A 45,211-nucleotide genomic window follows, 5' to 3' on the forward strand; every position below is an offset into this window, starting at 1 on the left:
GTCTAAGGTAGTAGTTGTTGTTGCGGCAGAATTACTCTTTGATGTTCCACAACCGGTTGCTACCAACAAGATAAGGGTAACAAGAATAAACATATTAAATTTTTTCATTTTTTAACCTCCTCTGAAACTTCTAGGGTTTTGAGAAACTTAACTTCGAAACTCCTCTTTTATACAAGCAAAAAACCACCTCCGATAATGTCTTTGATAGATCTTTAATTGGCCACAATCTGACAACTTATCGTAATATTATAAGTTGTTACTTACTAAAGTATACCATATTTTATTACAAGAGGTCAATTTCTAAAGAGTATTGAGAAATGACTTGAGGGTTAATTGCTTTTAGGTAGATGATAAATGGGCAAATATTACAAGATAGGGGTTGACATTACCTTACTAACAACTTATGCTTACCAAAGAGGTTGCTAGTTAGAATTCCTTTAGCCTTCGGCTTATGATAACAAGGGGTCTGCACTATTCCTGTAAAAATATGAATTTAATAGACGAGGAGGAAGAAAAAGTGAATCAACAACGACAAACATTATGGCCTAACGTGAGTGACGAGCAATGGAATGATTGGCATTGGCAAAATGTCAAATCGGATTATAAATCACGAGGGATTACTCGAAGCTTATGTCTCTTTCCTCTGAGGAAGCAGAACAAATCAAGCGGTAGTCCTTGAAAATTTCCGTATGGCAATTACTCCTTACTACTTTTCCATGATCGATCCCAAGGATACTGAGTGCCCTATCAGAAAACAAGCAATTCCTTCAATCCACGAATTATCCAAATCCTCATGCGATTTAGAAGATCCACTGCATGAAGAAGCCGATTCACCTGTACCCGGACTGACACACCGCTATCCTGATCGTGTTCTGCTCCTAGTAACAGATCAATGCTCAATGTACTGCAGACATTGCACCAGAAGAAGAATGGCGGGACAAACTGATAAGGCTTTACCTCTGAATCGATTCAAGCTCGCCCTTGAATATATACGTTCCAATCCACAGATTCGTGATGTGTTGATATCCGGAGGAGATCCATTTGCCCTTTCTGATGAACGTTTGGAGTTTATCCTGTCCAATCTACGTTCCATTCCCCACGTTGAGATTATCAGGATCGGGACCAGGACCCCGGTAGTTCTTCCTATGCGTATTACGGATCACCTCATCCAGGTTTTGCAAAACCACCAACCGATCTGGGTTAATACACACTTCAATCATCCCCAAGAGCTTACCGTTGAATCCCGCAATGCCCTAAACAGACTGGCTAATGCTGGCATCCCGCTTGGGAACCAATCAGTTTTGCTTAAAGGAATCAATGATTGTCCTGTGATTATGAAAAAACTAGTTCATGAACTCGTAAAATGCAGGGTAAGACCCTACTATTTGTACCAATGTGACTTATCGAACGGCATTGAGCATTTTCGGACATCTGTTAGTACAGGTTTGGAAATTATTGAAATGCTCAGGGGGCATACCTCCGGGTTCGCTGTTCCTACCTTTGTTGTCGATGCCCCGGGCGGAGGTGGTAAAATTCCCCTGCAGCCTAACTATTTAATTTCACAATCTAGCGATAAAGTCATCCTACGTAATTATGAAGGTGTTATCAGCGTTTATCAGGAACCAGAAAATACAGCAAGCCGCTGTAAGTCTTGCTCAGATCCATGTGCTAACTCAAAAACCAACCAGATTGGTCTTGGCAAATTGCTTAAAGGTGATCGTATTAGTCTTATACCCCAAGGAAATATGCGACAAGAGAGAAGGAAAAAGGTTTCCGGAAGTTTCGGAGGTAGAGCAAATGCTTAACACGACGGGTCCTGTGAGTTTCTCAAGTACCATTACAGTGGATGATAAGAATAAACGGCTGGTTGTCAACGGCTATACCCAAGGAACTAAACCGGCTTTGTTCGGTAAACATGTAATTTATTTAGCATTAAAAAAGAAACTGGAAAAAATTTGGCTTTGGGCATTGCCGTCAGATGTTCCGGAGTTTTTACGATGCGGCTTTCGTACTGAGGGAAACCTCTTCCGTAACAACTATGAGGAATTTGCCGTTAGCCTTGCTTATTACGTCAGTGGGGCAAGAGGTCATTCCGATAAATTGCAATCAGAGAATGAGATTATCTATTCTGTTAGAACGGAACCTATTAATCAGTTGCAACGATTACCTCTCGAAATAGAGTTAAAACTCTTAGATGAATCCTTCTCTCAGCAAATAGCACAATTACTACCCCAGGTTTTTACAAGTTATCCCACGCCTGTGGAAGACCCCCAATATATTCGTTCGTTACTAAGGCAGGGGAATGTTTTTGCCGGAGCTTTCTCTCAAGGTAAGCTGATTGGTGTTGCAGCCGCTTACCCTGATCCAATACTTAACCGTTGCGAAATGACAGATTGTGCAATAATAGAAGAATACCAGGGGCATTCGCTGTCCGAACGGTTATTGCGGATTTTAGAATGTGAAGTTCAAAAGCAAGGCTCATTCAACTTATATAGTCTTGCACGCGCTCAGTCCTACGGAATGAACAGGGTATTTCACAAACTTGGGTATAGATATCAAGGCCGCTTAATTAACAATTGCCATATCGCCGGGTCCTATGAAGACATGAATCTCTGGGTTAGATAGGCAATTATGAATAATAAGATTATAGTTCCTGTGGATGCTTCTTCTCCTTCCAGACGTGCATTAACCTATGCTTTAGAGTTAGCCCGGAACACGGGCTCCAAGCTTACAGTGCTCTATGTTGATCAAATTATTCTACTTTACTATGGTGCCTTAGGCCCGGAAAGTCAGTATATCAAATTTCAAAAGCCTGACGCAGAAGACATCCTAAATAAAATATTAGCAGACATGGGTATCCAGTCAGATTCCATCAGCAAAAGAATTGTGACTGGCAATCCTGCCCCGTTGATTGTTACAGTTGCACTAGAAGAAAGAGCAAATCTTATTGTGATGGGCAGCAGGGGCTGCGGCTTCTTAACCGGCTTATTATTAGGAAGTGTCAGCCAATCGGTGATCAAACATTCACCCTGCCCCGTACTCATCGTAAAATGATATCGTGTATATAAAAAGTAATTTTGAGTTTAAATTGTTGATTGTATACTTAGCCTACAGAGTTGCAAAAGCTATAGATTATAAATATAATTTATAGAAAATGAAGTGGAAAACATGAAGGAGTAAGGATACATATGGCACTTGTAAATGAGAACTATTTAAAGTTATCTGGGAGCTATCTTTTTTCCGAAATCGCCCGTAGAGTTAGTCAATTTAAAGCAGACAATCCAGAGGCCGATATTATCCGACTGGGAATCGGAGATGTGACACGTCCCCTGCCACCCACAGTCATTGAGGCTATGCATAAGGGCGTCGAAGAGATGGGGAGTGCGGAAACCTTTCGAGGGTACGGTCCGGACCAAGGCTATCAATTTTTAATAGAAAAGATCATTGAAAATGATTTTATTCCTCGTGGAGTAGAACTCTCTGTCGACGAAGTCTTTATCAGTGATGGAGCGAAAAGTGATACAGCAAACTTCCAGGAGCTTTTTGGCGTTGAAAACATCATGGCGGTTACAGATCCAGTTTATCCAGTTTACGTTGATAGTAATGTCATGGCTGGACGGACAGGAAAGTTCGATAATGATAAGAAAAAGTATGAAACTATTGTGTATCTTCCTTGTACAGAGAAAAATGGCATGAAACCTTCCCTTCCTGAGACACATGTAGATTTGATCTATCTTTGTTTTCCAAATAATCCGACCGGCATGACACTCTCTAAAGAGGAACTGAAACGATGGGTGGAGTATGCTCGGGAAAATCGCTCTATCCTTTTGTTCGATGCTGCCTATGAAGCATTTATCCGAGAAGAGGGCGTACCGCATAGTATCTTTGAAATTGAGGGTGCTCGCGAGGTTGCAGTAGAGTTCCGGAGTTTTTCCAAGACTGCAGGTTTTACTGGGACCCGGTGCGCGTATACGATCGTTCCGAAGGAAGTCAAGGTTTATGATTCTAAGGGAGAGGCACATAGCCTTAACCATCTATGGCTCAGAAGACAAACGACTAAGTTCAATGGAGTGTCTTATCCTGTTCAAGTGGGAGCAGCAGCTATATTCTCGAATGAAGGAAAACAGCAGATCAAGGAAACTATTGATTACTATATGGAAAATGCTCGAATCATCCGAGAGGGCTTAATAGAGGCTGGTTATACCGTATTCGGTGGAGTCAATGCGCCCTATATTTGGATGAAGACCCCGAACAATATGGGCTCTTGGGAGTTCTTTGATAAATTGATCGAGAAGGCACATGTTGTAGGAACACCAGGCGCAGGCTTTGGGGCGAACGGAGAGGGATATTTCCGTTTAACCGCTTTTGGCACTCGTGAGAATACTCTTCAGGCGATAGAAAGGATTAAGAAAGTCCATAATGAATAACTAGAAATACTAAAAGTAAACGATTGTCCCCCAGAGAACTATCTTTTGTATTAAAAGCTAGAGTTATCCATCTATGATGGTGCCCTAGCTTTTGATTTAGGTTAGACGATTTTAGTTATTAAACACTCCAGTTTATTTGAAAAAATAAATTTAAACCTTGACAGGTGTTTTTAGGGAAATGTTGAATTATTGAATAGGTATGGAGATTCTTCCGAAAAGATTAGGACTCTAATTCAAAACCATTATTTTGGAATCAAACATACAATAACTATTAGTATGGGTGTCGGAGAATATCAACAAGATGAGAATATTGATCAAATATTAGGCAGAATAGATGAGGCGTTATTAAAAGCTAAATCTAAAGGGAGAAACAGGATGGAATCTTGTTGAAGGATCCCTAAAGAGATTGCTGACTTAAATAGATTAATTTATAGGAAGAAAGGATGAATATTTATGATTTCAACTAAAATGCAAGAGCAGATTAAAAACAGTTCTGTAATTCGAGCCATGTTTGAGGAAGGCAGAAGACTGTCAGAAATTTACGGAGCAGAAAATGTCTTTGATTTTAGCCTTGGAAACCCCAGTGTTGAACCACCTATCGAAGTAAATAATGCGATTTTGGAGATTCTACAGACTGAAAAGCTTATGAGCGTCCATGGGTATATGAATAATTCAGGTTATGAAGAAGTAAGAGCGGTGATTGCAAAGTCTATCAATGATAAATTTGGAACTGCTTTTACATTTAATAATATTCTTATGACGGTAGGCGCAGCTGGAGGTCTGAATGTTATTTTTAAAACGTTACTTAACCCTCAGGATGAGGTCATAACGTTTGCACCCTTTTTTGGTGAATACAGAGGCTATGTAAAAAACCATGAAGGTGAATTGGTGATAGTAGCTCCTAATACACTTGATTTTCAGCCTAATCTTGAAGATTTCAAACAGAAAATCACGTCTAAAACTAAAGCGGTGATTATTAATTCCCCCAATAATCCAACAGGAGTTATCTATTCAGAAGAAAACATTATCAAACTCTCAGACATACTAAGAGAGAAGCAAAAGGAATTTGGAACAGATATTTATCTCATTTCTGATGAACCATACAGAGAGCTTGCTTATGATAACAATGAAGTTCCCTATCTTTCAAAGTATTATGCAAATACAATTGTCGGGTACTCTTTCAGTAAGTCTCTTTCGTTACCCGGAGAAAGAATAGGGTATTTGGTAATTCCGGATCAGGCGGCGGATTATGAAAATATCGTTGCGGCAGCAAATATGGCCAATCGTATTTTAGGGTTTGTCAACGCTCCATCTTTATTCCAACGGGTAGTTGCTAAGTGCTTAAATGCAAAGGTGGATATTGATAGTTATAACAAAAATCGTGAATTAATTTATAAAAGTCTCTCCTCTTACGGCTACCAATGTATAAAACCCCAAGGCGCTTTTTACTTGTTTGTCAAAACCCCTATCGAGAATGATGCGGAATTTTGTGCTTTGGCCAAACAAAAAAATATTCTCATTGTTCCTGGTACAGCTTTTGGCTGTCCCGGCTATGTTCGAATTGCCTATTGTGTCGCTTATAAAACCATTGAAAAAGCATTGCCTGGCTTTAAGGCTTTAATTGATGAGGTTAAATAATAGTTGCCAACTGAGTATCAATGGTCAAATGATTCCCTATGAAGAACGAAGGAGCGCACGTTATCAAAGGATTACGCTGAGTGTTTTAGAGGATCGAGTTCGCATTTCAGTGCCTAAGAAGGTATCTTCCAAGCAATTGAAAGAATTATTAAACGCCAAACAAGAGTGGATCTTAAAACAATGGCTTTTTCAACAAGACTCGCTAAAACGCTCAGTGAACTTTATCGACGGAGAGCACTTCCTGTATAGGGGGAATACCATTGAACTGAAAATCATAAGACATCCGGGCCAAAGAAAGAAAGTTATTCTTGAAGGTCAGCTGCTTGAGGTTTATTTACCTTGGGATTCACCCGATGAAGACTGTGCGCAGAATATTAAGGCTGCGCTCATAGCGTGGTATAAATTCCAAGCGCGCAGGGTACTTGAGGACAAACTCAATAAGCAGGCGAAACAAATGCAGGTTACCTTCCAGGCCTTTCGACTGAAGGATCAGAAGACAAGCTGGGGGAGCTGTTCTAGTAAGAGAAACCTTAATTTTAATTGGCGGATTATTATGGCCCCTGATGCAGCATGCGATTACGTTATTATTCATGAACTAGCGCACTTAACCCACCTCAATCATTCTAAGCAGTTCTGGCAGAGAGTCGAAGCGTTTATGCCGGAATATGCACATTGGAAAAAATGGTTTAAAGATCATGGACAAGAATTAAGGTTCTAGCATAATGATTCTAGTTGACTCGAGTGGGTCAATTAGGTTAAAAGCCCTCCCTTTGTAGAATTGATCAGCTTAATTCTCAAGGGAGGGCTTCGTGTGTCTGTTCAGAACATAATTACCTTTCAGACATTAGAGGGGTTTAATATATTTATATTTATATTTACAAAAGGGTTATTAAGTGTTATATTGTTACCAAAGTAACAAAACTTAGTTAGAAAGGGGTTAATTAATTTGGAGAAAATCAAAGTAGAACGAGTTCAAACAGGGGTACGTATCGAAAAGAAAATTTTAAAAGTTCTAAAGGGACTAGCTGAATACCATGATCTTTCTTTAGGTGATTTAATTGAAGGAATCGTTCTGCATTCGTTCGAGGGCAAACAACCATTCAGTGAAGAGAGTTTACAAAAAATTAGCGAGCTTAAGAAAATATATGACTTAAATTTGAATGCAGATTCTAGTCACAATCTTATTGAGGAAAACGAAAAGAAAATCTAGGTTCTGAGTCACTACTTTAAAAGTCGGAGGAAGAAAACAGAGGAAGGGGCTAGCTCAGCTAGCCTCTTCCTCTGTTTAAACTTGGATAGGACCATGAGAAGGCCCACTTGTTCAATGCACGGTCCATTTTGACCAGGATATAAGGGGTTATAGACGGCATTTCTACAAGTTGATGGGTTGGTGTTCCGCTCGGAGAACATGTTTGAGTACTTTTCCGGAAGCGTTGCGTGGTAAAATATCTACAATACTTATAGAACGAGGAATCTTATAGTCGGCAAGCTTATCACGGCAGAAATCTCGAATATCAGTGAGTGTAAGATTTTCACCAGGTCGTGTAACGAGCTTGACCAGAATTGTTTCTCCCCAGTCTGAATGGGGGATGCCGATCACGGCTAAATCTAAGATGTTGGGATGTGTGCTTAAGACGTCTTCGATTTCTTTTGGATAGACATTAACTCCACCAGTAATGATCATATCTTTTTTACGATCCATTACCCAAATATACCCATCTTTATCTCGGCGGGCAATATCTCCTGTATAAAGCCAACCTGAACGGAGGACTTCAGCTGTGGCAGACGGATTATTGAGGTATCCAGACATTAGACTTTCCGATCGAATGATGATTTCCCCAGCCTCATCGGGAGTAGTATCTGTACCGTCTTCACGCACAATTCGGATTTCAGTATTGGTCGTGCCCCGACGTCCAATACTCCCTGTTTTTGTTCCATGTTCTTGAGGCCGGAGGGCGGAACCGTTGGGGCCAGCTTCAGTCAAACCGTAAACACCCATCCATTTTCCGGTTAATTTTGTCTGCCAATGTACAATCTGATCCGCACCGACAGATGCGCCGCCGTATACCCATACTTTCATGCTAGAGAGATCCCAATCTTGAAGATTGGGAATCCTAGAAATAAGTTGATAAACGACGGGGGCACCAAAAAAGTGAGTAGTTTTTTCATTTGCAGCGTAATCCAGAAGAGTTTGGGGGGTAAAATCACCAAGGGTAATCGAGGCACCTGACCAGAACGCTCCCCAAAGAAAAAGATTGAGCGGTGCGGAATGTGTCAAGGGCATGAGAATCAGGCAATTATCCCCGGCGTAAATCCCTGCTTCATAGGCCATAATTTTGGCTGCCGCCAGAATTGCTTGATGAGAGAGCATGACTCCCTTGGGTTGGCCCGTTGTACCGGATGTATAAAGGACCTCTGCGAGCTCAGAGCCTTCTGAATCGGAAGAATATAATTCATTTGTAGCAGCCACTTCAGATTGAAAAACTAAGTCGTCTTTTTTTCGATTATGTAGTGCAGAACTTATGTTAATAATGTTGAATCCCAATTGCTTCATTTCCATGGCAATACTGTTCATGCTCTCCTCATAGAGTAGCACGCAAATTCCTGCACTCGTGAGGATGTCCGATATTTCTCGACTTGTCAGACGAACATTTATTGGGATGGTTACTCCTTTAACTACCATCGTGGCAAGGAATCCCAAGACGAACTCGGGCCTATTAGGGGAAAGCAAAGCGATTTTCTCAGCACCTACCTCGTGGGATTGAATAAAGGACGCTAGCCAAAGCGCCTCAGAGTGTAGAGCTTTCCACGTCAATGTCAGGTCTTCAGGTGGATAACGTAATGCCGTTTGTTCCGGAAAGCTCCTAGCGTTTCTTTCAATGACGCGCCATAGTGTATCCATATTTTTCTCTCCTCTTAGCCGTTTTCTTTGGGACTTGCCTTGTTAGCATGGATTTTTGGAATAAGTAATGGGTTAGCTTCCTTGCACAGAAGTGGTATTAGGTGAACTAAGGGTTGATGTATACCAGTAACGACTTAACTAACTATATTAATATTATATGAATATTCTGACACAAGTTAACGTAAACGTCAACTATAACATCACTTCAGGTGTTGCTATCTGTACAAGGGTTCAAGAGTATTAGGTTGTTCATCCTGTGGATGAAACAGTCATGGTATTTCGACTACAAAACGGCCAATATGGAAAACCCACGGTCTATTCCGTTCCTGACATTATTCCAGTAGGGTTATTCGATGATTTTCTTATACCATTGACGACCTATGCAGCAGGACTAAGAGTAAGTGAAACGGCAAATTTAAGAGTTGGTGACATCGATAGTAAGTGAATGCAAATCAGGGTGCAACAAGGCAAAGTGAATAAGGAACGGTACACTATTTTAACCGAGATAAACCTTGCACTCTTAAGAAGGTACTGGGAGGAATATAGACCCAAGACTTGGCTGTTCCCCGGCAGTATATCAGAAACGAGGTGTCTGGAGATGTTTTACGATTTACATTGGTCTGAGAAACCGGCAGGCGGGATTCCCAAAGCTTGAACTAGTCTTGCCCAATAATTGACCTGCGCGGAAGTAGTAGCAAGTATAACCACTTCCCGTTCTGAAAAGAGTTTTGTTAGTTCGTGAATGAGCGTTGGAGGAAAAGAGATAGGAGTTTTTGAGATGCATTTGGCATATTCAATTGCGAGTTTTTCCCGTTCAGAAAAAGTATGTATTTTGTCTAAACCGATCCGTCCCTGGAGAACTTCCATTTCCTCAGTTGTAATGCCGTATTCCGCATATTCAAAGGAATTCATATCTATGCAGAATGGACAAGAGACTGAGAATGACGTCTGGAGTCTAACGATCTTCAGTAGTCTTTTATCCAAATCTTTTTTTCCATTAGCAACTAGTAATTCGAGGATCCCGGAACCAATGGCGGATTTTGGATACCAAGAAAGTAGTTTGGGGGGTAACAGGTCCTTACCCGTAACTCTCTTCGTAATCCAAATACCGAATTTCAAATAGAAAGGGATTTTTTGTGGCGGTTTTATAAAAGCACTCACATACAATCAACTCCGTTCCAAATCAAAACTTTCTTACAATTATACATCTTTAGTACCAACTTGGGGCCGGGATTTTGAATGTTTTACTTTGGGGAAGGCCTGTTCATCGTATAACCGAGGGTTTGCGACACTCTGCAAAGATAAAAGCGGTTGGGACGCGTCGTAAACCCTCGGGACGTTATAGGAAATGTCCATATCAGAGAATGTTTTTCACCCTTCGGTTCTATGTATTTTTTTTCTGAGGTTAAATGGAAAAAGACCCCTACGTGAGAGGTCTTACATATGTTTAAAGAAAAATTCCGTATACATTTCTTGAATTTTCAATAGATCATTGAAATTGGCTCTACCAATAAAGTGAATGAAATTTGATAACTTTAGAGGAACTGTCTTTGATACTCTTGCTGTTGACGGATACTTAAGATTTGCCTCTTTCCAATACTGAATAGGGGTATCATACCGATCAGTAGCTCTTGGATCATGTTTAGTGACTTTGGTTGAAAGAATTTGAGGCAAATCAACATTCAAAACTATTACTGGTCTCGGAAGAAATTGATTAGGATTTTCTTCAAAGGGGAAATTTACTAGCCATATTTCGCCTTCAGTAATCACTTTTGCCGCTTTAGCTCCTTATAGAGTTCGTCCCACTCATGTTCTTGTCGCCAAGGATCATCTTTTGTTATTACATATTCGCCATCAGAATTCTTTGGCCAATTTGCATCAGATAATTCTTGGATTTTATCACGATGTTGAGAAACAAAATCAGAAAATGAAGGTTTTTGAGTTTTATTCAAAGGAAGAGACATTTCATTTTCCTCCTTATTAACCTTATTCTTTTCTTCCTTATCCATATGATATCACCCCCTAAACAGTAGTTCAATATGTAGTATTCCCATAATTTGCAATTTAGCAGGAATAGATAAGGGATTGTAGAACTAAGTTCATAAGGTTAGTGAATGTTGTTCTTTGAAGTGTGGACACTTCGTATAACAGGATGTTGCGAAGCAAACTAGGAGGTAGGGTGAAATTATTAAAATGGAGGTTCAGTTATAAATACAGTTTGGGGACGTTTAGGGACTCCCGTCCATGGTCGTCTCTGAATCATGGGGCATGGTCTGCTGCCTAACAGAGGGTTTGCGACATCGGAGAGAATATGAATGTAGTAACCCGACTTCGCAAACCCTCGGGACGTTATATGAAATGTCCGATTTAGATAAAATAATAAAGCTCCCTGGTTAGAGGGGACTTTTAAGGTTATCCTCGGAAAACGTCATACCGCAGTAGAAGCATCTAAGAAATGGACAATGCCGATCAGAGAATGGCAAAGGTTGCTCTCCAGCATTACCCATTACGTTGCTACTAATTAAGCAAGTATTGTTGGAATTAATAAAAGCCCTTGCCAAGTTAATTAAAACTTGGCAAGGGCTGATTTAACTCTTTGGGTAAGGTAAGATTTACTATTGGGTTGCAGAAATTACCGGCAGGACTTACTTCAATTTGATGGTCAATACATATGCCAATTAGATACTTTGCACCTTAAAACGGAACGGCTTGCAAGTTCGTAGAGGCTTTCTTTTCTAGGTTGTCGGGTTATCATTCTGTTTACTGTGAAGTCGATGAAGTAATTGGTGAATATCCGAAACTTGAAGTTCTAGGCGGTGAAGATGTCTCTGGACGTCATCGATTTCCAGTTCAGCTTTATAGTTGATGGAAAAGTCGACCATTGCTTCATGTTTATCTCGGATTGCCTGACGGTTTTGGCTCATGATAATAAAGGGAGCTTGAAAGGCCGCCGTGAATGAAAGAATGAGGTTTAGAAGGATGAAGGGTGGGGCATCAAAGTGGGCCACTTGTGTAAGTTTTAAGGTATTCCAAATCATCCAAAAGGTGAGAAAGGTGGTGAAGATAATAATGAACTTCCAGCTTCCTGCGAAGAATGCGAATTTATCCGCCAGACGGTCTGAGAAGGTTGTTTCGCGGGAATTCTGAGCATTGAGCTGTGAGAGAATATGTCTCTTATAGTCCTCAACGAGTCGATCAATACGTTCCACATGAGTATGGTCAATAGGGGAGGACAAATCTCGTGATGGTGATGATTCTGGGCCATCTTTTAGAATCGACATATAGTGACACCTCTTTATACAATAAATTTATTAACGAGGAAAATAACAAAAGAGAATTTCACTATTTAGTATAACGTAGGTGGAATGATAATAATCGTTCCATATCAATGGCTTAAGAAAAATGGCAAGTGCAGAGCGAATTTAATGGTTATTTTACCACTTAATAGGTAGGTCCTATTTTGTAAATTCCAAACTCTCGATAGCCTAAGCTTTCTGCTTTGGTTCTTCGTCCATTGGCCACAGCGATAATTTCCTCGAAAATACGGTGCCCGACTTGCTCGATGGTTTCTTCACCTGAAATAATGCTGGATGCATCAAGGTCCATGTTGTCTTCCATCATTTGATAAGTCCGAGCATTGGCTGTGATTTTAATGACGGGTGCAATGGGGGAACCAGTTGGGGTACCGCGTCCTGTAGTAAAGATCACGACGGTTGCGCCACCAGCGAGCATACCAGTGATCGAATCAATATCTTGACCGGGACTATCCATGATGTAAAGACCTTTGCCTTGAGGAATTTCACCATAATTAAGAACATCTTGAATGGGAGCATGCCCCGCTTTATAAATACACCCTAAGGATTTCTCTTCAATCGAACTGAGCCCACCGGCAATGTTGCCTGGGGTGGGTTGGCCTTCGCGAAGGTCAACGTTTAAGAGCTTGGCCCGATTTTCGCAGGCATGGACAATTTTAAATAGTTTTTCGGCAATGTCGGTCGATTTAGCACGACGAGCAAGGACATGTTCTGCTCCAATGAACTCCGTTGTTTCAGACAACATGACGTTACCTCCGGCAGCCACTAACAAGTCCGCGGCAATGCCTGAGGCTGGGTTTGACGCTAAACCAGAGGTGAAGTCAGACCCTCCACATTCAATAGCCAGGCTTAATTCACAAGCATCGATCTTTTCGGGTTGAAGATGGGCAACTTGGCGGACCAATTTAGCAACTTTGCTTAAGCCTTCTGCTTCAGTTTTTAGGGTTCCACCAATTTCTTGAATGATAACGACTTCAACGGGCTTACCGGATGCGGCGATTTCGGCGGCGGTTTCTCGGATGGGAACCCCTTCGCAGCCAAGTCCGACTACAAGGACTGCAGCCACATTTGGATTTTTGCCAAATCCGATTAAGGTTCGGACTGTTTGTTCGTGATCGGCCCCGATTTGACAGCAACCGTGTTGATTGGGAAGCGCAACAGCTTCTGGAATTTGGGCGGCAATATTTGAAGCGACGGTGCTCGCGCAGACGGAAGTAGGGATAATTAAGATGTGATTACGAATTCCAACTTTTCCATCCGGTCGACGGTAACCTAAAATTTTCAAAGGTTTTTCCTCCTTCTGTCCTTTTGGCCTATTTTCCCACTTGAACAGTTTATCAGGTCTTTATGACCTCCACTTTAATAAGCGGGTGTGGATTCTTCATAAAACTTCAGGTCACAGGGCTAGATACTTTCGTTCTGAAGTATCAATAATGTGTGCTGAATAGTTTACTGGTCTTTGCGGCCGCGTTGGGTTTCCATGTTGTGAATGTGCACATGTTGCCCAGGCAGTATTAAGGTAGTGGCCACCCCGATGCTTTCAGCATATTTGAGGATATCTTCCCCAATTCTTATTTCTTGAATGGCAACTTTGTGGCCGAGCGGGATATCTTGCAATAATTGAACGGATCGCTCGGATTGGCCCACTGAAAAATGGATGATCTTATTTGCTGATAAATCATCGACAACTGTAGCTACGTTGTCTTTAGGGTTTATTACAACTGCTTGTTTTTCCAAGAGATTCCCTCCTATTTATGGTAATCATGTTTATGTGGGGTTATTATACGGTGTTATAGGTCATTAACAAATAAGCCTTATTATAGAATATCTGAAACAGTGGTAATTTGTAAATAAGGATTTTGCTTGAGTCTTCAAATAGCTACTAATGAAAGGGGATATGATATAAAATGATTAAATGTTAACTTATTAGACTGGGTTGACTGTATTTGAGAAGGATAAATGGAACGCTAACTAGAAGTAATAGATTCGTTCATTAATTTAGATTAACGACTTCATAAAGAAGTCGGATTGGGGAAAGAAGGGTGTAAATTGCTTACGGTAAACCAGTTAGTTGAGGAATTTAGTTTTGAGGTTCTGGCTGGACATGTGGGGTTAGATAAAGAAATCACGGAGTATAGCTTAAAACGTCCAAGTGCCGAATTAGCTGGTTATTTAAAGCATTTGACTCCTAAACGGATTCAAATTTACGGGAGGACCGAGTTGGGGTTACTCCAACAATATGATATTTCAACGCGTCGCGCAAAGATTTCTCAAGTGATGATTTCAGAAGTACCTTGTGTGATTATCACTCGGAATTTAACACTTCCCCTCGATTTCATTGAACTAGCCAGTGAACGAAAGATTCCACTTTTGACGACTCATCGTTCGGCTACCCAACTTTTCTATCTGTTGATCCGTTACCTTATTAACCAATTAGCTCCCAGTACGATTGCAAATGGTGTGTTAGTGGATATATACGGGGTTGGGGTTTTGATCACTGGTGAAAGTGGAATTGGGAAAAGTGAGGCAGCTTTAGAGCTTATAAAAAATGGGCATTTACTGGTTGCTGATGATATCGTGAGAGTTCGACGGGTGGATGAGGAGAGATTGCTAGGTACCGCTCCAGCACGGATTCGGCATTTACTTGAGTTGCGGGGCTTAGGAATTTTAGATGTGACAACGTTGTTTGGAGCAGGTTCAGTGAGAGACGAAAAAGTTATACAGTTTATTGTTCATTTGGAGGAATGGCAGCCGAATAAGATCTATGATCGCTTAGGTATTGATCCGTCAAAAACACGAGAGATATTAGGGATTTCGATTCCTGAAATAACAGTTCCCGTCCGGCCCGGGCGTAACCTCGCTACGATTATTGAAGTAGCTGTTATGCAAAATAGGACTCAATCTGCTAAGAGCAAAACGCACCTCCGCCTTAGAGATATGTAATGAATGAACATAACCAAGTCATTGAGGAAAGAGAAGAAACGTGTTCAATCGTTAGTAAACTTGTGAAGTTTAAGATTTTTTGTAATCAAATCACAGGGAGCCCAATACATTTAGGTGAAATTATCGGCTTTGAGTGCGGGTCTTATAGTACAAGTTGTTTATCAAAATGCCATTATCGAAGGATGCTGGATGATTTTTAAAATGGGGTGTAACAAACTGGAAAATATGTTTGTTACACCCCTAAATCTTTATTCATTATAATACTCGTTTAGCGCCGACATAGGCTGATTTCCAATAGGTTCCCAACGTATAGATGGTTACACCTTTAGAACTCGCAGCGTTAATAAATTGTCCATTACCTATATAGATTCCATCGTGATCAACGACTCCATTTTTACCCAACGAGAAAAAGACTAAATCGCCGGGCTGCAGATTACTAAAGGAGACTGAAGTTCCGACTTTATACTGATCCCGTGACACTCTTGGAAGGCTAATGCCATTTTTAGCAAAAACATATTGCACAAAACCAGAACAGTCAAAGCCTGCAGGGGTCGTTCCTCCAAATACATACTTGACGCCGATATATTGTTGACTAGTCGCAATAATGGCACTGGCTTTTCCAGATTGCGAAGTTGATGTGCTGGATCTGGAAGGTTGTGTTTGTGCCTTTTTAACTGGCGTGCTTGTCTTAGGCTGAGAAGCAGGCACTGGGTTCGAAGTGGGGGGATTGGTGGTGCTTGCCTCTGGAGTGGGAGTCGGTGTTTCTGGTACCTTCGTATCTACATTGGCCAAAACTTCATTTGCTGCTTGAATTTCTGGAGTGATTTGATCACTTGTAATTGTGGCAGGAAACGTTGTGATTATTGACACAAATAAGAATGCAGAAATAATGGTGCCAAGGATAGGGGTTATGGTTTTACTATAAATCTTGGTCATATTCTTCATCCTTTCATTGTTGTTATTTATCCAAGACCTAGGGTTATTGGTTTTAACCGACAACCCAATAATGTATCCTGAAGTTGTTTCCTAGTATAAGGGATAAAGACTAGTTTGTCCTTGGTAATTTGTGGCATAGATTAAAAATAGATAATAAGTTCTGCTATTTTTGTAAACAATGATTAGTGTATCTTAAAAAAGTCTGATAAGTATTTCAGTCATTTTTTAAAGGCCGTTCACATAGGAGTAAGAAAGAAAAAGGGGGAGAGATCAGTATGAAAGATCTTATCAAAAAAGGGCTTTCTTTGGGTTTAGGACTGGCTGTGGTAAGCAAAGAACAGATCGAAAAGCTGGTGGATGAGTTAGTTAAAAAGGGAGAAGTTTCTACAGCTGAATCGAAGGATCTTATTCAAGAGTTGTTTGATAAAGGGGAAACAGAGAGGAAACAAATCAATGAGCGTTTTCGAGAACAGTTTGATCAGCTTTTAAAAGACCTCAATATACCTAAAAAAGCAGATTTAGAACGTTTGGAACAACGGATACAAGCCTTAGAAGAGCAAATTCGAGACAAATCTTAAGATTAGATCAAAACAAAAGGATCTGCCAAACTCACTGGTTTTATAAGTTGGTAGTTCGTGGTTTAAGTGTTCAGTCGGATGTGGAAGCTCATATTCAAAACATGAGCTTCGTTTCGTATTCGAACCACGAACTACAACCTCGAATAGAAGGGGACGTCATTAGATGATTGGGAAACGAATACGCCATATTAAACGATATAGAGATGTCGCTAAAGTCCTAGCTCGCCACGGGTTTGGTTATATTGTGGAAGAGATGGGACTTTTACATATGCTTTCCTTACCGAAACGACTTTTCACTGATACTGAAAAGGTTGATCCTTTATCAACTGGTGAGCGAATTCGCCAAGTGATTGAGGAACTGGGTCCGACCTATGTTAAAATCGGACAAATTGCAAGCACTCGAGCGGATATTATCTCTGAAGAAATCCTTCAGGAACTAGAAAAACTTCAGGATAATGTGCCATCCTTCTCCTTTGCGGAGGTGGCTCGAATTATCGAACAAGAACTTGGTTCTTCAATCGAGGCTAATTTTTCGATATTTGATGAAAAAGCCATTGCAGCAGCGTCGATTGGTCAGGTTCATCGTGCTCAGTTACGAACCGGTGAACACGTAGCGGTTAAGGTGCAGCGCCCCAATATTAAGGCGATGATCGAAACGGATCTGGAAATTCTTCTGGACTTAGCAACGTTAGCTGAACACCGTATGCCGCGGATGGAACGCTTGCAACTACGGGAAGTAGTAGAGGAGTTTTCTAAGTCCCTTCGCAATGAGCTGGACTATACTATTGAAGCCAGAAACGCTGAGAAAATTGCCAAGCAATTTAAAGACAATCATACAGTTCATATACCCACTATTTATTGGGATTACTCGACACGTACCGTTCTTACGATGGAATTTGTAGAGGGGATAAAGCTTAATGACTTTGAGTCGATTGCAAAGATGGGGTTCGACCGAAAGGTTATGTCGGAACGCCTTGTTCGTGCTCTCTTCCATCAGGTTTTAATTGAAGGGTTTTTCCACGCTGACCCACACCCTGGAAATATCTTTTTTTTGCGTGATGGTACAATTTCACTGATTGATTTTGGGATGGTTGGGAGACTCACTCAAGATATGAAGCATAATTTTGCTTCCATGGTGATCGCTATGATGCGCCAGAATACTGAAGGTATGATTCAAGCAGTGCTTCGAATTGGAATCGTTCCCGATGAAGTTAACCTCCCACGTCTGACCGATGAAGTAGATCAATTGAGGGAGAAGTATTTGGACGTTCCGATGAGTCGAATCAGCTTAGGCGAAGCAATTAGCGACCTATTCAAGGTCGCCTTTCGTCATCACATTCGTATTCCTTCAGATTTTACGTTATTAGCAAAGTGTTTGTTAATTCTTGAGGGGATTGTGGAAAAGTTGGATCCCGAACTAAGCATTTTGGATATGGCGGAACCGTTTGGAATCCAACTAATAAAGGAACGTTACCGACCTAGTACGATTGCAGGCAGGATTTGGCATAACATTACGGATTACAGTGATTTGCTGGTAAGTATGCCAAAACAAATGAAAGAGCTCATAAGAGACTTGTTGCGAGGGCGAATTCACCTAGAAGTGAGTGTTCCAGAACTCGATCTTTTTCTAAGAAAATTAGATACGATCTCCAATAGGATTTCCTTTAGTATTGTCTTACTTTCCTTCAGTATCGTGATGATGGGTCTGATTATTGCTTCTGCCTTGGCGCCTCAACCTATTTTGCTTTGGCATATCCCTGCTATTGAAATAGGGTTTATCCTAGCAGGAATTATGTTACTTTGGTTGTTTATCTCAATTTTTAAATCGGGTAAGTTTTAGAACTCCATTGGGCAACCTAGTTTTGAGGTGAAAAAGGTGACAAGACAATTTATCCCTTCCCGTGTTTTTTATGAGCCAAGTGCTCTTCATTATCCTTTAGGGACAAATTTAGTAGAACGTTTCCGAAAAATGGGGATCCCAGTGAGCGAAACGGCCTCTCATAATCGAGTGACTGGGATCCCCGGTAAAAGCCCGACAGAAATGTATCGAGAGGCCAAGCGAACCTTGGTCATCGGCGTGCGTCGTAGTGAAACGTTTCAATCGTGTAAACCGTCTGCTCATTTTCAGTTACCTTTAGTTACAAGTTGTCCAGGTATGTGTGAATATTGCTATTTAGCAACAACCTTAGGAAAAAAGCCCTATGTAAGGGTTTATGTCAATCTTGAAGAGATCTATAAGATAGCTTCTAACTTAATTCAACAACGGCTTCCAGAGATCACACGCTTCGAAGGTGCCGCTACTTCAGATCCACTTCCAGTGGAAGGGTATACGGGTGCTTTAAAGCAAACCATTGAATATTTCGGACAGACGGCCCGGGGCCGGTTTCGATTTGTCACGAAGTATACGGAAGTAGAAGATTTGCTTGATGCTAAACATGAAGGGCATACTCGCTTTCGATTTAGTTTGAACTGTGCTGAGGTTGTGGCTCAGTATGAACATTTAACCCCTCCCCCCGAAGCGAGAATTAGTGCAGCAGGTAAAGTGTTAGCAGCAAACTATCCCTTAGGCTTTATTATTGCTCCCATTTTTCGTTTTCCGGGATGGCAAGAAGCTTATCAGAGGCTCATGGAGAAATCAGCCCTAGAATTAGCTAAAAGGGCCCCGTCTGGTTGGTCATCAGAGCAATTAACCCTTGAATTTATCTCTCATCGGTTTACAGCCAAGGCAAAAGCCACTATTTTGGACGTCTTTCCAAACTCCTCATTACCTATGGCCGAGGAACAAAGAAAATTTAAGTATGGACAGTTTGGTTACGGAAAATATGTCTACCAACCGGAAGATATCGAAGAAATGAGAGTATTCTTCGAAGAACAAGCCAGGAGTTACTTTCCTAGGGCTCAGGTGGAGTATTTTATCTAAGTATCAATCACGATCACATAAACTTCGATCGGCCCATGGACTCCAATCGATAAATCCATTTCGATGTCCGAAGTTCGGCTGGGACCGGAAATCATTTCGATGGCTGAGGGAGGGCTTCCTAACGCAGAAACTTCTTCTAGCACCTCACTAAGGTTGTCTCGAAGTTTGGAGGCTTCTATAAAAGCCAGATGTCGAGGCGGAAGTAGACTTACGGCGCGGCCACGTTGGGCGCTACTATTAGTCACAATGGTTCCTGAAAGTGCTATTCCCCAATCAGCGCCTGTGATGCCGAGTTCGGCTTGGGCCGCGATTGAGTAACGTTCGCGAGGGTCCGGAGCCGCCATAGTGTATCGGGCAAGGGGCCAGTTTAGCGTTGAAAAGGCGGTCTCAGCTAAGGTTGGCAGACTATCCCATGCTAAGATGGCTTGAGGATTGTCTTTAATCCAGCTTAAGGGGAGATCCCCAAACCACTCTTTAAGGCAGCTTACGGTTTGGTCTTCTGTTTTGACAATGACTCCTTTGCCTCCAAGCTCTTGCCAATTGTGTAAAAATATAGTGCTTCGTTCTCCTGGGTTAGATAAACGATATTGTGGGACGTGGAAATCAATCAGTGGGGGTGGAACGGTAGGGGTGGAACGTCCTAACTTGGACGCCAGTTGGCTGATGAAATCATTAGCGTTAGTCAATACTCTCACCTCATATCTCAATTATGATCTATTCTGATGATTTACGGTTAAGCTTCAAGTCGGCCCAGACTTGCATAAAGGATTTGGGAGCGACCATTGGAAGAGTCCGGCTTTTAGTCCAGTTGGAAAGCGGCGGGGGACCACCTGTGATTCGTCCATTTCGGACGAAAGGAAATTGTAAGCGAGAGCCTAGACGAAGTGCCCTGCGCAAAGTCTTTTCATGCGTGAAAAAGTAGCGATAAGCTTTAAAGATTTGTTGTTCAATTTGAGGGGTGTGTCCACTGATCGTTTTGCGGGCCCGTAGTTTTACTAAAAGATCATGGAGCGGGATGTGTACGGGGCAGGCCTCGGAGCAAGCGCCACAAAGAGAGGAGAAGAAGGGGAGGTGTCCCCATTTTTCCCAGTTCTTTTCTAAAAGCGGTGTAATCACAGAGCCGATCGGGCCTGAATAAACTGAGCCGTAGGCGTGTCCTCCAATTTGGCGGTAGACGGGGCAAACATTAAAGCAGGCTCCGCAACGAATGCAGTTCAAGGCGGGTCGGAAGGTCTTATCTCCTAGAATTTCCGAGCGGTTATGATCAAGGATCACAAGATGAAATTCCTCAGGACCATCTGATTCCGTGCTTTGTCTTGGAGGAGTAAGGATGGTGGTGTAGCTGGAAAGACGTTGACCCGTTGCACTCCGAGCCAGGAGATTGAGCATTACGTCCAGTTCTCGGAACGAGGGTACAATCCGTTCCATACCCATCAGCGTAATTTGCACACGTGGCAGAGTACTGACCATCCTGCCGTTTCCTTCATTAGTCACCATAACAATGCTCCCAGTATTAGCAACAGCGAAGTTACAACCTGTGATCCCAATATCTCCGCGCAGAAATTGTTCGCGCATTCGAACACGGACAAAGCGGGTAAGCGTAGGGGTGTCAGAGCTTAAGGTATGGCCAGCAATAGGTTCAAATAAATCAGCCACTTGCTGACGTGTTTTATGCATGGCAGGGACAATAATGTGTGAGGGGGGCTCTCCTGCAATTTGGATGATATATTCCCCGAGGTCTGTTTCGACACTCAGAACCCCATCCGCCTGCAGAAAATGGTTAAGGTAAATTTCTTCGGAGATCATTGATTTTGATTTAATAACGTTTTTGGCGTCATGCTTTTGAACTATGTCGCGGACAACGGCGACGGCATCCTCCGGAGTTTTGGCAAGATGAACCTGTACCCCTCGTTTTTCAGTTTGCTGGATCAATTGCTGTAAGTAATAATCGAGATTTTCAATCACATGACTACGAATGCTTGCTCCTGCATTACGCCATTCTTCCCAAGAACCCAATTCATCTGTGGCTTTATATTTGTTATGTCGCAATCGATCTGTAGCTCTACGTGTGGCTTGCCGTAAAAAATTATTGGCGAGGGCTGCATCCACGCGTTGATCAACGCTAGAATTGTACATAGTCATGGCTTCATTCCCTCCCCTAGCAACTGAATGATGTGCATAGTCTTAACTGGCTTATTAATTTTTTCTAGGTATCCGGCAATATTCATGAGACAACCCATATCGATTCCAAGCAGTAAATCTGCTCCTGATGCGAGCACGTGATTGGCTTTTTCAGCAACCATTGCTTCGGAGATTTTAGGCATTTTTACGGAGAACGTCCCACCAAACCCACAACACAGTTGGGCTTCGGCTAGGGGAAGCAGTTCCAAACCTTGAACATGTTCCAGAAGCTTATAGGGGGCTTCGTCTACTCCCAAGAGGCGGGTAGCGTGGCAGGAGGGATGATAAGTTGCTTTAATAGGATACTTAGCACCTAGATCGGGTTTTTTTAAGACATCCACTAGAAATTGAGTAAATTCATAGCTTTTCTTAATGAGCTCCTCTGACTTCTTCAAGTAGACTGGTTCTTTTTCAAAAAGGAACGGGTAATAGTGATGAATCATTGCAATGCATGACCCACTGGGACTTACCACAATCTCACTTCGTTCAAACGAATGAATTAACGTGCGGGCGACTTCTCTAGCATCATCAATATAACCTGAATTAAAGGCAATTTGACCGCAACAGGCTTGCCCTTCAGGCACGTCAACGCTATGTCCTAGGTATTTTAGAATCTTGGCCATTGTAAGATCAACGCCTGGATAAAAGGCATTTGTGAGACAGGTCGCAAAGAGGGAAACCTTCATATAACACCATCCCTTCAATTAAAAGAGTCACTGGGGTAGTACTAATAGTATTTCCTATTCGAGGCGTTTTTGATGCGAGAAGAGCAGTTTTACGCTATAAAAAAGAGAAGCTATTGGTTTATAAAGCCATAGCTTCTCTTTTAGTGAACTAGCCAAGGATCGGCACGTTGGGTTCACTGTACCAAAGAGAAATGACGGTCGCAGTACCCGTGCTCTGTGTGAGGTTGATCACGTTAATCCAACTGTTGTCTTGTAACCACTGATTGACTTCCTTTTCTAAAATTCGAGGATCTGGAGAACTAAAAATCTTGACCTTCATGGTACTTCGTCCTTTCCCTACTATCGTGAGACCGAGGTTTCTCTCAATAACTTAGATCTTCCTATCATACGTTAGACAGCTTGGTTGTCAAGTTGCTCGTTAAGAGGTTATCTCAATGCATAAATCCAAAATTTTTATGCCAAAATCCACAAAGGTTCTGAAAACTCTATTTATTTTTTGGAAAGGCTATGATATTATAGACGTAATGAATGACCATTCATTCGATAAAACTTTAATTTGAAGAGGTGAGGTGTAGATTCTATGGAAACGCAGCGCGAGGGAAAATTCCAAAGGATTCTCGATGCTGCTGTTGAAGCCATTTCAGAATCAGGATACCATCAATGCCAAGTAAACAAGATTGCCCGATTAGCTGGAGTTGCCGATGGCACAATCTACTTATACTTTAAAAGTAAAGAGGAAGTCCTTATTCGAGTCTTCCAAGAACGCATGGGTGATTTTATCGCCTATATGCGTCATGAACTCTTGGAATGTGAGACGACAAAAGCCCGTTTGCGAACAATTGTTAGGACCCATTTTTCATATATGGAACAGAATCGGTCCTTAGCCATTGTCAGTCAATTGGAGCTTAGGCAGTCCGACCCGCGGATTCGTTCTGCGATTAATGTCATAATATTAGATTACTTTAGCCTGATTGAGGGGGTGATCCTGCAAGGAATTCAGAGTGGGGAAGTTCCCGATACTGATTTGCGAGTGGCTCGTCAGATGATCTTTGGATCCTTAGATGAGGCCACTACGGATTGGGTAATGGCTCGTAGTCCACGAACCCTCACGAGTGGTGTAGAGCCTATGTTAGCACTGTTTGAAGGCGCACTTCGGTTACGTTAAAACCGAACAAGATAAGACGAGGTGCTGTTGAAACGAAACGAGAGGAGGATGGAAATGCAGATTCATAAAGTAGCGGTGATAGGGTCAGGTGTGATGGGAGGGACCATTGCAGCGCATTTGGCCAATGCAGGAATCCCAAGCTTATTGTTGGATATTGTCCCTTCCAAACTATCTGCCAAAGAAGAAGCAGCCGGATTGACCCTGGAGGACCGTAAGGTTCGTAATAGTATTGCACTAACCAATAAAGCTAAATTGTTAAAAATGAATCCTGCCCCATTTTTAGTCCCAGAGTTTGCTGATCGGATTGAGGTCGGAAATTTAAGCGATGATTTAGGCCGTTTAAGTGAAGTGGACTGGGTAATTGAGGTGGTTGTAGAACGCCTTGATATCAAACAAGATCTCTTTAAAAAAGTAGCTGCCCACGTTCGACCGGGTACGATTGTTACCTCTAATACCTCGGGAATCTCCTTAAAATCCATGGTGGAGGGTTTACCAGAGAGCTTTACGCGGTATTTCTTAGGGACACACTTCTTTAATCCCCCACGCTATATGAAACTCTTAGAAATAATTCCCGGTCCCAATACAGACCCAGAAATTATTACGTTTCTTGCCGAGTTTGGCGAGAGGGTTTTGGGCAAAGGGGTTGTCTTAGCCAAAGATACACCCAATTTCATTGCCAATCGTATTGGCGTGTTTGGCTTAGCGGTAACACTCCAAGAAATGCTCCGTTCCGGCTTGACCGTTGATGAAGTGGATGCTCTTACTGGACCTGTCATGGGACGTCCGAAGAGTGCTTCCTTCAGAACTGTTGATCTAGTCGGGTTGGATACCTTCATCCATACGGCTAATACAGTAGCTGTCGGAGTACCTTCGGAAAAAGAAAATTTCACACTACCTGAATTCATGCAAACGATGCTGACCAATGGTTGGCTAGGAGATAAAACTAAGCAAGGGTTTTATAAGAAATCTAAAGGTCCCCAAGGTAAAGTCATTGAGGTGCTCGATCCTCATACCATGACCTATGTTCCTAAAAAGGCCGTCAAGTTTGCTTCTTTAGATAAGGCGAAAGCAGCAGGAGGTCTAACTGAAAAAAATTCGTACTCTGGTCAGCGGCAAAGATGCCGGGGCTGACTTTTCTTGGAGTGTTTTAAAGCCCGTTTTGCTCTATGCTGCGACGATTGCCAAAGACATTGCGGATAACATTTCCGGCATCGACGAAGCCATGCGCTGGGGTTTTAACTGGGAAATGGGACCGTTTGAACTTTGGGATGCCCTAGGGGTTAAAGTAATCGCAGATCGTGTAGTTGCCGAAGGGGGAAAACTTCCTCCTCTAGTTGAAGAAGTATTAGCCACAGGGAACGGACGCTTCTATCAAAAGAGCGAATCGGGTCAAGTTTCGTATTTTGAAGCGGGTCAGTATCTCCAAAAAGCGGTAAATCCTTATGCTTTCTCCTTTAAGCAAGCCCATAAACAAGGTAAAGAAATCTTTGGCAATGCTGGGGCAAGCCTGATGGATCTGGGAGATGGTGTAGCTTGCTTGGAATTTCATTCTCCGAATAATTCCATCGGCGCGGACATCGTTACCATGGTCCAAAAATCGCTGGTTGAAGTGGAAAAGAACTACTTGGGAATGGTCATCGGCAATCAAGGCAAGAATTTCTGTGTAGGTGCAAACCTGATGCTGATTCTTCTTGAGGCTGAAGAGGAAAACTGGGATGAAATTGATCTCATGATTCGGGCTCTGCAAAACGAAATGATGGCTATAAAATATGCCAAGAAACCAGTGGTCGCAGCGCCCTTTGGAATGACTCTTGGTGGTGGAGCAGAGATTTGCTTGCACTCCCATGCCATTCAAGCATCTTCTGAGTTATATATGGGACTCGTTGAACTGGGCGTTGGCTTAATTCCTGGTGGTGGTGGTACTAAAGAAATGGCAGTTCGTGCTATGGAGGGTGTACTACCTGGGATTCAAGTATCACCAGATTATTTCTTTGCTAAACGTTTTGAAGCGGTGGCGATGGCTCAAGTTTCAAATAGCGCAGAAAAGGCTCGTCAGCTTGGTTTCTTACGTAATTATGATCGCTACAGTATGAACCCGGATCATGTTATTTTGGATGCTAAGGCTCGAGTGATTGACCTAGCTCGCAACTTCAGACCCAATTTACCTACAAAGGTCAAAGTCGGAGGGCCTGGTGTCCGAGCCACATTAGAGCTAGCTCTTCATGGTATGCGTGAAGGAAATTATATCTCGGAATATGATCAACATCTTGGCAACAAACTTGCCTTTGCTATGAGCGGTGGAGATCGTCCAGCCGGTATGCTTGTAGAGGAACAGTATTTGTTAGACCTCGAACGAGAGGCATTTATGAGCCTAGTAGGAGAACCAAAAACTCAAGATCGCATCCGCCATATGCTCGCCAAAGGCAAGCCATTACGGAATTAAGGGGGGATAAGCATGCAAGAAGCGTATATTATTGACTCTAAGCGGACAGCCATCGGTAAAGCCGTTAAAGGTTCTTTAGCACAGGTTCGTCCGGATGATTTAGGTGCATACGTCATTCAAGATATTCTTAAGAGGGTTCCTTCGCTAAAACCAGTAGAGATTGAAGACTGCGTTATTGGTTGCTCCTTTCCAGAGGGAGAGCAGGGCATGAATATGGCCAAGATCATGGCTCTGCGCGCTGGGTTACCCATTGAAGTGTCAGGCGTAACCGTTAATCGCTTTTGCTCTTCCGGTTTACAAGCGATTTCCATGGCTGCGGACCGAATCCGCTTGGGCGAAGCAGAGGTGATGATTGCTGGTGGTGCAGAGAGTATGTCAGCAGTACCACTAGGCGGTATGAAGCCAGCACCTAATCCCTTTTTAGTGAAACATGCTCCAGAGGCTTATGTTTCGATGGGGATTACTGCTGAGAATGTGGCTAAAAAATATGAAATAACTCGTGAACAGCAAGATGCTTTTGCAGCCGCCAGTCATCAAAAGGCTTGGGCAGCTCAAAGCAGCGGACGTTTTGATGATGAGATTGTACCGTTTCCTTTACCTACGTATGGAAAACCCGGCGAAATATGGTTCTCTAAAGATGAGGGGATTCGGCCAGAAACCACGGCTGAATCACTGGCGAAACTACGGACAGCCTTTAAAAATGGGGGTACTGTAACGGCAGGGAACTCGTCCCAGACCAGTGACGGTGCAGCCATCGCTCTTCTTATGTCAGAACAAAAGGTTAAGGAGCTTAGTCTCAAACCCATCGCTGTGTGGCGTGGATTTGCGGTTGCTGGTGTAGAACCAGAGCTCATGGGTATAGGTCCGATTAAAGCGATCCCGAAAGTGTTAAAGCAAGTCGGCTTGACCCTTGCGGATATTGATTTATTCGAGCTAAATGAGGCATTTGCCTCTCAATCGCTGGCGATCCTTAAGACGCTGGACATCGATCCTGCAAAAGTCAATGTTAACGGCGGAGCCATTGCCTTTGGGCACCCACTGGGTTGCACGGGAGCAAAACTCACAGCCACTCTCTTAAGTGAAATGGGTAAGCGAAAACTTAAATATGGCATGGTAACCATGTGCATCGGTGGAGGCATGGGAGCCGCCGGAGTTTACGAGTTATTGTAGGTCTTTGAAAGTAAGGGGACATTACCCGCTCACACACGTTACGTTCACTCGTTCGTTGGATGCTGAACCTATTACGCCAACCTCTGGGTAGCGCAAGATGTGAACCTAGGCGTAATAATGCTTCAGCATCGGCACTCACTTTACCGTGAACTTCACTAAAGTGTTCACTAAGTAATTGTCCCCTTAGTTTCTTGTCGGCGGGGCTAGGAACGTGGGGAACGTGGGGGACGGTTCCCGTGCTTCTGTATGGACGCGGGGATCGGATGCCTTGATAGGGCAAACCCGGTGGAAGTGCAGAAGAAGGATGGAAGTGGGTTTCGTATGCCCCTCTTAGAATAGAAAATAACGAAATAGTTCAGTTGATTTTACTTTAGAAATATGAGGGAGCTGGTTAAATGTCTTTTTATAATAGAAATTACGAGACATTTAGCTAGCACCTTGATTAAGAGGAGGATAACATCATGGAATTGGAATTACGTGGAGGCGGCTTTTTACTGGCTGAGGTTTCGCCAGACCAAGTATATGTTCGAGAGGAATTAAATGAAGATCATAAACAACTCAAGCGGATGGCACATAATTTTATGTCGAAGGAAGTTGCTCCGAAAATAGAGGAAATGGAGGTACAACAGGAAGGCGTTGTTCGCGAATTTATGCGTCAAGCTGGGGAATTGGGATTACTCGGCTTAGAGGTCCCTGAGGAATTTGAAGGTTTAGCAATGGATAAAGCTTCCACGGTGGTCGTGGGTGAAGAAGTTCCCCGTGGCGGGTCCTTTGCGGTTGCTTATGCAGCACATACTGGAATTGGAACTTTGCCCATTGTTTATTTTGGCACACCAGAGCAAAAAGCCAAGTATCTCCCTGGGTTAGCTAATGGTACCAAAGTAGCAGCTTACTGCTTGACTGAGCCTGGTTCAGGCTCGGATGCTTTGGGTGCAAAATCCACAGCTGTTCTTAATGCAGAGGGAACTCACTATTGTCTGAATGGAACAAAACAATTTATCACCAACGCAGGCTTTGCAGATGTCTTCTTGGTCTATGCTAAAGTAGATGGGAAAATGACCAATTTCATTGTGGAACGCGAATCACCAGGTCTGTCTTTTGGACCAGAAGAACAAAAAATGGGGATTAAAGGTTCTTCTACTCGTCAAGTTATTTTGGAAGATGTCATGGTTCCTGTAGAAAACATTGTCGGAGAACTTGGACGAGGACACGTTGTTGCTTTCAATATCTTGAATGTCGGTCGCTTTAAACTGGCTGCTGGAGCCATCGGAAGTGTACAAGTAGTGCTGGAAACAGCTCTAAAATATGCCTCTGAGCGAAAACAATTCGGTGTAGCACTGAACACATTTGGAGCAATTCAAATGAAGATTGCTGAAATTGCTGTTCGGACGTATATGGCCGAAAGTGTAGTCTATCGCACGGCTGGTCTCATGGAAACCGGGTTCCATGGCTTAGATCTCACCGGCGATTGCCGTAAAGAGGCGGGCAAAGCCTTAGAGGAATATGCCATTGAATGTTCTCTTAACAAAGTGTATGCTTCAGAGGTTTTGGATTACGCCGTCGATGAAGGGGTTCAGATTCATGGCGGATATGGCTTTATTAAAGAGTATCCAATTGAACGGATGTATCGTGACTCACGCATCAATCGTCTCTTTGAAGGAACGAATGAGATCAACCGCTTGCTCGTACCTGGAACTCTATTGAAAAGGGCAATGACTGGCGAGCTCCCGTTGCTTCAAGCGGCTCAAGCCGTCAGCAAAGATTTGCTTTCCGGAGGAATGGGCGGCGATGCAGAAGGTTTAGCGGGACTTAATCAAATGACACAAAAGGCCAAGAAATTATGCTTAATGGCGGCTGGGTTAGCAGCTCAAAACATGGGAATGGCTTTAAAAGACAATCAATTCGTCTTGACCGGAATGGCTGAGATGGTACTTCAAGTCTATGCCATGGAAAGTGCTGTTCTTCGGGCTCAGAAAGTTCAAACCCTTAATGTTTCTGATGAGCATAAAGCATTTGTTGAGAAAGCTGCAACTCTTGGAGCCTATGGTGCATTTAATATTCTCGAGCAACAAGCTAAGGAAGTTCTTTGCGCAGTAGAGAAAGGGGATTCCCTAAGCACTGTTTTGGCAGGAATGCGCAAGCTTGTTCGCCGACCAAACGTCGACATGATTGGTATGCGCCAAGAAATTGCACAATATATCATTGAAAAAGAAGTATACCCGACTAACTACTAAGGTTTATAAAGAAAGGTGCTTTGCCCCTTTCTTAGAGCAAAGCCAATTCTTTTTTTGTAAAAGGGCCATCGTCTCAAGACATGGCCTTTTTTGCAAATTGCACAATATTTATCGATCCATAGCAATGAATGAATATTCATTTTTGATGGGAGAATAATAATGTTTGAATTAAAGGAAGTTGCCCAAAATGTCTATCTGCTCAAAGTTCAAGTTCCTATTAATGTAGATTCTGTTAACCTTTATCTAATTGCTGGTGAAGTCCCTACCCTTATTGATACAGGAACTAATACTCCTGAAGTGATCGAAGCAGTTCACAATAGTATGAAACACGTCGGTATAAAGCGGTTGGAACAAGTCTTGGTTACGCATTGGCACGTTGACCATGCTGGAGCGGCCGCTAGTTTTGCGCAAGAAGGAGCTCGTGTTTTAGTGGGCTCCAGAGATTACCAAGAATGGTCCAGTTTTGTCCAGGGACATGCATTCGGGAAGTTAAATGACTGGGCTACCCGAGAATGGGGTGTTCCAGAACAGGAAATTGCAGGAATGATGAAGGTCTACCAACATTTCCGGATGTTAACCGCCTTGCCAGAAAAGATAAGTTTGATTGAGCCTGATCAGGCTATTCTGGTCGGGGACAATCCTTTAAGGGCGATTTTTAGCCCTGGTCACACGGCAGGTCATATGTCGTTTTATAATGAGAAAGATCGTCTCCTTTTTTCAGGAGATATGCTTCTTCCCAATGAAATACCGTACCCTGGAATTTGGCAGGATGGGAAAGGAGTTGTAAGCGGATTACCAAGTTATCTTCAGAGTTTGGACGTTATTGAAGCACTTCAAGCACAAAACTATTTGCCGTCTCATGGGGCTCCCCAAGATGATCCTGTGGCACGTTGTCAAGAGATTCGTGAGCAGCTTTATCAGCAAGTGGATAAGCATCAACCTGCTGAAAGCGTCTATTTAAGTGTTTCAAAATTCGGAAATCGCAAGATTCATCCTGGAATCCTGTTTTTACAATTGCACTATGCTTATGGATGGGAACAGCTTAAAAAGCGTGCCGGATGATATGGTCTATTGTCGTTAAAAAGGTTATGAATCCTAACTTGTGAAGGAGGAAGAGCCCATGGATAGCAAAGAACGATTGACCAAAGAGGGTAATCAAAACCTTAGTATATTAAAGTATATTTGGAAGACCCTAATTACAGTTGTTCCAATGGTTTCTGCGATGGGTGTAGTGATTGCTTATTTGATGAAGTTGGAATGGGAAAAGTCGATATTCTTATTTCTCTGTTTTTTAATTTCAGGCGTAATTATAGGAATTGTTGCTTCCCTTAAAAACTATCGTCGTTTTTTAATGCCCATCTATGCGATGCAAAAAGGGATTATCGATGTAGCCCAAGGAGATTTAACCCAAAGAGTCCAAGTAGTCCATAATAGCGAATTATCGCAATTAGGGTATTCCTTTAATCACATGATGGATAACTTTGAAGTTATTATCCACAAAATTCGCGAGATGACAAATAGTTGGGTAACTTCATCTGAAGAATTGTCGGCTAGTGCTCAAGAAGTTACGGCGACAAACACGAATGTTGCTGATAACACAAATCAAATGGCCGTAGAGGCTAAAAACCAGGCAAGCACGTTGCAGCAAATGAAAGTAATGGTAACGGAACTTGAGAATGCCGCACAAATGATTGCCGAAAGGGCTATGTCCGTTTCTGTAGAAGCAGTAAAATCGGAGCAGCATTCCGAAGAGGGATTAAAGAGGCTTACGGGTATTGTGAAAACGATGGAGGTAACCAATCAATCGATGAGCAAATCCGTAAGCACGATTGAGAATTTAGCGGATCAATCGAATCGGATCGGTTCGATTACCGAGGCAATTGCGCAAGTCGCGCAGCAAACCAATCTTTTAGCCCTTAATGCTGCGATTGAAGCGGCACGGGCAGGAGAGCATGGGCGGGGCTTTGCTGTTGTTGCCGACGAAATTCGAAAACTTGCGGAAAGTGTGGCTACTTCGACACGAGAAGTTACAGAAATTACGGGCCTTATTCAACACAGCGTTAGTAATGCTGTTCAAGAAATGATGCAGACAGATTCGATCGTCAAAGAAAGTGTTTCTACAATTCATAAGGCACGGGAAGCCTTAACCGATATAGCCAGTTCAACCAAAGAGGTTGCTAGCGACATTTCTGATATTGCGGCCTCTAGTGAACAGATGCTTGGAAGTATGGAGGAGATGAACCGCTATGTCAGTACGGTCATGCAGATTTCAGAAGAGGCAGCTGGTACAGCGGAAACGATTAAAGAGTCAACCACGGATGTAACGGCAACCATGCAAATTGTGGCTATATCTGCACAGACTTTAGCTCAAAATGCATCCCAGCTTAAACAGGAAGTCGAGCGTTTTAAGATTAACGGATAGAAGGTTACAAGATCCCTAGCTTCATAGGTCAAGGAGAGGAAAAGTATAAAAAAAGGAGGGGGATTTGCTCGGAATTTCAAGAATATTTAGAATAACCTCATACTTACCTTTACTTTAAACAAAGGCCACCTGTATAATGTTAGAAATAAGACTTTTAAATGGGGGATAAAAATGAGTGTCGAAGCCCATGCTGTCATAACCAGTGCTTTTCCGCGATGGGACCGAGAGCTTTTATTTGAAATCCTAAATAAGATCCATGATGTTGTGATGGTGATAGATACTGATACGACCATTATTTATGCTAATGAGGCCTATGCTAGGATTTTAGGGGTGCCTGTAGCGAAAGTTCTAGGCAGACGGTTGGATAAAATAGAACCGAAAGCAGAAGCCATTAATGTGCTGCGCACAGGCAAGGCTTATCAAAGTGGTGGAGATTATTTGGATTCCCTGGGCATTGATGTGGTAGGAAGTTCATTTCTCTTATACTATGGCAAGCGTATTATTGGCTGTGTTTCTATTTTTAAGAACATTACGGAAGTCGTTGAACTAAACCGAGAATTGCAGCAGACCAAAGGAGTCGCCGCTTATTTAAAAGAACAATTAGAGCAATGGGAACAACTCCCTCTTTCTTTTAAAGAATATGTTGGACAAAACAGTCGCTTGAAGGAAACCTTAGTCTTGGCTGCTAAGGTAGCACGTACAGATAGTACAGTTTTAATCCTCGGTGAAAGCGGGGTTGGCAAGGATGTATTGGCTAGAGCCATGCATAGTAGTAGTCGTCGTAAGGATAAGCCCCTGATCAAGGTAAATTGTGCCGCTATTCCAGAGGATTTGATCGAGAGTGAATTGTTCGGATATGAAGAGGGTGCCTTTACGGGGGCCAAAAAAGGTGGCAAGCTTGGAAAGTTTGAGCTGGCTCATAGTGGTACCATTTTTTTAGATGAAATCGGGGATATGAGCCTTACCATGCAAGCTAAATTATTACGAGTCTTGCAAGATAAGGAGTTTGAACGAGTCGGCGGGACAAAATCGATCAAGGTAGATATTCGAGTGATTGCTGCGACTAATCGAGATTTAGAAAGTATGATCCAGAAGGGTACCTTTAGGCTGGACTTATACTATCGGCTTAATATTGTTCCTCTGATTTTGACTCCGTTACGGGAACGAAAAGACGATATCTTAGCACTGTCTAAGACGTTCCTTCAGCGGCTTTCTCGAGAAGTTGGTAGGGAGCTAATTCTGTCACCTAGGGTAATGAGCTTTTTTCAGGAATATAATTGGCCGGGAAACATTCGTGAATTACAGAACGTTTTAGAACACGCTAGTATTGTCTGCAGTGGAGTTTCTATTGAAATACAGCATTTACCTGCACGCATAATACCCAAGACTAATGAACGCGTGAAAGCGAAAGATAAGCCCTACGCAGTGAAAGAGATTCTTGCTGGAGTGGAAAAGGAACTTATATTATCCGCACTAGACACGTATCACAATAACCGCACGAAGGCGATGAAAGCTTTGGGCTTTTCTAGGCGAGTGTTCTACGATAAATTAATAAGGTATGGGATACATTAATGTGTACGCTTTACGCACTAAAATAAAGGTAGAATAACTCTTCTTGTATAGAAATCCATACATATAACAACTCTCAAAGGATTGGTGACTCAGTCCATAGAGGGTTGTTTTATTTTTAGTGGATGGCATAATTCTTGCAATACAACTTATATATCAGACTATTTAGAATAGACAAATATATAATTAAAACAAAAGGAGAATGACGATGAGAACAAGAGCCCAGTATATCGAAAGATTAGGCAAGATGAACCGCAACCTGTACTCTAATGGGCAGATGATTGATAGGCTTGATGAACGTCAAGAAGGTGCGATTAATGTCATGAGTCTAACGTTTGATGCAGCTTGGGATCCAGCCAGTAAGGATCTTTGTACCGCAAAATCACACCTCACGGGTAAGACAATTAACCGCTTTAATCATATTCACCAAAGCGTACAAGATTTGCATAAAAAGCAAGATATGACCCGCTTCATGTGTAACAAAGTCGGGCAGTGTATCCAACGTTGCATGGGTATTGATGCTGCCAACGCTATTAACGCGGTTTCCTACGAGGCTCAGAAGTCTCCCAAAGCCAAAACAACCTATCATAAGAACTGGCTAAAATGGTTGGAGCGCTTTCAGAATGAAGACCTAGTTGCTAGTTGTGCACAAACTGACGTTAAGGGTGAACGTTTGAAACGTCCAGCCGAACAGACTGACCCAGATATGTATGTGCATGTGGTAGAGGAACGAAGTGATGGGATTATTGTTCGCGGGTGTAAGGTCCATATTTCTGAAGCCTCAATCTCTGACGAGATCCTGGTAGTACCGAATCGAGCCCTTCAGAAGGGTGAAGAAGCTTATGCCGTGGCTTTTGCAATTCCTTCGGATTATGAAGGAATTAAGCAAGTAGTCCATTTCCATAATTATCGAAAGCGCGATACGTATGATCGAGGTATCGAATACGGCTACACGGATTCATATATTTTCTTTGACGACTGTTTTGTACCTTGGGAACGCGTATTCTTATGCGGGGAAGTCCAACATGGTGGCTTGGCAGCGTTGCTATTTGCCCTGTTTCATCGTCATTCTTATTCTGGTTGTAAACCAGCAATGCTGGACTATGTTATTGGGATGGGCGCTCTAGCAGCAGAAATTAATGGTATTGAAAAAACTCCTCATGTCCGCGAGTTGTTATCGAAGTTGATCATGACGGGCGAATTGGGATATGCTGCAGGCTACACAGCGTCCGCTCTCGCTAAACCTGAAGTCTATATGCCTGGACTGGGGCTCGTGCCGTATGGCCCAGGTAGTTATATTCCTAATTCCATCTATGCCAATGTCGGAAGGTGTCTGACGGGTGAGGCTGTCTTCCATGAACAAGAAATTTTATGTAACATTGCAGGAGGTATGCCTGCCACCTTCCCTTATGAAAATGACCTGACTAACCCTGAAACAAAACATTTGCTTGAAAAGTATCTTAATCGCAATCCGAAGATTCCCATTGAAGAACAAATTAAGTTCTGGATGAACTTTATTGATTTTGGTCTTTCTGGGTCTGCGGGGTCCACTTTATATGGCGCTTATCATGGCGGGGGCTCACCAATCATGGAACAGATCGCGATCACTTCCCAGTATGACATGGAGTCGAAGAAGGATATTGTTCGAGCTATTGCAGGAATGAAACCCAGAGTGAAGAAAAAATAAGAGGTTGCAAATTAAGGAGGAATCGTGATGGCTAGCAAATTCATGTATAGTAATCGGGATCATAAGTTCATTATTAAAGAATGGCTGGATGGGAAGAAAATATTAGAGCTAAAACGTTTTCAAGAGTACCTTAGTCTAGAAGACGTGGATGGAATACTTGACCAATCCTTAAAAATGAGCAGAGAAGTTGTTGCCCCTACTAATGATGATGGGGATACCATCGGGGCGGTTTTCAAGGATGGGAAAGTAACAGTTCCCCCTTCCTTCCATAAAGCCTTTAAATTTATTCAAGAAAATGGGTGGGGTGCCAGTAACAGTGACGTCGAAGGAGAAGGTGCGCTTCCCGAGATTCTGAATCAAGCGGTTCGTGAGTTCATTATTGGGGCAAATCCCTCAATATCTCCCTACGTTGGATTAAGCGGTGGCATAGCGTCTGTGATCAAGGCGTTTGGCTCACCCGAACAGATCTCCCTCTACACTCCGAAAATGTTTGAGGGCGTTTGGGAAGGGACTATGTGTCTTACGGAACCCGGAGGCGGCTCCGATGTAGGGGATATGACGACTAAGGCTTACCCTACAGAGAACCCCTTAATTTACAAGGTTAAGGGGACAAAATGCTTTATTACCGGAGGGGATCATGATCTTACGGAAAATATTATTCATTTAGTGCTCGCCCGTGTCGATGGAGCGGCTCCCGGCACTAAAGGATTGTCACTATTTATAGTACCAAAAGTCTGGGTCAATGAAGAGGGGAAACTTGAAGAATTCAACGATGTTTCAACCGTTGGCATAGAACATAAAATGGGTCTCAAGGGTTCGTCCACGGCTGTGCTTAGCTTTGGGGAAGAAGGTCAATGTCGGGGTATTCTGTTAGGGAGCCCACCGGATGAAAAAGGGTTTGGGCAGGGGATAGCTCAAATGTTTCGCATGATTAATGGCTCCCGGTTGGACACTGGGCATAGTGCTTTAGCTGTGGCGACTGTTGCCTATAACAATGCAGTCGCTTATGCCAAGGAACGAATACAGGGTCGACCGATTCACAATCCTAAAGCAGGTAGAGTTCCTATTATCCAACATGAAGATGTACGTCGGATGTTGCTCACGCAAAAGGCCACCCTGGAAGCAATGCGAGCTATGATTTTTAAGGGCTATTACTATTTGGATTTAATCGAATTCGGAGATGATCCTGAAGATGTTAATGCAGCAAAACGTTCCATTGAAGTCATCACTCCTTTAATCAAGGCGTATTGTTCTGACCAAGGGTGGTTAATGATTACAGAAGCAATTCAAGTCTTCGCAGGCTACGGGTTTACAGAGGAATACCCAGTGGCTCGTCAAGCTAGGGACGTTAAGATTTACTCCATCTGGGAAGGTACTAATTTCATTCAGTCCATGGATCTAGTCGGTCGTAAGTGGAGTCTGGATAAAGGCAATATCTTCAAAGAATGGCTGATGGAGATGGCGACTTTCGTCCAAGGAAACCAGAATCATAAACTCTTTGCTCGTGAATTCGCGATACTTGGCAAAGCATTATTGGCTTATCAAGAACTTATAGGTATCGTCTTAACTTACTTTAAGGAAAATATTAGACTGGTTCCGTTATATAGTACGAGAATCTTGCGGATTACTGCCGAACTCTATGGCGGTTGCTTGCTGATGCAACAGGCCTTAGTGGCCCAAGAAAAACTGGACCAAGGGGATACAGACAAAGCTTTTTATACCGGGAAATTATTGAGTGCCAAATTTTATGTACTTAATATTGTTCCGGATGTGGCGGCGACTGTTCGGATTATTAAAGAGGCTGATACCTCGGCCATCGATATGCCTGAAGAGGCTTTCTAACATGCTCAATAATGATCTGTTTGATACGAATAGATTTTAAATTATTGTAAACAATATAAAGCAAATAAGGAGGTGCTTTGTATTGCAACTACAATTATCGCAAAAAGAAAAATCGTTGCTAATGGATCAGAAAACTCATGAGGAAACTTGCGTGGATAAATATGCAAAATATGCTAACCAGGCACAAGATAGCCAATTAAAACAACTATTTAAGACTCATGCTGCTCATGAGCAAGAACATCTAAATACTATTAATCAAATTTTAAACGGTCAGGTACCCAACGTAGGCGGTCAACAAAACCGGGGTCAACAACAAAGGACAAATGGAACACAAGCCTCAATGACCTCTTCGGTTCAAGGTAATTATAATCAAGAGGATGCTAAACTCTGTAAAGACATGTTAATGACTGAAAAGTATGTGTCAGGGGCCTATGACACAGCCATCTTTGAGTTTAGGGATAGTAATATCCGTCAAGTTTTAAATCATATTCAAAAGGAAGAGCAGCAACACGGGGAAGATATATTCCAATATATGCAAAGTCAGGGGATGTATCAAGTACAATAGTTAAACTTACATGTTAAAGTTAGAACTGTTTCTCTAGAGGGGAACAGTTCTTTTTATAATCTTGACGTGAAATTCACAATTTACTCACCTATTCAACTTTTAATACCAGTATACTAAAGATAATATAGAATAAACGAACTAAATGGGCATGAAGAGAGGATGTTTAAGATGCTTGGTTTTCTAATAGTATTGCTCTGTATCGTTACATATTTTTATTACAAACAAAATGGTTACTGTCTTCATCCTTCAAAGGGTTCTTACCGGGATGCACTTGAAATAGTTCGAGGCCGCTATGCCCGGGGGGAAATTAGTAGTGAAGAATTCAATGAACGTATTAAGGCCTTAGAATAAGGGAGAATAAAAAATGATTCGAGGAAGCGGACAGGTAATGCGTGGATTTGACCATGGGTTTATGGTCTATGGACAAAACGGATGGATGGGGTGGTTACCCATTGGTTTTCACTTGTTTTTCTGTGTGGCCATCATTGTGCTTGCAGTTATTTTTATGCGACGTCATGCTTCAAAGGTTCGAGCGTATCGAAAACTAAATGATCCTGCTTTATTGATTCTGCGGGAACGATATGCCCATGGAGAACTTGAAACTGAAGAATTCATACGTCGAAAAAATGATCTAAAAATTTGAGGGATTCATAAATGTAAAGTTTGGCGCGACCTTTTGATATTCAAGGTCGCGCTTTTAGTTTGCTCAAATTATTGTTGAATCAAGATAAGGACAATAAATATTTATGTTGATGATAGAGTGATTCTCGTCTATGATATAGATAGGGTCAGCTATAGATGCTAGAGAGAAATGCTCCAGAAGCTGGCATAGGTAGATTACGTCACGTATGAACCAGGGGGTCATTATGATACATTGTTCATCCTTAGGAAAAACGGCTTTGTTAATCGCTATGGCTGAGGGAAAAGAAACTGAAGACTTTGTGTTAAGTGCTAAAGAAAAGGGTTTTGAGGTTGTAACGGGCAAAGTGGGTTCTATGGATGTCCAAAAGATCATTGCGGCCGTGGAAACAGCAGCTAAACGTGGAGGGCTTACAGATGATAGCTATCGCTCTCAGCATGCGTTATATCACGCAATTCTTGACGCTCTGCAAGGGCTGGGACGTGGGCCCTTACAACTCGGAAATATTCTGCGTACGGTTGGACTCCGCTTTGCAGTGGTTAAAGGCCCACGCACGATGGAAGAGTTCGATGATCTTTGGATTGCAGTCAGCATGTATGGTATGATTGGAGCACCCATTAAAGGGCATGAACATGAGGTATGTGGATTAGGGGTCAATCATTTATAATTGACCAACAACGTATGAGATATCGGGTAAGAATGAATTTAATTCGTTTGCAATAAAATAAGGAATGCTCATAGATATTAGTTATTAGAGGGCTAAGCTGTAAACAATCGTTTATGGCTTAAGCCTCTTTTTAATTGCTTTATTCGAGGAGGAGTCAAACATGAGCGTAGTTTTAGCTGAAAAAACTAAGGTTATTTTAGATGGAGAAACACTCTCGTTGGAGCAAGTAGTTGCTGTAGCACGGTACGGTGCCAAGGCGAGCTTACACCCGATTGCTAAGGAAAAAGTCCTTAAATCCAGAATGTTTGTGGATCAATTAATAGAAGGAAATAAAACGGTTTATGGAATTACAACAGGCTTTGGTATGTTTAGCGATGTCTTGATTTCCAAAGAAGATGCTAAGAAATTGCAACGCAACCTGATTATGAGTCATTCAACCGGCGTAGGAGATCCACTAGCTCCCGAAGTCGTGAGAGCTATCATGCTTCTGAGAGCTAATGCTTTAGCCAAAGGATTTTCCGGCATACGACTTACCACTCTTGAAACGTTACTGAACGTGCTAAATGCGGAGATCATTCCAGTTGTGCCGGAGAAAGGGTCCCTTGGAGCGAGTGGAGATTTGGCTCCGTTATCCCATATGGTCTTGGTTTTGCTCGGGGAAGGGGAAGCATTTTATCGAGGACGGCGAATGAGTGGACAAGAGGCTTTAGCTTTAGCGGGGATAGAACCTGTGGTTCTGGAAGGGAAAGAGGGGCTAGCCCTTATTAACGGAACTCAAGTAATGACGGCAATTGGAGCTTTGGCGGTTTGGGATGCTGAAATTCTATGGGAGTCTGCCAATATTACCGCCGCTCTAACCATAGAGGCTCTCGAAGGTATACTTGATGCCTTTGATCCGAAAATCCATGCTGTTCGTCCTCATAAGGGTCAAGGGGATGTAGCGGAAAAAATCCGCTCGCTCACCGCTGGGAGTACGTTTATTGCAGGAGAGCATCGGCCCAGAGTTCAGGATGCATATGCACTTCGATGTGTAGCTCAAGTGCATGGTCCGTCTGGGGATGCCGTAGCTTATGTGAAAAAAGTCGTTGAAACGGAAATGAATTCGGTCACTGATAATCCGTTAATCTTTCCCGAGGAAAACGAGGTTCTCTCAGGCGGAAATTTCCACGGGCAACCCGTTGCTCTAGCCATGGATTTTCTGGGAATTGCTATCGCTGAGCTTGCGAATATTGCTGAACGGCGATTAGAACGCTTAGTGAATCCAAACTTAAGTGGACTGCCCGCTTTTTTAACTCCTGATGGAGGCTTGAACTCAGGGTTTATGATCGTGCAGTATTCCGCAGCCTCTCTTGTATCAGAAAATAAGATTTTGGCTCATCCAGCCAGTGTGGATTCGATCCCCTCGTCTGCCAACCAAGAGGACCATGTGAGTATGGGTACGATTGCCGCCCGTAAAGCTCGCAGCATTATTGAAAACACCGCTCAAGTATTGGGGATGGAACTGTTGGCTGCATGTCAAGGGGTTGATTTAAGAAATGGGAAAGAGGAGCTTCAACTCGGTAAAGGGAGCGAAAGTGCTTATAGGCTTGTTCGTTCCAAGGTAGGTATGCTAAAAGAGGATCGCGTGATGTATCCAGATATTGCGGTTGCTAAAGACTTAGTTTCTTCTGGGAAGCTTGTTAATCAAGTTCGACTGAAACTAGCAAATGAAACTAGCAAAGGTAAGTAGAAAAGATACGTAGAAAAGGTAACTAGCAAAGGTAGTTTAGAAGAGGAAAATTGGGTTATACCGTAAAGAACTGGAAAAGATCCTAAAGTAATAGAAGACGTGATTTAAACGTGTAAAGATAATTTGAATGGATACAATAAGAAAACGGTGAGCAAAAAGATTCATGTTGTAAGGCATGAATCTTTTTGCATTGTGGATATATAATTATTGACATATAGTATAGGGGGGTATACTATATTAAATAGAGGTGATAGTATGGAATCGGATGAAAAGCAGGTTCAAACTTGTTCGGTATGTCAAGGAGAAGGGAAGATTCAAGGAGACCGCATGAGTCCTCATGACGATAAGACGATTAGAGATCTTGTCAATCGTATGAATCGTATAGAAGGCCAAATTCGAGGGATCAAAGGAATGATCGAACGGCACGTGTATTGTGATGATGTATTAAATCAGATATCTTCGGCTCAATCCGCTTTAGATGGGGCCTCACGCTTGCTTTTAGAGAAACATATGAAATCTTGCGTCAAAGAGCAACTTCAGGCTGGAGATGAACTGGTAATCGATGAGGTCCTTAAGACTATCTTTCGCATGATTCGAAAGTGACGTTATGATGTGAACTCTTCAATAAAAATTATGTAGCCTCGATTAGGAGCGATAAAGTATGATAGAAAATGCAGTCCATGAGAAAAAAGAAATTGCTGTTTATGGTATGACCTGCCAGCATTGTGTTAACCATGTAACGAAGCTTCTGGAAGCGTTTCCGAGTGTAGAGCAAGTCCAAGTAAGCTTAGAAGATTCGAAGGCGACGTTCGATTGGGACCCCACTCAGGTCAACTTGCTAGATGTTCGACATGAACTTGAGGAAGCTGGCTACTCAATGGAGAAACCGAAAAGTGAACTCGTTCAGCAAAAGCCGGACTTCGAGAATTTGAGCGGGGAATCTACCCACACCGAAACAAAACCTCGTAAAGAATTAGAAGTCTCGCAACTGGATGAAAAGTCAGAGCAAAAACATCACTTTAAGATCAATGGGATGACTTGCGCAAACTGTGCTTTGACGATTGAGAAGGGCCTCAAGACTATGCCAGGAGTAAAAACGGTCGCTGTCAATTTTGCTTCCGAAAAGCTCGCTGTGGAAATGGATCCCAGCTTGGTTAATGAGGATGACCTTCTTGCTAAAATAAAGGATCTTGGGTATGCTGCCCAAAGCGAAAACAGCGGTAAACAACAGTTTAAAGTGGGCGGGATGACTTGCGCAAACTGTGCATTAGCTATTGAAAAGAAACTTAAGGGTACTCAGGGAATCCAAAATGCTACGGTTAACTTAGCGAGTGAAATGGTGACAGTGGAATTTGATCCAGGTGTAGTCACAATGAATGAGATCTATGCGCAAGTTCGGGATGCTGGGTATACTCCCATCGAAAATAATGATGGGAAACAAGACGATCGTACGGCAATCCGTCAACGCAATTGGCTCATTTTCAGTGCGATTCTTTCTTTGCCGATTATGCCGATTATGTTTCTTCCCATGTCAAGACCCTTGATGTATACGATGCTTATTCTTGCGACGATTGTTCAGTTTACAGCGGGTTGGACATTCTACCGCGGTGCTTATCACGCCTTAAAAAACCGCTCAGCTAATATGGATGTTTTAGTGGCTCTAGGGATTACAGCAGCATATGGATATAGCTTAATGACGACAGTTCATATGTTTTTCCCAACATTTTTCTTTAAAGGCCCCAATTTTTTTGATACCTCGGCTTTGTTGATTACCTTTGTGCGTTTCGGGAAATATTTGGAAGCTAAAGCCAAGGGCAGAGCGGGTCAAGCCTTAAAAAAACTTTTAGAGTTACAATCCGATAAAGCACATCTATTAGTCGATGGAGAGGTCAGGGAAGTGTCTGCATCGGATCTGAAAATTGGGGATATTACTCTTGTCAAATCCGGAGAAAGAATACCAGTCGATGGTGAGATCATCGAGGGACAAGCAAGTATCGATGAGGCGATGCTAACTGGAGAATCTATTCCCGTTGATAAGAGGGTTGGGGACCCAGTGATCGGAGCTACGATTAATCGCTCGGGAAGTATTAAGGTTAGAACAACCAAAACTGGTAAAGATACCATTCTTTCCGGGATCATTAAAATGGTTGAAGATGCTCAAGGGGTTAAGCCTCCGATCCAAAGACTGGCGGATGTGATTTCTAATTACTTTGTCCCGACGGTAGTTTTGTTGTCACTCCTTACGTTTTTAATTTGGTATTTTGGCTTGCATAGTACGTTTGTGTTTGCTTTTACGGCGGCCATTGCGGTCTTGGTCATTGCTTGTCCTTGTGCATTGGGACTGGCTACTCCAACGGCAATTATGGTGGGTAGCGGGGTAGGCTTAAACCGAGGGATCTTATTCAAATCTGCAGCCGTACTTGAGAGCATTGCTCACTTGCAGGCGATTGGTTTTGACAAAACAGGGACGTTGACAAAAGGAACTCCCGAAGTGACTGAGGTCGTTCCCTATGGGACTTTTTCTATACACGATGTCCTTAAAATTGCAGCTGCTGGTGAAAATCCCTCGATTCATCCGTTAGCCCAAGCGGTAGTGGCTAAGAGCAAAAAAGAACAACTTGTAATTCAAGAAGTAGAAAATTATCGAGAAGAGGCTGGATATGGCGTCACTTGCACTTATGAAGGGCAAACCTTACTGATTGGTAATATTAAGCTGATGCATTCAAATAACGTAGAGGTCCAAGAATCAGAACAGGATTTCTTGCGTTTGGCCGAGGCAGGAAGAACGACAAGTTTTATAGCCCTTGCCGGTCGTGTCATTGGACTTATCGCCCTAGCAGATGTGGTTAAAGAAAGTACTAAAGAAGCCATTGAACGATTGCATAAATTAGGCTTAAAGACGTTTATGATTACGGGAGACAATAAGAAGGTCGCCAATGTTGTGGGGGAGCAAGTCGGGATTGATGACGTGATCGCCGAAATTTTGCCTCAAGAGAAGATAAGTATTATTAAGAAGTATCAAGAACTAGGGTATAAGGTAGCCATGGTGGGGGATGGGATTAATGACGCACCGGCGCTAGCCCAAGCTGATGTCGGTATTGCAATTGGTTCTGGAACGGATGTGGCTAAGGAAACCGGGGATGTAGTGTTAGTCCGCAACGACCTGTTAGATGTAGAGCGGGCGATTCGATTAGGGCGAAAAACCCTTGCTAAGATCAAGCAAAACCTTTTTTGGGCTTTGATTTATAATGTTATTGGTATCCCGATTGCAGCGGGTGTTCTTTACCCGATTACCGGTGAGCTTTTGCCGCCCGAATGGGCAGGGTTGGCTATGGCCTTTTCATCTGTTTCTGTAGTAACCAATTCTATCCTTTTAAGACGGTATGATCAAAAATTAGAAGGCTAGTCGTTATAGTCCTAAGAGAAAACTTCCAGAGAGGTAGTAAGGTTTCCTTTGTGGGCATATAGGTGCCTATGAGAGGATAGAAATAAAACAATTTGATGAAGTTAGTCGTCATCTGGCCTCTGGCCTCTGGATTCTGACTTCTGACTAAGCGAGGTGAATAAAAATGAGCCAAACAATCCTTAAAGTTGAAGGAATGACTTGTAATCATTGCAAAATGAGAGTTGAAAAAGCCCTACAAGCACTTAGTGGAGTTGAAAGCGTGAAAGTTGATCTTGCTGCTAAAGAAGCGGTTGTAACAGGAGAGACCGAGCGCGCGAGTCTTGTAAAAGCGATTGTAGATGCAGGTTATTCTGCAGAGTGAGGATGAATACATTACCTTTGGATAAACTAATCTAGGGGTGATGGTCTTGCCGAGAAATGATGGCAATAAAGACAAGAATGAGGATTTAAAAAAAATCGAGTTAACACTCCGCAATATCCACAAAAATGAAGACTTCCTAGCGGAAAATGCAGAGGAACTTTCCTCTCACCAAATTAAGGATGTCAAAGCCCATTTAGCATCAAAGAAGAAGCACCTTGAAGAAACCGATGGTACGATTAAATAGGAGCGATGCTCCTATTTTTTTTAAGGTCCCTCATACAAAAGCGTGATCTTCATAAAATAATAAGAGGGATATCTTTCGATATCCCTCTTATTTCAAGGTCTGGGTTTAACCATTCGTAATAACGAGCTGTTATTAGATCCTGGTTCCACCTTTAAGATGCTCTTCTGCAAATTGAATCATACGTTTGGTCATTTGGCCGCCGACGGAACCGTTTTCACGGCTTGTGCGGTCACCGCCTAATTGTAGGCCCATCTCATTTGCTACTTCATACTTGAACTGATCCAATTGCTGTGAAGCTCCTTTTGCTGCTGGGGTATTAGTGTTTCTTTCTCCTGCCATGTTTAGGAACCCTCCTTTATATTTATGATTGTGTACTGGAACATTCTTATTATGTCTTCGACTAATTTTATTACTCAGGTAATTATTGCTACAATATAAAGAGCTTTCCTTTTCGCAATTTTACTATAGTCTTGTATTGGATAAATTAAGGCTTTAAGTTTATCGTTATGGTTGAATTTAGTTAACATAAGGTTTAAAATATT

General features: G+C 42.5%; 41 protein-coding genes and 2 pseudogenes. 30 read left to right on the forward strand and 13 right to left on the reverse strand.

Annotated elements, in window-relative coordinates:
* Positions 1-517: 517 nt before the first annotated feature.
* From ablA to UF75_RS07545, 7 genes and pseudogenes are all read left to right on the forward strand, one after another.
* Positions 518-1,805 (forward strand): annotated as a pseudogene (ablA, locus tag UF75_RS07510) (lysine 2,3-aminomutase).
* A complete protein-coding gene (gene ablB, locus UF75_RS07515; RefSeq protein WP_045573988.1) occupies positions 1,798-2,625 on the forward strand; it encodes a putative beta-lysine N-acetyltransferase in 828 nt (275 codons plus the stop codon). The pseudogene ablA and the gene ablB overlap by 8 nt, the downstream one beginning before the upstream one ends.
* A 6-nt stretch (positions 2,626-2,631) precedes the next feature.
* On the forward strand, positions 2,632-3,054 hold the full coding sequence (locus UF75_RS07520; protein WP_045573989.1) for a universal stress protein: 423 nt from the start codon (positions 2,632-2,634) through the stop codon (positions 3,052-3,054).
* 134 nt (positions 3,055-3,188) lie between these two features.
* Positions 3,189-4,427 carry an LL-diaminopimelate aminotransferase gene (locus UF75_RS07525; RefSeq protein ID WP_045573990.1) on the forward strand — a complete coding sequence of 413 codons (1,239 nt, stop codon included), beginning with the start codon at positions 3,189-3,191 and terminating at the stop codon, positions 4,425-4,427.
* 453 nt (positions 4,428-4,880) lie between these two features.
* Positions 4,881-6,065, forward strand: a complete 1,185-nt coding sequence (locus tag UF75_RS07535; RefSeq protein ID WP_045573992.1) for a pyridoxal phosphate-dependent aminotransferase — start codon at positions 4,881-4,883, stop codon at positions 6,063-6,065.
* The gene (locus tag UF75_RS07540) at positions 6,052-6,783 is read left to right on the forward strand and encodes a SprT family zinc-dependent metalloprotease (RefSeq protein ID WP_052693069.1); all 732 of its coding nucleotides are present in this window, start codon (positions 6,052-6,054) and stop codon (positions 6,781-6,783) included. The genes UF75_RS07535 and UF75_RS07540 overlap by 14 nt, the downstream gene beginning before the upstream one ends.
* Positions 6,784-7,011: 228 nt before the next feature.
* Positions 7,012-7,275 (forward strand): hypothetical protein, encoded by a 264-nt coding sequence (locus UF75_RS07545; protein WP_045573993.1) that lies wholly within the window; start codon positions 7,012-7,014, stop codon positions 7,273-7,275.
* A gap of 162 nt (positions 7,276-7,437) precedes the next feature.
* Here the strand turns inward: UF75_RS07545 and UF75_RS07550 are convergent, their stop codons facing one another.
* Positions 7,438-8,967 (reverse strand): AMP-binding protein, encoded by a 1,530-nt coding sequence (locus UF75_RS07550; protein ID WP_045573994.1) that lies wholly within the window; start codon positions 8,965-8,967, stop codon positions 7,438-7,440.
* 271 nt (positions 8,968-9,238) lie between these two features.
* Here UF75_RS07550 and UF75_RS28990 point away from each other — a divergent pair, with 271 nt between their 5' ends.
* Positions 9,239-9,412, forward strand: coding sequence for a hypothetical protein (locus UF75_RS28990; RefSeq protein WP_197079346.1), 174 nt, complete (start codon positions 9,239-9,241; stop codon positions 9,410-9,412).
* A gap of 158 nt (positions 9,413-9,570) precedes the next feature.
* Here the strand turns inward: UF75_RS28990 and UF75_RS07555 are convergent, their stop codons facing one another.
* The 6 genes from UF75_RS07555 to UF75_RS07580 all read right to left on the reverse strand — a co-directional run bounded on the left by UF75_RS07555 (position 9,571) and on the right by UF75_RS07580 (position 14,018).
* Entirely contained in the window at positions 9,571-10,128 is a 558-nt protein-coding gene (locus tag UF75_RS07555) for a carboxymuconolactone decarboxylase family protein (RefSeq protein ID WP_242860161.1), read from the reverse strand.
* 276 nt (positions 10,129-10,404) lie between these two features.
* Positions 10,405-10,737, reverse strand: a complete 333-nt coding sequence (locus UF75_RS07560; protein ID WP_045573996.1) for a type II toxin-antitoxin system PemK/MazF family toxin — start codon at positions 10,735-10,737, stop codon at positions 10,405-10,407.
* Positions 10,734-10,976, reverse strand: a complete 243-nt coding sequence (locus UF75_RS07565) for a hypothetical protein (RefSeq protein WP_045573997.1) — start codon at positions 10,974-10,976, stop codon at positions 10,734-10,736. Before UF75_RS07565 ends, UF75_RS07560 begins: the two co-directional genes overlap by 4 nt.
* Before the next feature lie 726 nt (positions 10,977-11,702).
* Positions 11,703-12,248, reverse strand: coding sequence for a DUF1003 domain-containing protein (locus tag UF75_RS07570; protein ID WP_045573998.1), 546 nt, complete (start codon positions 12,246-12,248; stop codon positions 11,703-11,705).
* Positions 12,249-12,408: 160 nt separating this feature from the next.
* Entirely contained in the window at positions 12,409-13,566 is a 1,158-nt protein-coding gene (locus UF75_RS07575; RefSeq protein ID WP_045573999.1) for a UxaA family hydrolase, read from the reverse strand.
* A gap of 164 nt (positions 13,567-13,730) precedes the next feature.
* Positions 13,731-14,018, reverse strand: a complete 288-nt coding sequence (locus UF75_RS07580; RefSeq protein ID WP_045574000.1) for a UxaA family hydrolase — start codon at positions 14,016-14,018, stop codon at positions 13,731-13,733.
* A 312-nt stretch (positions 14,019-14,330) separates the two neighbouring features.
* Here UF75_RS07580 and hprK point away from each other — a divergent pair, with 312 nt between their 5' ends.
* Positions 14,331-15,224 carry an HPr(Ser) kinase/phosphatase gene (gene hprK / locus UF75_RS07585; protein WP_045574001.1) on the forward strand — a complete coding sequence of 298 codons (894 nt, stop codon included), beginning with the start codon at positions 14,331-14,333 and terminating at the stop codon, positions 15,222-15,224.
* 255 nt (positions 15,225-15,479) lie between these two features.
* On the opposite strand, the gene UF75_RS07595 is transcribed toward hprK, so the two are convergent.
* Positions 15,480-16,169 (reverse strand): C40 family peptidase, encoded by a 690-nt coding sequence (locus UF75_RS07595; RefSeq protein ID WP_045574027.1) that lies wholly within the window; start codon positions 16,167-16,169, stop codon positions 15,480-15,482.
* Positions 16,170-16,435: 266 nt separating this feature from the next.
* Here UF75_RS07595 and UF75_RS07600 point away from each other — a divergent pair, with 266 nt between their 5' ends.
* From UF75_RS07600 to splB, 3 genes are all read left to right on the forward strand, one after another.
* Positions 16,436-16,738: an ATP synthase subunit B gene (locus UF75_RS07600; RefSeq protein ID WP_045574003.1), complete on the forward strand. Its 303-nt coding sequence runs from the start codon at positions 16,436-16,438 to the stop codon at positions 16,736-16,738.
* A 163-nt stretch (positions 16,739-16,901) separates the two neighbouring features.
* Positions 16,902-18,578 (forward strand): AarF/UbiB family protein, encoded by a 1,677-nt coding sequence (locus tag UF75_RS07605; RefSeq protein WP_045574004.1) that lies wholly within the window; start codon positions 16,902-16,904, stop codon positions 18,576-18,578.
* A gap of 36 nt (positions 18,579-18,614) precedes the next feature.
* The gene (gene splB / locus UF75_RS07610; protein ID WP_045574005.1) at positions 18,615-19,658 is read left to right on the forward strand and encodes a spore photoproduct lyase; all 1,044 of its coding nucleotides are present in this window, start codon (positions 18,615-18,617) and stop codon (positions 19,656-19,658) included.
* Here the strand turns inward: splB and UF75_RS07615 are convergent.
* The 4 genes from UF75_RS07615 to UF75_RS28995 all read right to left on the reverse strand — a co-directional run bounded on the left by UF75_RS07615 (position 19,655) and on the right by UF75_RS28995 (position 22,844).
* Entirely contained in the window at positions 19,655-20,344 is a 690-nt protein-coding gene (locus UF75_RS07615; RefSeq protein WP_045574006.1) for a lactate utilization protein, read from the reverse strand. The genes splB and UF75_RS07615 overlap by 4 nt on opposite strands.
* Before the next feature lie 28 nt (positions 20,345-20,372).
* Entirely contained in the window at positions 20,373-21,800 is a 1,428-nt protein-coding gene (locus tag UF75_RS07620; protein ID WP_045574007.1) for a LutB/LldF family L-lactate oxidation iron-sulfur protein, read from the reverse strand.
* The gene (locus tag UF75_RS07625; RefSeq protein WP_045574008.1) at positions 21,797-22,525 is read right to left on the reverse strand and encodes a (Fe-S)-binding protein; all 729 of its coding nucleotides are present in this window, start codon (positions 22,523-22,525) and stop codon (positions 21,797-21,799) included. The genes UF75_RS07620 and UF75_RS07625 overlap by 4 nt, the downstream gene beginning before the upstream one ends.
* Before the next feature lie 148 nt (positions 22,526-22,673).
* Positions 22,674-22,844: a hypothetical protein gene (locus UF75_RS28995; RefSeq protein ID WP_197079347.1), complete on the reverse strand. Its 171-nt coding sequence runs from the start codon at positions 22,842-22,844 to the stop codon at positions 22,674-22,676.
* 261 nt (positions 22,845-23,105) lie between these two features.
* On the opposite strand from UF75_RS28995, the gene UF75_RS07630 reads away from it, so the two are divergent.
* From UF75_RS07630 to UF75_RS07715, 18 genes and pseudogenes are all read left to right on the forward strand, one after another.
* The gene (locus UF75_RS07630) at positions 23,106-23,690 is read left to right on the forward strand and encodes a TetR/AcrR family transcriptional regulator (protein WP_045574009.1); all 585 of its coding nucleotides are present in this window, start codon (positions 23,106-23,108) and stop codon (positions 23,688-23,690) included.
* A gap of 54 nt (positions 23,691-23,744) precedes the next feature.
* A pseudogene (locus tag UF75_RS07635) lies at positions 23,745-26,133 on the forward strand (3-hydroxyacyl-CoA dehydrogenase NAD-binding domain-containing protein).
* A 12-nt stretch (positions 26,134-26,145) separates the two neighbouring features.
* Entirely contained in the window at positions 26,146-27,303 is a 1,158-nt protein-coding gene (locus UF75_RS07640) for an acetyl-CoA C-acyltransferase (RefSeq protein WP_045574010.1), read from the forward strand.
* Between the two features lie 461 nt (positions 27,304-27,764).
* Complete coding sequence (locus UF75_RS07645) at positions 27,765-29,537, forward strand: acyl-CoA dehydrogenase family protein (RefSeq protein WP_045574011.1); 1,773 nt, start codon at positions 27,765-27,767, stop codon at positions 29,535-29,537.
* A gap of 159 nt (positions 29,538-29,696) precedes the next feature.
* Positions 29,697-30,599 carry an MBL fold metallo-hydrolase gene (locus UF75_RS07650; protein WP_045574012.1) on the forward strand — a complete coding sequence of 301 codons (903 nt, stop codon included), beginning with the start codon at positions 29,697-29,699 and terminating at the stop codon, positions 30,597-30,599.
* Positions 30,600-30,657: 58 nt separating this feature from the next.
* Positions 30,658-31,959, forward strand: coding sequence for a methyl-accepting chemotaxis protein (locus UF75_RS07655; protein WP_045574013.1), 1,302 nt, complete (start codon positions 30,658-30,660; stop codon positions 31,957-31,959).
* Between the two features lie 171 nt (positions 31,960-32,130).
* Positions 32,131-33,531 (forward strand): sigma 54-interacting transcriptional regulator, encoded by a 1,401-nt coding sequence (locus tag UF75_RS07660; protein WP_045574014.1) that lies wholly within the window; start codon positions 32,131-32,133, stop codon positions 33,529-33,531.
* 205 nt (positions 33,532-33,736) lie between these two features.
* Complete coding sequence (locus tag UF75_RS07665) at positions 33,737-35,215, forward strand: 4-hydroxyphenylacetate 3-hydroxylase N-terminal domain-containing protein (protein WP_045574015.1); 1,479 nt, start codon at positions 33,737-33,739, stop codon at positions 35,213-35,215.
* A gap of 27 nt (positions 35,216-35,242) precedes the next feature.
* Positions 35,243-37,057 (forward strand): acyl-CoA dehydrogenase, encoded by a 1,815-nt coding sequence (locus UF75_RS07670; RefSeq protein WP_045574016.1) that lies wholly within the window; start codon positions 35,243-35,245, stop codon positions 37,055-37,057.
* Positions 37,058-37,178: 121 nt separating this feature from the next.
* Positions 37,179-37,622, forward strand: a complete 444-nt coding sequence (locus UF75_RS07675) for a DUF892 family protein (RefSeq protein WP_348983035.1) — start codon at positions 37,179-37,181, stop codon at positions 37,620-37,622.
* A 168-nt stretch (positions 37,623-37,790) separates the two neighbouring features.
* On the forward strand, positions 37,791-37,973 hold the full coding sequence (locus UF75_RS07680; RefSeq protein WP_045574018.1) for an SHOCT domain-containing protein: 183 nt from the start codon (positions 37,791-37,793) through the stop codon (positions 37,971-37,973).
* Between the two features lie 13 nt (positions 37,974-37,986).
* Entirely contained in the window at positions 37,987-38,265 is a 279-nt protein-coding gene (locus UF75_RS07685; RefSeq protein WP_045574019.1) for an SHOCT domain-containing protein, read from the forward strand.
* Between the two features lie 223 nt (positions 38,266-38,488).
* Complete coding sequence (locus UF75_RS07690) at positions 38,489-38,929, forward strand: HutP family protein (RefSeq protein ID WP_045574020.1); 441 nt, start codon at positions 38,489-38,491, stop codon at positions 38,927-38,929.
* Between the two features lie 160 nt (positions 38,930-39,089).
* Complete coding sequence (gene hutH / locus UF75_RS07695) at positions 39,090-40,658, forward strand: histidine ammonia-lyase (protein ID WP_045574021.1); 1,569 nt, start codon at positions 39,090-39,092, stop codon at positions 40,656-40,658.
* 255 nt (positions 40,659-40,913) lie between these two features.
* Positions 40,914-41,261, forward strand: coding sequence for a metal-sensitive transcriptional regulator (locus tag UF75_RS07700; RefSeq protein WP_082075062.1), 348 nt, complete (start codon positions 40,914-40,916; stop codon positions 41,259-41,261).
* 58 nt (positions 41,262-41,319) lie between these two features.
* Complete coding sequence (locus UF75_RS07705; protein ID WP_045574022.1) at positions 41,320-44,064, forward strand: heavy metal translocating P-type ATPase; 2,745 nt, start codon at positions 41,320-41,322, stop codon at positions 44,062-44,064.
* A 163-nt stretch (positions 44,065-44,227) separates the two neighbouring features.
* Positions 44,228-44,425, forward strand: a complete 198-nt coding sequence (locus tag UF75_RS07710; protein ID WP_045574023.1) for a cation transporter — start codon at positions 44,228-44,230, stop codon at positions 44,423-44,425.
* A 46-nt stretch (positions 44,426-44,471) separates the two neighbouring features.
* Positions 44,472-44,669: a hypothetical protein gene (locus UF75_RS07715; protein WP_045574024.1), complete on the forward strand. Its 198-nt coding sequence runs from the start codon at positions 44,472-44,474 to the stop codon at positions 44,667-44,669.
* A gap of 132 nt (positions 44,670-44,801) precedes the next feature.
* Here UF75_RS07715 and UF75_RS07720 read toward each other — a convergent pair whose 3' ends face one another.
* Positions 44,802-45,008, reverse strand: a complete 207-nt coding sequence (locus UF75_RS07720) for an alpha/beta-type small acid-soluble spore protein (RefSeq protein ID WP_045574025.1) — start codon at positions 45,006-45,008, stop codon at positions 44,802-44,804.
* Positions 45,009-45,211 lie beyond the last annotated feature (203 nt).

It is taken from the genome of Desulfosporosinus sp. I2 (assembly GCF_000960765.1).
GTDB lineage: Bacteria > Bacillota > Desulfitobacteriia > Desulfitobacteriales > Desulfitobacteriaceae > Desulfosporosinus.

Excerpts from the sequence above, each read along its gene's own strand:
- ablB (WP_045573988.1), top strand. The coding sequence starts at position 1,798 with ATGCTTAACACGACGGGTCCTGTGAGTTTCTCAAGTACCATTACAGTG.
- UF75_RS07520 (WP_045573989.1), top strand. The coding sequence starts at position 2,632 with ATGAATAATAAGATTATAGTTCCTGTGGATGCTTCTTCTCCTTCCAGA.
- UF75_RS07525 (WP_045573990.1), top strand. The coding sequence starts at position 3,189 with ATGGCACTTGTAAATGAGAACTATTTAAAGTTATCTGGGAGCTATCTT.
- UF75_RS07535 (WP_045573992.1), top strand. The coding sequence starts at position 4,881 with ATGATTTCAACTAAAATGCAAGAGCAGATTAAAAACAGTTCTGTAATT.
- UF75_RS07540 (WP_052693069.1), top strand. The coding sequence starts at position 6,052 with ATGAGGTTAAATAATAGTTGCCAACTGAGTATCAATGGTCAAATGATT.
- UF75_RS07550 (WP_045573994.1), bottom strand. The coding sequence starts at position 8,967 with ATGGATACACTATGGCGCGTCATTGAAAGAAACGCTAGGAGCTTTCCG.
- UF75_RS28990 (WP_197079346.1), top strand. The coding sequence starts at position 9,239 with ATGGTATTTCGACTACAAAACGGCCAATATGGAAAACCCACGGTCTAT.
- UF75_RS07565 (WP_045573997.1), bottom strand. The coding sequence starts at position 10,976 with ATGGATAAGGAAGAAAAGAATAAGGTTAATAAGGAGGAAAATGAAATG.
- UF75_RS07570 (WP_045573998.1), bottom strand. The coding sequence starts at position 12,248 with ATGTCGATTCTAAAAGATGGCCCAGAATCATCACCATCACGAGATTTG.
- UF75_RS07595 (WP_045574027.1), bottom strand. The coding sequence starts at position 16,169 with ATGAAGAATATGACCAAGATTTATAGTAAAACCATAACCCCTATCCTT.
- UF75_RS07600 (WP_045574003.1), top strand. The coding sequence starts at position 16,436 with ATGAAAGATCTTATCAAAAAAGGGCTTTCTTTGGGTTTAGGACTGGCT.
- UF75_RS07605 (WP_045574004.1), top strand. The coding sequence starts at position 16,902 with ATGATTGGGAAACGAATACGCCATATTAAACGATATAGAGATGTCGCT.
- UF75_RS07620 (WP_045574007.1), bottom strand. The coding sequence starts at position 21,800 with ATGACTATGTACAATTCTAGCGTTGATCAACGCGTGGATGCAGCCCTC.
- UF75_RS07625 (WP_045574008.1), bottom strand. The coding sequence starts at position 22,525 with ATGAAGGTTTCCCTCTTTGCGACCTGTCTCACAAATGCCTTTTATCCA.
- UF75_RS28995 (WP_197079347.1), bottom strand. The coding sequence starts at position 22,844 with ATGAAGGTCAAGATTTTTAGTTCTCCAGATCCTCGAATTTTAGAAAAG.
- UF75_RS07630 (WP_045574009.1), top strand. The coding sequence starts at position 23,106 with ATGGAAACGCAGCGCGAGGGAAAATTCCAAAGGATTCTCGATGCTGCT.
- UF75_RS07640 (WP_045574010.1), top strand. The coding sequence starts at position 26,146 with ATGCAAGAAGCGTATATTATTGACTCTAAGCGGACAGCCATCGGTAAA.
- UF75_RS07645 (WP_045574011.1), top strand. The coding sequence starts at position 27,765 with ATGGAATTGGAATTACGTGGAGGCGGCTTTTTACTGGCTGAGGTTTCG.
- UF75_RS07650 (WP_045574012.1), top strand. The coding sequence starts at position 29,697 with ATGTTTGAATTAAAGGAAGTTGCCCAAAATGTCTATCTGCTCAAAGTT.
- UF75_RS07655 (WP_045574013.1), top strand. The coding sequence starts at position 30,658 with ATGGATAGCAAAGAACGATTGACCAAAGAGGGTAATCAAAACCTTAGT.
- UF75_RS07660 (WP_045574014.1), top strand. The coding sequence starts at position 32,131 with ATGAGTGTCGAAGCCCATGCTGTCATAACCAGTGCTTTTCCGCGATGG.
- UF75_RS07665 (WP_045574015.1), top strand. The coding sequence starts at position 33,737 with ATGAGAACAAGAGCCCAGTATATCGAAAGATTAGGCAAGATGAACCGC.
- UF75_RS07670 (WP_045574016.1), top strand. The coding sequence starts at position 35,243 with ATGGCTAGCAAATTCATGTATAGTAATCGGGATCATAAGTTCATTATT.
- UF75_RS07675 (WP_348983035.1), top strand. The coding sequence starts at position 37,179 with ATGGATCAGAAAACTCATGAGGAAACTTGCGTGGATAAATATGCAAAA.
- UF75_RS07680 (WP_045574018.1), top strand. The coding sequence starts at position 37,791 with ATGCTTGGTTTTCTAATAGTATTGCTCTGTATCGTTACATATTTTTAT.
- UF75_RS07685 (WP_045574019.1), top strand. The coding sequence starts at position 37,987 with ATGATTCGAGGAAGCGGACAGGTAATGCGTGGATTTGACCATGGGTTT.
- UF75_RS07690 (WP_045574020.1), top strand. The coding sequence starts at position 38,489 with ATGATACATTGTTCATCCTTAGGAAAAACGGCTTTGTTAATCGCTATG.
- hutH (WP_045574021.1), top strand. The coding sequence starts at position 39,090 with ATGAGCGTAGTTTTAGCTGAAAAAACTAAGGTTATTTTAGATGGAGAA.
- UF75_RS07700 (WP_082075062.1), top strand. The coding sequence starts at position 40,914 with ATGGAATCGGATGAAAAGCAGGTTCAAACTTGTTCGGTATGTCAAGGA.
- UF75_RS07705 (WP_045574022.1), top strand. The coding sequence starts at position 41,320 with ATGATAGAAAATGCAGTCCATGAGAAAAAAGAAATTGCTGTTTATGGT.
- UF75_RS07710 (WP_045574023.1), top strand. The coding sequence starts at position 44,228 with ATGAGCCAAACAATCCTTAAAGTTGAAGGAATGACTTGTAATCATTGC.
- UF75_RS07720 (WP_045574025.1), bottom strand. The coding sequence starts at position 45,008 with ATGGCAGGAGAAAGAAACACTAATACCCCAGCAGCAAAAGGAGCTTCA.